Here is a 57,671-nt window from a genome sequence, read left to right as displayed (position 1 = left end):
TTCTTTCCAGAACCACGCCAGCTTACCGGTGATATCCCGAGTGAACGCGCTTCGGTCAAGGGTATGGTGGTAAAGCGCCATGGGCAATGCTTTGGCCATTAAGAGACAGGCCAGCATCCCCACCGCCAGCGTAATAAGACTGAGGATCAGTTTTTTAAACGAAAGGCTGCCTTTTTTGACGCAATTATCAAAAAAAACGAACAACATAAAGGTCATCGCGGTGGGCTGATAGATAGCGAAGGCCAGGATCAGGAGCAGTATGCCGAAAAGCAACCGTAATCCTAGGACAAGTTTTTCGTGCGTAAGTGTGTGATAAGCCAGTCCGCTCAGCAGCAGGGACAGGGGAAACGGGAAGCAGGTTGCCCAGGCGCTGTAAACCACTACCGACGGTACCAGCGACAGGCTTAGCGGCATAAAGAAGGTGATTAACGGCGTGGCGAATATTTTTCTCGATTGGAGAAAAAAACGCAAAAAGCAACAATACAGACTGGTAAAGATGACGGAAATCCAGCGCAGGCGGGAAAAGCCATCAATATTGAATACCGTTTCCTGCCCTAGATAGCGCAGCAATGCGAAGGCCGGCCTGCCGGATAGCATATCCCACTGTACAGCATCATGATGACCTACAAGTATGTTGTATAACGTGGTGTAGTCATCGGAAAAAGCATAGTCGGAGAATAATATTGGTGACAAACTGACGACAATTATCAATAAATACAATAAGTAAACATATCGTTCTTTAACAGGGATTTCAACGTTGATAAAGCTGTGACCTGTATGAATTCCCATCGTTACACCTGAATATCAGGCCATTCCTCATTAATTTTGATCTAAAAAAGGGTAGATTCTTGGGCTGTTTCGAGCCCGTTAACCTTTCACGGACTCGCCATTGATACAATGTTGCCGTCATTGATGAAATTACTCTTTTACACCGTATCGCAAGGTCACCGAATCGAGTCGGGTTCCCTGCAAAATTGATGAAATATATTAGCAATATTTATAATTAATGACAATATAGTTATCATGCATATACATAATGCTGCTACTCATTCGTGATTCAGGGCGAGGCGCTGTTTGGGGGCTGTGTCTGATAGGCGGTGGGTCCGTCTTTTACTCTTTGCAGGATAATGATAGCATTCACATCGAATTAGAGCATAACGATCCCGCGGATGTATAAGGGTGTATCGTATGCTCGATAGGCTGGTTGCACTCCATGTTTGCACTACCAGGGGCAGCACTTTCTGGTTGTACTATCGCCAGGGGCGGTAGCGTGGCTCTCTTTTAACGCCACTCTCTGGACAATATCTAATCATAATTTGAGCAATTCATATGAAGTATAGTGTGGGATATCTTTTAGACTTGGCTACGGTCATAACTGAAAAGGAATTAAAAGTACGCTATAAGAGCAGTTTTTTTGGTTACTTATGGTCAATCGCGAATCCGTTGCTGTTTGCAATGATTTACTACTTTATTTTCAAATTAATCATGCGGGTGCAAATCCCAAATTACACCATCTTTTTGATCACCGGTCTTTTCCCTTGGCAATGGTTTGCCAGCGCAACCACCACCTCGCTGTTTTCATTTATCGCCAATGCACAAATCATCAAGAAAACGGTTTTTCCACGCTCGGTGATCCCTTTTAGCAACGTCATGATGGAATGCTTGCACTTCTTATGCACCATTCCGGTGATTATCGTTTTCCTTTATGTCTATGACATGCGTCCATCTCTGAACTGGCTGTGGGGAATTCCGCTGATCGGTCTCGCCCAGATGATAATGACGCTTGGTATTGCCTTGATGCTCTCCACGCTGAATTTGTTTTTCCGTGATCTTGAGCGGTTTGTAACGCTGGGGATAATGTTGCTTTTTTATTGTACGCCGATTTTGTATTCAAACGATATGATACCGGCGAAGTATCAGTGGCTGGTACATTACAATCCGATGGCTAACATGGTCGTAAGCTGGCGTGATCTGTTTATGAACGGAGTGCTCGATTATCAAGATTTGGGCATAATGTATCTGTACGCACTTGGCTTTTTAGCGGTGGGCGCTTGGATTTTCAATACATTAAAATATAGATTCGCAGAGATTTTATAATGAATCGAGTCATTGAATTCAATAACGTCACTAAACGTTATCCCCTTTACCATCATATCGGTTCGGGGATTAAAGAACTGATTTTTCATCCACATCGCGCGATGGGGTTGTTGACCGGGCGAAGTTATCTGGCAATAGAAAATATTACTTTCTGCGTGGATAAAGGGGAATCTGTTGCGCTAATCGGGCGTAACGGTGCGGGCAAAAGTACATCCCTCGGGCTGGTTGCCGGCGTGATGAAACCCACCAATGGCACAGTGAAGGTCGTTGGGCGGGTGGCGTCAATGCTTGAATTGGGGGGGGGGGTCCATCCCGAACTCACCGGGCGTGAGAATATTCGCTTAAACGCCACGCTGCTCGGTTTGCGTCGCAGGGAATTGAATGCGCGGCTGGATAAAATTATTGAGTTTTCCGAATTGGGTGAGTTTATCGATGAACCAATACGTGTCTATTCAAGCGGAATGCTTGCCAAACTTGGTTTTTCGGTCATTACCCAGGTCGATCCGGATATCCTGATCATTGATGAGGTACTGGCGGTGGGGGATATTTCCTTTCAGCGTAAATGCATCAATACAATCAATGAATTCAGAAAAAAAGGAGTGACCATACTGTTTGTCAGCCATAATTTGTCAGATATTAAGCAGATATGCGATAAGGTTATTTGGATTGAAAGCCATAAATTAAAAGAGATCGGCGACGCCGAGACGGTAATTGCTCATTATCAGGCCGCTATGGCTTGATTATTTTGCATTTTTACCGTTTTTTGTTTTGATTCGGACTATTACATGAACAACACCAGGATTTATACATGCCACCATAAGCCGAGTGCTTTTTTGCATGCGGCTTCGATCATTCCTCTTCATGTCGGTAAAACCAACAGTTTCAATGAGATTGGCTGCCTAGGGGATGATTCCGGGGATAATATCTCTTATAAGAATGCGTTTTACTGCGAATTGACCGCGCAATACTGGGTATGGAAAAACGCGCCGGACAGTGATTACATTGGCTTTATGCACTATCGTCGCCATTTTAACTTTTCCACTGATCAAAGTCATGGTGAAGATAATTGGGGCGTGGTGAATGATGAGATGATCAGTCGCGAATATGAGGAAAAATTCGGCTTAACTGATGAGGCCATTGGCGAATGTTTGCGCGATACCGATATTATCCTGCCGAAAAAATGGGACGTGCGGGCCGCCGGCAGTCAAAATAACTATGCACACTACAAAGTTTCCCCCAATCTGCATATCAATGATTACCAGACTGCCATTGATTGCCTGTTAACGCTTTACCCGGAATACGCGTCGGCGGTGAAGCAATTTAATGATGCCACCGACGGTTATTACACCAACATGTTTGTCATGCGGCAGGATATTTTCCGTCACTACTCCGCATGGCTATTTTCAATCCTCGCGGAGATGGAGGATCGCTTCTCCTTTAAAAATTACAACATACAGGAGAAACGCGTTATCGGCCATGTCGCCGAGCGGCTGCTTAATATCTATTTGCTTCATCAAGTTAGCCAGCATGCATACCGGGTCAAGGAATTGCAGCGTACGTTTATCCGTACTGAAACGTTTAACGGTAAATTGCAGCCGGCATTCAGTCAAAATAATGTGCCGATTATCATCTGTTTCGACGATAATTATTCGCTGAGTGGAGGCACGCTGATCAAATCGATTATCAGTAATGCTTCTGACTCGCTAAATTACGATTTAGTGGTGCTCGAAAACGGTATCTCTGTGAGAAATAAGCAACGTCTGATGTCGCTACTGGCCGGGCGGAAAAATATAAGCCTGCGCTTTTTTGACGTTAATGCTTTTAGCGAGCTTAAAGAGGTCTATGTCCGGGCCCATTTCAGTGTGGCCACCTATGCCCGGCTATTTATCCCCCGCTTGTTCAGCGATTTCAGCAAAGTAATCTTCATTGATGCCGATACCCTGGTCGAGAGCGATTTGGCCGAGCTGATGGCGGTCCCCATGGGTGAAAATCTGGTGGCGGCGGTAAAAGATATCGTTATGGAAGGTTTTGTTAAATTCGGCACCATTGCCGACACAGATGGAGGGGGGCTGACAGCCGGCCAATATCTGAAAAGCAAATTGGGCATGGATAATCCGGACAAATATTTTCAGGCCGGGATTATCGTATTTAACGTGGTGCAAATGAAGAAGGAAAATACCTTCGGCGCGTTAATGACCGCAATGAAGGGTCAAAACTACTGGTTTCTGGACCAGGATATCATGAATAAAGTGTTCTACGATAGGGTCTATTATTTACCGATGGAATGGAATGTTTACCATGGTAACGGTAATACTGATGACTTTTTCCCGAATCTGAAATTTTCCACCTATATGCGTTTTCTAAAAGCGCGTAAGCAGCCTAAAATGATACATTATGCCGGGGATCAAAAACCCTGGAATAATCCTCAGGTGGATTTTTACGATAACTTTGCAAAATACATCGCAAATACACCCTGGCAAGAAGAGCTTTATGAGCATCTGCTGGGGCGGCCGATCTCCACCGTCATGTCCGGCATCATTATGCCACCGGTTCATTTGCAAACTAAAATCAAGCGCCGTCTGATGCCCTGGGTTAACCGCTGTGCACCGGTTGGTTCTGCACGTCGCCAATTATGGGCTAAATACTATTACAAGGTCCGCCGTATGGTGCGGGGCTGAGACAGGGAACAGAAAAGGAGAACTAATATGTCATCAAAAAAAATCCTGATCGTCGGCGCCGGCTTGTCTGGTGTGGTTATTGGCCATAAGCTGGCCTTGCAGGGACATAAGATCGATATCATCGACAGCCGCGACCATCTGGCCGGTAATTGTTACAGCGCCCGCGATGAACAGAGCGGTGTGATGGTTCATACTTATGGCCCGCACATTTTCCATACCGATAACGAAGCCGTATGGGAATTTGTTAATCAATTCACGGTCATGATGCCTTATGTCAACCGGGTCAAAGCCACGGTCAACGGACAGGTTTTCTCGCTGCCGATTAATCTGCATACCATCAATCAGTTCTTTAATAAGACCTGTTCGCCGGACGAGGCACGGGCGTTGATAGCAGAAAAAGGCGACAGCTCCATCACGGATCCGCAGACGTTTGAACAGCAGGCGCTGCGTTTCGTCGGCAAAGAACTGTATGAGGCGTTTTTCAAAGGCTATACCCTCAAGCAGTGGGGCATGTCCCCTGCTGACCTGCCCGCATCAATACTTAAGCGTTTGCCGATCCGTTTCAATTATGATGATAACTATTTTAACCATAAGTTCCAGGGCATGCCTCGGGACGGCTATACCATCATGGTTGAAAAAATGGCCGATCATGAAAATATCCGTCTGCGGTTAAATACCCGGTACGAAGCGGCTGACCGGTTGCGATATGATCATGTGTTTTATAGCGGTTCGCTGGATGGTTTTTATGGTTACCGCTTCGGGCGGCTGGGTTACCGGACACTGGATTTTGACAAGTTCAGCTATCAGGGTGACTACCAGGGCTGCGCGGTAATGAACTACTGCGAGCAACAGGTGCCTTATACCCGGATCACCGAGCATAAATATTTCTCCCCATGGGAAAAGCATGAAGGTTCTGTTTGCTATAAAGAATACAGCCGGGCCTGCGAAGCGGGAGATATTCCCTATTATCCCATACGCCAGGTAGGCGAGATGGCGCTGCTTGAGCAATACCTTCGACTTGCCGAGGGTGAAAAGGGCATAACATTTGTCGGACGTCTGGGGACCTATCGTTATCTGGATATGGACGTCACCATTGCCGAGGCGATGAGCGCCGCCGAGCGTTACCTGGCCAGCCTTCGGGATGGACAGATGGCGGCGATGCCGGTGTTTACGGTCAACGTCAGATGAATCATGTGGGAAAAGGCGCGGGCGAAAGTGCTGTGCCCCGTTGTGCCTCGCTTATTGTCACTTATAATCGGCTGGAAAAACTGCAAAAATGCTGGGCAGCCACCGCCGCTTTGCCGTTTGGGTCAATCATTATTGTTAATAACGCCTCCACCGATGGTACGCGCGAGTGGCTGACGCAGCTGAACGATCCCCGGCTCTGCGTTATCAACGCGGACAGTAATCCCGGCGGCGCCGGTGGTTTCAGGCGCGGGGCAGAATACGTGACGGCGAATGTCGATGCCGATTGGGTTGTCTTTCACGATGACGATGCCTATCCGCCGCCGGATTTATTGTCCTGTTTCGGCGCTGTCGCCGACCCGCGGTGGGATGCCTATTGCTGTAAGGTGGTGGACAATGAAAACGGTCTTTGCAAGATGAATATGCCCTATACCAGATTACCGCATACCGCCGGTCGGGATCTGCGATTTATGCTGGGCGGGGTGAATTTCGCACCCGATGGAGAGCACCCCCGGGATGTCTGTTCAGCCTCTTTTGTCGGGCTGATTATCGATAAAGGGGTACTTCGAGCGAATACAAGATATATATATCCGGAGCTGTTTATCTATTTTGATGATCTTTATTTTTCCTGGCATTTAAGGCTGGTCGGTTGTCGAATACGTTATTCACCGGAATTGGTTTTTTTTCACGATGTGCCGCCGGCCAAAAAAGGCATTTACCCGGAGTGGAAAGTTTACTATCTGGTCAGAAATTTATTGCTGTCGCGCGATTTTTTCAGCCGGCAGCGTCCCTACAGCAACGGTGCCATTATTATTCGTGTTTTTAAATACTTACTTACCGTTGCGACGCAGACACGAAAAAAAGAGTACATCGGTTTTGTGTTTCGCGGGATCATTGACGGTTTAACCCACAAAACGGGCAAACGACACTAGCCGGTAAGAGTTAAATGAAAAAGATTTGTTACTTTATCAATTCAGACTGGTATTTTGAGTTGCACTGGGTTGAGCGCGCGATGGCCGCACAAGCGGCGGGTTATGAAATACATGTGATAAGTCATTTTGTCGGTACAGAAATCAAAACAAAGCTGACGTCGCTAGGCATGACGTGCCACAATTCATCGGTATCCGAGCAATCGATGAATCCGTTTGATTTTATTCGATCGCTGTATAACAGTTGGGGTTTACTGAAAAGCATCAATCCCGAAGCCTTGCATTGTATTACCATCAAGCCCTGTCTTATGGGCGGATTTTTTGCCCGTTTTTACCATAAACCGGTTATTATGAGTTTTGTTGGCCTCGGCCGGGTATTTATGGAACGTAAGCTGAACATGAATATCATCCGCTGGCTGACGCTGCATTCCTATAAGGCCATTTTCAGTAATAAAAAATGCCTGCTGGCGTTTGAACATGAACATGACAGAAATACATTGGTTGAGCTCACTCAGGTAGACCCTCTCCAAACGGTGGTGATCGACGGTGCCGGTATTAACCCCGATATCTATCATTATTCCCTTGAAACCCCTCATGATAAGCCGGTGGTCCTGTTCGCCAGCCGGCTGTTGTGGAGCAAGGGCCTGGGCGACCTGGTGGAAGTCAAAAAAAGGCTGGCGCGTAAGGGTATTGATTTTCAGCTCAATGTCGCCGGAATTTCCGTGGAAGGCGATCCTGACGCTATTCCCTTGAGCCAGATCGAACAATGGCAACGGGAGTCGCTGATCAATTGGCTTGGTAAAAGCAATGATGTCTACAGTTTGATCGAGGCGTCGAATGTGGTGGCCCTGCCTTCCGTCTACGCGGAAGGTATTCCACGTATCCTGCTCGAAGCCGCATCGGTGGGACGGGCCTGCATCGCCTATGATGTCGGCGGTTGCCAAAGCCTGATTATTGATGAATATAGCGGCTGCCTGGTTGAGAAACGTAACGTCGGTTTGCTGGCGGATAAACTGGAAGCATTGCTTACCAGTCCAAACAAGCGGGCGGCAATGGGAATACGCAGCCGGGAACGCGTGGAAAACAAATTTGCCTCTTCGCTTATTATTAACGCCACCCTCAAGCTCTATCAGCGGGCGATGTCCGCCGGCGGTTATTGATTTTCGCACTTGGGATCGTCGTGCTAAAAAATCATTAGAAAAATTCATTATTCATGGCGCTATGATCCAGTCGGCTGATATCGGCATTGACCTTGATTTGTGGCTTTTTTCTGCGGCCGGCGCCGGTTTTGGGGATGAGGTAGAGTGAATACGTTTAAATTAATTTCTCCACCACTTTTGCAACTGCTTAAATATTGTCTGGTTGGCGGTATAAATACACTGGTCTGTGCCGCGGTTATTTTCACTCTAATGCACTATGGCTTGTCCCTTTATCGTGCCAATATTTCAGGCTACATCGTGGGGGTGTTATTCAGCTATGTGCTTAATAGCGTGTTTACCTTTGCTAAAAAAATAGAGTTGAAAACCTCATTAAAGTTTTTAATATGCGTTGTCATATCTTGGTTGGCCAATGTAGTGGCCATCACCGTTGCGCTCCATTTTTTACCTGCTCATTCTTATATCGTTCAATGCATGGGCATGGTGGTTTATACAATAATCGGTTTTGTGATAAATAAAATGTGGGCCATGAAATAAATGAACAGTCCGGTAAAAAATTTAGGTGATATGAGGGAGAGACCGCTTTCTTCCAATGTGCCGCTCGTCCTCACTATCGTGGTGCCTTGTTATAATGAGGAAGAAGTGTTTCCCGATTGTCTGCTGCGTTTACGGCAGGTGCTGTCGCAATTACGGGAAAACGGCAAGATAAGCGAAAGAAGCTGCCTGCTGTTTGTCGACGATGGCAGCCGGGATCAGACATGGCAGCTGATAAGCGCGGCCCACCGGCGGTACGACGATGTCCACGGCTTGAAGTTATCGCGCAACCGCGGTCATCAACGGGCATTGTGGGCGGGGTTGGAACATGCGGACAGCGACATTACCGTCAGCATCGACGCCGATCTGCAGGACGATATCCAGGTGATTGGTAAAATGGTTGATGCTTACCTGTCAGGCAAAGATATCGTTTATGGTGTGCGGGAGAATCGTGATACTGATACGGTATTCAAACGTAACACCGCCCTCTGCTTTTACAAGCTCATGAAAATTCTTGGGGTTAACCAGATCGAAAACCATGCGGATTTTCGTCTGTTAAGCGCCCGCGCGCTAAAATCACTGCTTTCTTACACCGAAGAGAACATCTATATCCGGGGCCTGGTACCGCTGGTGGGTTTTCAGACCGAGCAGGTTTTTTATAGCCGCGGCAGCCGTCTGGCCGGCGAGTCCAAATATCCGTTGAGGAAAATGTTGGGGTTGGCGCTTGAGGGCATTACCTCGCTGTCCATCACTCCTCTGCGCATTATTGCCTTTACCGGTTTTGCGATTTCGCTGTTATCTTTTTTGACGGCAATTTACGCGCTGGCTGAAAAAATCCTCGGTAGCACCGTTGAAGGCTGGACATCGGTGATGATAGCGATTTTTTTCCTCGGCGGCATTCAAATGCTCTCGATTGGGATAATTGGAGAATATATAGGGAAAGTATATTTAGAAGTTAAACATCGGCCAAAATATATTGTTGATGAATACCTACAATAAATGGACTATGCATGAACATGACTTTGGGCGTTAAAAAAAACGTTGTTTTTTGTGTACTGGCGTTTTTTATCTTAGTGAATACTTGGATTTACATTGCCGGCGAACAGCTGGTCTATGTTTGGGACTTCCATGGCTACTGGAGCATTTGGCAAAAGTACGGCGAGATGTTCAGCCATCACTTTTTCCAATGGCTAAACGAAAACGAGCATAACATCCGGGGTAACGATTATAATCCGTTGCCGGTTTCTCTGCTGTTTCCGTTTTACGTTGTATTGGGCGACAGCCGCTTTGCTTATATCCTGGGATTGTCGCTGGTGTATCTCGGGCTGACCAGCTGGTTCCTGTCGCGGCTGTTTGAACGGTTATATGACGATCGGACCGCGGCGGCGTTTTTTTCTCTGGTCATGGCGGCGCTGTTTGTACCGTTCTGGCGGCCGACGCTGCGCGGATTTCCGGATATCGTCGGTTTGATTCCGCTGGTTGGCGCGATGTTGTATGTTATGAATGCCAGATTTTCGTTGCGCGTATCGTTGAAAAAATCGCTGCTGCTTGGTCTGTTGCTGTGGACACCGTTTTTGCTGCGCCGCTGGTATGCCTACATCGTCGTCACGCTGTTTATCACGCTGCCGGTATTATCGTTCTGGTACGACAGGCTGCGCATGACCGCTACGGAATTTAATGAGATACCGCTGACCACCCGTATGAACCGGGTATTTATCGGCTTTCTTTTTGCCGGTATCTCAACGGTTATCCTGGCTTATGCGTTTCAGTCTTCGCTTATTTTGCGGATTCTGCGTACCAACTACAGTTACGAGTACTCAGCCTATCAAAGTTCCTTTTTATGGTCGGTTAAATATACCCTGAACGGTATCGGTTATTATATCCTGCCATTTGCGGCTCTTGGGCTGCTGTTCGCATTACGCTGGCCGGGACGGAAAACCAGCCTTATCTGTTGGTTTTCACTGGCGAATCTGATTATCAGCTTTGTGATGTTCACCCGCACCCAATCGCCGGGTATTCAGCATCAGCTGCCGTTTGCTTTGTGGATCTTCATTATTGCATTGACCGGTTTGTTAAACGTCGTCTTTGTGTTTCAATCCCGTATAGCGGGCGCGGTAATGAGCATTGCTATCGCGCTATGCGCAGTTATGCTGATCGGCGCTTTGTATCGCGGCGGACCCAGCGTCCCCGACCCGGTGGAAAAAATTCTTCCGGATAAAAATTACAGTCTCAGACTGGACCATTTTGAAAACTATCGCGCACTGGTCAGCGTGCTGACTACCTTAACCGGCAACCAGGAAAAATTCGCTGTGCTCAGTTCAAGCGGTCGGTTAAGCGATGATTTGATATCCACTCTTTCAAGCGGCAGGCTGGACGCGCAAATGATGAAAATTTCCCAGATCGATTTGCGCGACAAGCTTAGGCTAGAACCCTTTATGGCAAAATATATGGTGGTGGCCGATCCGGTGGAACTGCATCTTTCCAGCGGCCAGTACGTGGTAAAATGGCCGGCGGAAGCGTTGTTGAGCGCTCAGGGCATAGGGGCGGCCTATAAAAAATTGCCATATGATTATGTTCTTGACGGCAATATCCACGCATATATCTTCGAAAAACAGCGGGGTTTTACCGACGCCGAAATAGCGGCTTTTCTCGAGCGTTTTTTTGAACGGTATCCGGAGTGGCGTGATTATTATGCACACTCTCTGCAGAAGGTTTTTTTGGATTCGCAAACCCAGCTCGGTGATAAATGGGGACGATTTGACTACGTCGATGATCGGGCACTCAGCGCGCACCCAGGGGAGAACCACCCCACCGTCAGTCACTTTACCTGGTATATGGATAAGCTGATAGTGCGTTCCGGTGATCTGAGCTGCAAAAATGCCGACGGGGTGGTGGTGACCATTACCGGTCCGGACAGCACGGAGCAGACAGCCAAAATCAGCAATGGCGCGTCACATGCCTTTGATATGAAAGCGTTAATCGGTAAGCGGATAACGTTCACGTTGGACAAGAATCAGAACAGCGCCTGTGATTCGGTTGCCATCACCGGCGACTAAAATCCTATGTACAGGGGTAACTATTACATCAATTACTACCTGCATACGCTATCATGAGTTAACATATTTGCCACATGTTTACCCCCTCCCCACGTGTAACCGGGTAAGGAGGGGAAATCAATCAGACAGGAGTTGCTTAATGTCCACACAACAGATCGGCGTAGTCGGTATGGCGGTAATGGGGCGCAATCTGGCGCTGAACATCGAGAGCCGCGGTTACAGTGTTTCGATCTTTAACCGTTCCCGTGAGAAGACGGAAGAGGTGACTGCGGAAAATCCAGGTAAGAAGCTGGTGCCGTATTACACGTTGGAAGAGTTTGTCAATTCTTTGGAAAAACCCCGCCGTATCCTGTTAATGGTCAAAGCCGGCGAAGGCACCGACAAAACCATCGAATCGCTGAAACCTTACCTGGACAAAGGCGACATCCTGATTGACGGCGGCAACACTTTCTATCGCGATACCATTCGTCGCAATAAGGAGTTGTCCGCCGAGGGGTTCAACTTTATCGGTACGGGCGTCTCCGGTGGCGAAGAGGGCGCACTGAAGGGGCCGTCGATTATGCCGGGTGGGCAGAAAGCCGCTTATGACCTGGTGGCGCCGATCCTGGAAAAAATTGCCGCGCGCGCTGAAGGCGAAGCCTGTGTGACCTATATCGGTCCGGATGGCGCCGGTCATTATGTCAAAATGGTGCATAATGGTATTGAATACGGCGATATGCAGCTGATTTCAGAGGCTTATTCGTTATTGAAGAATGCCCTGCATCTGAGTAACGAGCAGTTGGCCGCGACGTTCAGCGAGTGGAATAAGGGCGAGCTGAATAGTTACCTGATTGATATCACCAAAGATATTTTTACCAAGAAGGATGAAGAGGGTAAATATTTGGTAGATGTGATTTTGGACGAAGCCGCCAATAAAGGTACCGGTAAGTGGACCAGCCAGAGTTCGTTGGACCTGGGCGAACCGCTGAGCCTGATTACCGAATCGGTGTTTGCCCGTTACCTCTCTTCTTTGAAATCACAGCGGGTTGCCGCCTCAAAAATACTCACCGGCCCGAAAGATGAGGCGTTTACCGGTGATAAAGCGGAGTTTACAGAGAAGGTGCGCCGTGCGCTTTATTTGGGTAAAATCGTCTCGTACGCGCAAGGTTTTTCTCAGTTAAAAGCCGCCTCGGAAGAGAATAACTGGAACTTGCATTATGGCGAGATCGCGAAGATTTTCCGTGCAGGTTGTATTATTCGGGCGCAGTTCCTGCAAAAAATCACCGATGCCTATGCCGAGAATGCCGATATCGCCAACCTGCTGCTCGCGCCGTATTTCAAGAAGATTGCCGATGAATATCAGCAGGCACTGCGTGATGTCGTGGCGTTTGCCGTTCAGCACGGTATACCGACGCCAACATTGTCAGCGGCCATTGCTTATTATGACAGCTATCGTTCCGCCGTGTTGCCGGCCAATTTGATACAGGCTCAGCGTGACTATTTTGGTGCGCATACCTATAAACGCACTGATAAAGACGGCGTATTCCATACCGAGTGGTTGGATTAAAATATAATTGCATGCACCGTTAGTATAGCGTGAGTGCGGGTATAAGGTAATGATGAAAGCCGGTCAGGAAACTGATCGGCTTTTTTTTGTTTATAAAATATATGAAATTCCCCACCCACCATTCTTCAACATATTATTTTCCTCCCAAATTAGGTATAGCTTTGAGATTAACATAACATTTGCGTAAACTACGGATATCTAGATTTATGTAATTCATTATAATCAGGAGTGAGTAATGTTCCGCTTGACATGGAATTGTTTCCACCAGGACAAGGAAACCGGAGAAATTGAGCCGTTCATACATTCGTTTCATAAAAATCTTTCTAATTCCTCCAGGCAGGTAAATATCACCGGCGTCGGTAATCAGCCCGATGTCTCTCTGCCGACGCTCGAGGGGATGGCGCCAAAAGGAAAAGATTGTTTGGCGAATATTAACTCACTTAATGGCAAAGACAGCCATCATCAAGTAAAAGAGCACGCGGGACCTTGCTGGGCGCAAAAGCTGTCTATATGCAGGTCCTTTAGTAAGTCCACATCTATTATCAAGAGAGTATTTACCGGTGGGGCAGTGTGCGATCGGGACAGATTAATCCCGGCGCAGGATGAAATATCTGAGCATAAGCAGATGCTCACTCGTGCCCGTGCCATTACCGCGGATTGGCCTCCCAGGTTGCAACAGTTAGCCATTAATGTTTTCAAAGAGCAAGGACTGGCGCAAATAGAAGAGGGCCAGCTTTTGTGCGCCTGTATTGATTTGCTCTCCAGATTCGGCGAGTTCCCACCACCTTATCAATATTATCTTTCAATGCAAATCAACGGTAATATAAAAAGACTGTCATTAAATGAAAGGTACAGCCTTTGTTATTTTGTAACGGATCTTGCGAACGAGGGTTCGTTTTTGTGTCCTACCTGCCATTATCTGACCACTATTTTGGACCATGCCAAGGACTCAATATTGTATCAATAGAATCGTAAAAAGGGGAGTATCTATCATCAAAGCAAGATACTATATGTATATTTGAAAGGGTTGCCGATGGCTTGGTAAAAAAAGTTGTATCAAATACTCATAAGGCTATTAATTTGTCTGGTAATATTAATTATTAAAATTAAAATAATTCCCGTTTCTTGAGGGTGGATGGTTTATGGCAGATAGCTGATGGCAAATGTTAAAAGGTAAATATATTGAAGACAAATGGGTCGATGGGAAATAGTTTGATGGTAAATGATCTTGTGGTAAGTAGTTTGAAACTGAGTCACGACCTCAACAACCAAATACCCAGGAGAAATATCCAGGCACCAGCCATTGAGAGGTTAAACAGGGTGCATAATTCGTCTGTTACAATAACGTCGTGTGCCGATGTTGCGTTAATTCGCCCATCAAGGCAACTGAGCTTAAGCAATCTAAATAGAAATCAACGCAGCGCAAATCATCCGGGGACGATCATGGACGCCGGACGTCGCGCTGTGGTCGAAACAGATGGCAGGGAAAGGACGGCTCTGAGAGAAAAACCGAATCTTTCCATCGGAACAACCGCACAGAATGAACAAATCATTAGGGGTCTGTGGAACAACTGTGATTTTAATCTGTTGCAAATCCTCTTGGGAACGTCTTCCCAAACCGGTATTATCGCCAGCTTCAGCCCGCATAACCAGCTTAAACAACTATTGACGGTAATGGATAACTTTAGCGCCCTGGAGAAGAATCAACGGATTTTTGTCTATGAAAAAATTCAGCGCATCACCTCCGCATGGCCAGCTCAAAAAAAACTGGATGGCAAGAAAGCCCAATTGCAAGGGACTGCTTTGGCCTATTTTTGTAACTTTTGCCTGATGTCTCTGCCAAAGCAACATTATCCCCAAGCCTATGATTTTATACTTAAAATGATGCCTGGATTAGGCCAAAAGTATTGTAATGATATTACCTTTTACCTTATCAAAAACTTCCGTAAATTGTGCCAAAAATCTGACCCAAGTAAAAATTATAACTATTTCAAAGAATTATTAAAGTCGTCTTATCGCTGCACTCCTGAAGTCAGGCTAAAAAATTTGCTGAATATTTCCAAAACGGTTTTATTTCTGCCCGACAATATCACCAAAAGAGCCGCGAGATTGGTTTTGCTAAGCATCAGGGATACAACGCCTAAGCATTCACAGGCAGGCATTGAACAAAATTTAACCGCATGCCTTAAATATGCACACCTTCACTATCGGATAAATCCGTTGAATTTGACGTCTTATGCGAAAGACGTTTCGCCAATAAAATTAATCAAATAAGTTCGTAGGCTATTTGAATGTATGACCTTGCGTTTTGTTTGAATATAAAATGATGGTGTCAACGGGTGGGCTTTTAAGAAAAACAATCATATTGATGAAGATTTTACACATGTTCGGTCTTTTTTTTATTAGCCAGGAGCCCCAGATATGATTCGGTTTTTATGCTGTCGCAATGATGAAGCGTCTTCTCCGGATAGGCATTCCTCCACCTCGCAAATGAGTAAAGTGGCGACAGGCTTAACGACGGTGTCAAATCATATTCCCTTATCAAGTTTTACGAAAAAGCTAGCCGGGAATAGTGAGGGTAATAATGCCGATAACACTGAAAGGCGCCCGGCAAGGGCGCGCTCCCTGGAGGCTATTCCTGAGAGTGAAGGGGAATACCGGCCCTCTCCAGGTTACATCGCCGCAATAACAACGTATCCGGGCAAAGGCCGTTTGTCAGGTATTTCAATATGCTCCCGGAGCGTTGTGAACCGTCAACCGAGCTTTAACGCCGATAAGAAAAACGCTGCCGCTATGGATACACCCGTACCTTCAGGTGCTCAAGCATTAGCGCCGACAACCCGCAGCGGCCGGCCTTTGGTTAAACGCACGGTGAGTTTTAACCTGCCGGCCGACGTAGCAAGGGATAAATATTGTCCCGCCGCATCGCCGAAAATAGACTTTCAGTACCTGTGGCTATTGCGTAGTCTCGATAGAAATTGTACCGGGCCGGCAATAATGAGGTTATTGGGAACCGATGATAATCCGGGAAAGGTTTCTGTTTATAAACCACTAAAGCAATTAAGAATGTTGAAAACCATGTTCCAAAAATCAATTATTGATGATTTGGATTTATTTGATTCCTTTTTCCAGAGAACACAGCAAATTGCTAATCAATGGTCTAAACAGCCCATTGAAATCAATGAAATTAGTGGAAGCGGTAGCTATATGCTTGATGGGACAGACCTGGAAGACCGGCTTGAGATGCCTGTCCTCATCAAAACCCGAGAGGCATTTCAGTTACAGGGAGAATTATGGTTGAAATTCTGCAAGGAAATGTTTATACGGATCCGGCCAGAAAGGTATGCCATGGTTTGCACGGATATATTTATCGCGCTGAAACCACTTTGGCACGAATATCAACTTGCCATCACCCGACTTATTTTGATCTATTTTAGTTACATTCCTCAAAAGGATAACTTGTCTGTTTTTTTAACCTTGGCGAGGCTATGTGAACCACCTAATGGTTTGCATTGCTATGAACATATCAGGATGCTGGCGCAAAATATAATTTATCTTGACAAAAAAAATCAATTTGGACAGGTAAAAAATATAAAAAAACTCAGCGCAGCTTTGCACAAACCAGGCAATGAAAACATCCAAGCAATATTATGTATTTATCGAAATTAGATTCACAAAAAAACTTTCCCCTGGTCTCGTCCCTCCTGGCCGTACATTTTATTCAATGTGATTAGTTAATTTTAAGCACCCGCTTAAAAAGTAGCCCCCTGCATTAAAAAAATTCATGGAGGGGGAAGTCGGGCTGGTAGCGGTATCGGGGTGGGGGTAGACAGCCACTCGACTATTCAGCGTCTATTTGTTATGGCGTTGTCGCAAGCAGTCGATGACACGGCTTAGATCCAAATCCTGATCCTGCAGTAAAACCAGCAGGTGATAGACCAGGTCGGCGGCTTCGTTGGTGAGTTCTTCCCGGTCGTGTACCGTGGCGGCCAGCGCGGTCTCTACGCCTTCTTCTCCTACCTTTTGCGCGATGCGTTTAGTGCCGCTGGCATAGAGCCGGGCGGTATAGGAGCTCTGGGGATCGGCGTTTTTTCTCCCTGCCAGCAGGGTTTCCAGCTTGTACAAAAAGCCCCAGTCGGTGGCGGCGGGGGAAAAGCAGCTGTCGGCGCCGGTATGGCAGGTGGGTCCGTCGGGATTGGCCAGGATCAATAACGTGTCGTTGTCGCAGTCGGCATGGATGCTGACCACATTCAAAAAGTGGCCGGAGCTTTCTCCTTTGGTCCACAAGCGCTGTTTGCTGCGGGAAAAGAAGGTGACCTTGCCGGAATCTTGCGTGACTTGCAACGCTTGCGGATTCATATACCCCAGCATCAGGACTTCGCCGGAGACGGCATGCTGGATAATCGCGGGCATCATTTGATCGGTTTTAGTCCAATCCAGCTGGGCGCGTTGTTGTTCGGTTAACATAATCTGATCTCTACTCCCTGTTGTGCGAGAAAGATTTTCAATTCTCTGATATTGATAATTTGTTTATGGAACACTGAGGCCGCCAGCGCGCCATCCACTTCGGCGTCGCGGAAGGCTTCCAGGAAATGTTCCGGCGTTCCGGCGCCGCCCGAGGCGATGAGCGGTACATGGCACAGTTCGCGGATAAGCTTAAGCTGGTTCAGATCGTAGCCGTTGCGGACGCCGTCCTGGTTCATCATATTCAAGACAATTTCACCGGCGCCGCGCTGTTGTGCTTCTGTTACCCAGTCGGGGGTCAACCATTGGGTCACTTTGGTGCGGGTCTCGTCGCCGGTATATTGATTGACCTGGTAGGTGCCGCTGTCGGCGTCGAACCAGGTATCGATGCCCACCACGATACACTGCACGCCGAAGCGATCCGCCAGGCGGGTGATAAGCGTCGGGTCAGCGAGCGCCGGGGAGTTGATGGAAATCTTATCGGCGCCGAACGACAGGATGCGGCCGGCTTGTTCAAGGGTCTTGATGCCTCCCGCCACGCAGAAAGGAATATCGATCACCTCTGCCACGCGTTCTACCCAGCTCTGATCCACGACCCGGTCGTCCGATGAGGCGGTGATGTCGTAGAACACCAGTTCGTCGGCGCCTTCTTCAGCGTAGCGGCGGGCCAGGGGTACGATATCGCCGATGATTTCATGGTTGCGGAACTGTACGCCTTTCACCACTTGTCCGTCCCGGACATCCAGGCAGGGAATTATGCGTTTTGCCAGCATGCGATGGCCTCCTCAAGGGTGAATTTACCTTCCAGCAGGGCACGGCCCACGATCACTCCCTGGACGCCGCTGGTGCGTAACTGCCTGATATCCTCCAGGCCGCCGATACCGCCCGAGGCTTGGAAAGCGATGGTGGGATAGGCGCGACAGATGTCCCGGTATAAAGCGACGTTCGAGCCTTGCAGGGTTCCGTCGCGGGAAATATCCGTGCATAGCACATGTTTAAGTCCATAGGCCTGGTACTGCCCGATGGCTTCTTCCAAGGTGATCCCAGAGTCTTGCTGCCAGCCGCTGACCGCCACCCGGCGCCGCCCTTTGTCGTCGATGCGCACATCCAGGGCCAGCACCAACGCATCCGGGCCGAAACGTTCAAACCATCCCTGCACCTCCCGCGGTTGTTTCACCGCGGTGGACCCCACCACGACCCGGGTGGCGCCGGCATCCAGCAGGGCTTCCACGTCCGATAACGAACGGATGCCGCCGCCAATCTGCACCGGCGCGGGCGTCACACCGGCCAGCAAGGTTTTTAACAAGGGGATTTGGCGGGCCGTCGGGTCCTTGGCGCCGGTGAGATCCACCAGGTGCAGCAGTTGCGCCCCTTGCCGAACATAATCCTTTAGGCGGGGCAGCGGATCGTTGCCGTACTGTCGGCTTTGCCCGTAGTCGCCCTGATGCAGCCGCACCACCTGGCCATCGATTAAATCCAAAGCGGGAATAATCACCGGTTACATCTCCAGAAAGTTTTTCAGTAAACGGGCGCCGGCGGCGCCGGAACGCTCGGGATGGAACTGTACGCCGAAGAAGTTATCCTGTTCCACCGCCGCGCTGAACGGCTCGCCATAATTGCACTGGGCCAGGGTGGCGGCACAGAGCGGCATGGCATAGCTATGGACAAAATAGAAATAGCTGCCGTCGTCGATGCCGCGAAATAGCCGGCTGTCGCTGCGGGCTTGTACCTGGTTCCAGCCCATGTGCGGCAGCGGTAAACCGAAATCGGTCATTTTGGCCACCGGGGTAGGGATGATGCCCAAGGTGGCGATACCGCCGTTTTCCTCGCTTCGGCTACCCAATAACTGCATGCCGAGGCAAATGCCCAACACCGGCTGAGTGCAGGATTTCACCAGGTCAATCAGGCCGCGTTCCCGCAATTGATCCATGGCCGCACGGGCGGTGCCTACCCCGGGCAGGAAGAGTTTATCCGCCCGCAGGACGGTGTCGGTTTCGCGGCTGACCACCGGTTGATATCCGAGGCGGCGCACCGCGGCGGTGACGGAAAAGAGATTGGCGCAGCCGGTATCGAGGATCACGACGTTCATTACAATACTCCTTTCGAACTGGGCAGGGTGTTGCCTTCCACCCGGATTGCCTGGCGCAGGGTACGTCCGAACACTTTAAATAAACTTTCCACCCGGTGATGATCGTTTTTACCCTTGGTTTTCAGATGCAGGGTGCAGGCCATGGCATAGGACAGGGAGCGGAAAAAATGCTCTACCATTTCAGTGCTGAGATCGCCGACCCGCTGATAAGTATATTCCGCTTTGTATTCGAGGTGCGGCCGGCCGGAAATATCCAGCGCGCAGCGCGCCAGGCATTCGTCCATGGGCAGCACAAAACCGAAACGCCCGATGCCGCGTTTGTCTCCCAGGGCCTGATTAATGGCTTCTCCCATCGCCAGGGCGGTATCTTCCACCGTATGGTGGTCGTCAATGTACAAATCCCCTTTGACCTCAATGCGCAGACGGAAGCCGCCGTGGGTGGCAATCTGATCCAGCATATGATCAAAAAAGCCGACGCCGGTATTGATGGCGCTGTCGCCTTCCCGATCCAGCCAGACCTGGACATCAATAGCGGTTTCACGGGTGACGCGGTTAACATGGGCGTAGCGGTCGCGGCGGGTCAGCTGTTCGGCGATCGCCGGCCAATCCAGGGCCTCGGGTTGGTAACGCAGTCCGTTGATGCCCATATTGTTCGCCAGTTGCATATCGGTTTCCCGATCCCCTATCACATAGCTGTTGGCGGTATCCATCAGGCCGTTTTCCATATAGACCTGTACCATGCCGGTGCCGGGTTTGCGGCATTCGCAGCCGTCGGACGGCAGATGCGGGCAGATCAATACCTTGTCGAAGCGGATGCCCTGGGAGCTGAAAATCTGCATCATCAGTTTGTGGGGCGCATCGAAATCCGCCTGCGGGAAACTGGCGGTCCCCAGCCCGTCCTGGTTGGTGATCATAATCAGGATGAAGCCGGCTTTTTGCAGCGCCAGCAGGGCGGGGATGACCCCCGGTTCCAGCGCCAGTTTGTCCAGCCGGTCAATCTGGAAATCTTCCGGTTCGGCGATCAGGGTGCCGTCGCGATCGATAAACAGTAATTTCTGCTTCACAATGCCTCCTGGCGGTGAGTAGCGGTCACAGGCAGTTCACGGAGCGCGGCCACCACCCGCCGGCACTCTTCCCTGGTGCCGATGGTGATGCGCAGGCAATCGGCCAGGCCCGGCTGTTTGCTTTGATTGCGCAGGATAATACCTTGATCCCAGAGGCTTTTAAACGCCGGGCTGCCGGGCGCGAAGCGCACCAGTAAATAATTGCTTTCGCTGGGATAGACCTCAAGCACCGCTTCGCACTGTTGTAACTCGACCGCCAGCCATCCTCGGGTAGCGGTGATTTCCGCCACCCGGTCGCGCATCAGCGTCAGGCCCTCCGCGCTGAGTGCCTGCTCGGCGATATCCGCCACCGGCAATGAGACGGGGTAGGGGGCGATGACCTTCAGCAACAGTTGGATCACCTCGGCGTCGGCCAGTACGAAGCCGCAGCGTAATCCCGCCAGGGCGAAGGCTTTGGACAGAGTCCGCAGGATAACCAGGTGCGGGTAGTGCGCCAGCCAGCCAGCCAGGGTCGCCTCGGGGCAGAATTCGATATAAGCTTCGTCCGCCACCACCAGCGCCCGGCCGCGGGTCATCTCCAGCAGCGCTTTGAGCTCTTCCGGCTGGATGATGTTGCCGGTGGGGTTATTGGGACTGCAGACATACACCAGCTTCACGCCGTCCAGTTGCGCTTCGATGGCGGGCAGGTTCAGCTGCCAGTCGGGCAGCGCCGGGACAGTGCGGCGCGCCACGCCGAAGGTTTCGGCGCTGACGGCATACATGCCGTAGGTGGGCGGGCAAAACAGGATGGCATCCCGGCCCGGTTCGCAAAAGGCGCGAATCAGCAGCTCGATGCCTTCATCGGCGCCGCGGCAGACCAGGACCGCATCTTCCTTAACGCCGGCATAAGCGGCATAGCCGTTTATCACCCCTTCCGGCTGGCAGGCGGGATAGCGGTTCAGATTGCCTTGGCGCAATGTGACGGACGGCGGCAGGGGATATTCGTTGGCGTTGAGCCAAACATCACCGCTGCCTCCGAGACGGCGCGCCGACTGATAGGGTTCCAGCGCCAAGACGTTGGCGCGCGCCAATTGGCTGATAGTCATGGTTGCTCCTGTAATGCGTTGATCGCGGCAACACGCACGGTGACGGCGTATTTATGGGCGGTGAGCTGTTCCGCCGCGGCCAAGATTTCAATGGTGGGCGCCAATCCCAGCAAACCCTGCGGCGTGAGCTGCTGAACGGTCATGCGCTTCTGGAAATCCGCCAGTCCCAGGCTTGAATAGGTGGAGGTGTAGCCATAGGTCGGCAGTACATGGTTGGTGCCGGAGGCATAATCTCCCGCCGACTCCGGCGACCAGTCGCCGAGAAATATCGAACCGGCATTGGTGATGGCCGCTACCCACTGTTCCGCATCGCGGGTCTGGATAATCAGGTGCTCGGGACCGTATTGATTGCTTATCTCGATGCATTGCGCCAGGTCGCGGGCAATAATCAAGCGGCTGCCTCCCAGCGCCTGGCGGGCGATATCGCCGCGGGAGAGCCGGGCGAGCTGCGTGTCGGTTTCCAGGGCCACGGCGTTGGCGATGGCCGGGTCGGGGGTGAGTAAAATCACCTGTGAATCCGGGCCGTGTTCCGCTTGGGACAATAAATCGGCGGCAATAAACGCCGGGGTGGCATGGCTGTCCGCTATCACCAGCACCTCGGAGGGACCGGCGGGCATGTCGATGGCCGCGCCGCCGGCCAGCTGGCTTATCTGGCGCTTGGCCTCGGTAACCCAGGCGTTGCCGGGACCGAAGATTTTATCCACCTTGGGTATCGTCTCGCTGCCGAAGGCCATGGCGGCAATGGCCTGGGCGCCCCCTACCTGATACACGTCCTGTACGCCGCACAGCTGTGCCGCATAAAGGATTTCATCGGCGATGGGCGGGGGCGAGCAAAGGATCACCTTGCCGCAGCCGGCGATGCGCGCCGGCGTGGCCAGCATTAACACCGTTGAGGGCAATGGCGCCGAGCCGCCGGGTATGTAAAGGCCCACCGAGGCCACCGGCCGGGTCAGCTGGCGGCAGCGGACTCCGGGCTGGGTTTCCACGTCCACCGGCGGCAGTTGCTGGGCGCGGTGGAAACATTCGATATTTTTTACCGCCGTCGCCATGGCCTGTTTCACTTCGGGCGCCAGGCGTTCCGCCGCCTGCCGGATAGCCTCTTCGCTGACCCGTAATTGTTCGGTGGCGGTGTGGTCGAAGCGCAGGTTAAAGGCTTTGATGGCGTTATCGCCACCCTGGCGGACCTGGCCGATAATGTCGCGCACCGCGTCGCCAATCCTGTCCGAGGCCGCCACCGCGGGACGGGCCAACAGCTCCGTCCGCTGCCGGGGCGAACAATCGTCCCAGCGAACCGGCGTTGAAAAAGGGGAAGAGGTCATGACGCTACTCCATCATTTTTTCAATGGGCAGCACCAGAATGGAGCTGGCGCCGAGGGCTTTCAGGTTTTCCATCGTTTCCCAAAACAGGGTTTCGCTGCTGACCATATGCATGGCCACCCGCTGTTTATCGCCGGCCAGCGGCAGGATGGTGGGGCGTTCGGCGCCCGGCAGCAGGGCCACGATATCGTCAAGGCGCTCGGTGGGCGCGTGCAGCATGATGTACTTCGATCCCCGGGCCTGAATCACGCCCTGGATACGAACCATCAGTTTGTCGATCAAAGCCTGTTTGGCCGGCGGCAGTTCGACATCGCTTTGGATAAGGCAGGCTTTGGAGCGGTAAATTACCTCTACTTCCCGCAGGCCGTTGGCCTCGAGGGTGGCGCCGGTGGAAACCAGATCGCAGATGGCGTCCGCCAGGCCTGCGCGGGGCGCCACTTCCACCGAGCCGTTCAGCAGGCAGGATTTGAAATTGATGCCGAGTTTGTCGAGATATTGTTTTAGCAGGTGCGGATAAGAGGTGGCGATGCGTTTGCCTTGCAGGCACTGCGGTCCGGTGAAGGGCTCGTCCAGGGGCAGCGCCAGGGAGAGCCGGCAGGTGCCGAAATCCAGGCGACGCAGGATATAGTACCGGGGATCTTCGCCCTGGGCGCGACGATTGAGCAACTCTTCTTCCAGTACGTTTTCGCCGATAATGCCTAAATCCACCACGCCGTCCATCACCAGGCCGGGGATATCGTCGTCACGGACGCGCATGATGTCGATGGGCATGTTTTCCGCGAACGCCAATAAGCGCTGCTGTTGGAGATTGATTTGGATACCGCAGTGCTCGAGCAGTTTCTGCGAATCCGTGCTCAGTCTGCCTGATTTTTGCATCGCTATCCGTAAACGTGATTTGTCCAAAGTGAAACCCTCTAACCTGAAAATTAAATTTATTGAGCCAAAAAAAAACCCTCGGAAGAAATCTTCCGAGGGCTCTCTTAAGTTCTGCGCCACTGGAAGATTTTTGTCTTCCAGCACCAAGCGCCTGAAAGACTAGTCAGGGTGATGGTGGTGATGGTGGCTAAACAGAACGCAGTTCATAAAAATTCTCGCAATAAGCTGATGATGAAACGGTGTGTTACCTTTATAGTTAACCTAACGATATTTGCCGCCGAGTGCAACATTTTTTTGCCCATCGACTTGATGTTTAGCGGCGAGGCTACCGATCTCTGTTGAAGCGGCGCCTCGCAGACGAGGGAAAGGGAATATGAAAAAAATTGCGATTGTGGGGTTGGGGTGGCTGGGAATGCCACTGGCCCTCTCATTATTGGCCAAAGGCTATGGCGTTACCGGGACGAAAACCACGCCGGACGGGGTTGACGCGGCCCGGATGTGCGGCGTGGAGTGCTATCCGCTGCTGCTGACGCCGGAAATTCAAGCTGAGCCTGAAGACCTTTCCGCGCTGTTCCAGGTTGAGGCTCTTATCGTTACCCTGCCGGCCGGTCATACCGTAGAGCGTCCCGCGGATTATTTCCTGGCGGTGCGGCAAGTGGTGGACAGCGCCCTGGCCTTCGGTGTGCCGCGAATTGTCTTTACCAGTTCCACCTCGGTATACGGCGACACCGTCGGCACCCTGCGGGAGCGCAGCCCGCTGGCGCCGGTCACCCCCACGGCGATTTGCCTGATGGAACTGGAGCAGTGGCTGCATCGCCTGCCTAATACCTCGGTGGACATCCTGCGCCTGGCGGGGCTAGTGGGCCCGAGCCGCCATCCCGGCCGGTTTTTGGCGGGCAAGACCCATTTGCCCGGCGGCTCCCACGGTGTGAACCTGGTCCATCAATCCGATGTTATCAGCGCCATCGAATTATTGCTAAAACTGCCCAAGGGCGGTCATCTGTATAATATCTGCACGCCGGGGCATCCGGCGAAACGGGACTACTATCCGGCACGGGCGCGGGAACTGGGCAGTAAGCCGCCGGAATTTTTGCCCGGCGATGATAAGGAAACCGGTAAAATCATCGACGGCAACCTTATCTGCCGCGAGCTGGGATTCGAATACCAATATCCGGATCCGGCCCTGATGCCCATACGGCTGTCGTAACGGCGGGGCAGGCCCGCGATCACAGATCTCGCAACGAGCCTGTTAAAGGGAGAGCGTGTCAATGGGGTCGTAGCGGGCATGTTTTTTTTGCCCGCCGAGCGCCCCATGACAGGCTAGGCCCGCAATCATTGATCGTGCAACGAGCGTGTTAAAGGGAGACCGTGCTGATGGGGTCGAAGCGGGCATGGTTTTTCTGCCCGCCGGAGCGCCCCACAGCACGGTAGGCCCGCTAACACCGATGCTGAACCGAGCCTGTTAACGGGAGACCGTAACTATGGGACTGATTTCTCAAACCCCGAGCCGATCCCGCAGGGCATAATACGCCGCGCCCAGCAGGGTAAGGGGCACCTGCAACCGCCGCCCGCCGACAAAAGGCAGATGGGGTAATTTGGCAAAGGCGTCAAACCGCTCCGCATCGCCGCGCAGCATTTCCGCCAGGAGCTTGCCCGCCAGATGACTGCACGCCACGCCATGGCCGCTGTAACCCTGCATAAAATACACATTGTTTTCCAACCGGCCGAATTGCGGCATTCGGGCCAGAGTCAGCAAAAAATTGCCGCTCCAGCGATAATCAATACCGACCCCCCCTTAACTGTGTAAACGTCTTCAATAGCTTGGGCAAAATAAGGCTGTCGATATCCTCCGGTTTCCGCGCGCCGTAAACGACGCCGCCGCCGTAAAGCAGACGGTTATCGGCGGTGGTCCTGTCGTAGTGCTTTTCAATAATGTCGATATCCCGGCTATAGGAATTCACCACCTGGCCGCCGTTGCGGCCGCTGGCGCCCCAGCCGAAGCGCGCCCCTTCAAGCAACACCACGTCATAACCGGCTTCGATGAGAAACAGCGCTGACGAGAGGCCGGTGAATCCGCCGCCGATGATGCAGACATCGCAGGTGATCGCTTCCTCCAGTGCCGGATAGCGCGAGTGATTATTGATGGTTGCGGCATAATAGCTCGCTATATAATCCGTCATAAAGATCTCCTTGAGTTCCGTCCAAACGCTATGCCGCAGGCAACAACAATCTGATTTACCGAGGCGAAACAGTCAAAACGTCTGTGAAAAAATGAATTATCAATTATATTATTAATTTATTAGTCTTGGGCCGATTATTCAACTTTCAGGGGTATGTTTGCCAAGAATGGCGATTGCCACTATGTTCTTTAAAGCGGGCGTAGTGTGCGCCCACGGATTTGGTGCAGGCCATAATCTCGTCAGCAGTATGTTCATGCGGGTGATATATGCATAATCTCAAGGAAGTCGAGCTTTGTACGGCTCCTCGCCGTGAAGCGCATTACCGGGATGAAAAACGAACCAGCGCGTTCCAGCGGGAGGTTGATGCTTACCTGGAACGCTATCCCCATACGCAGCATGTCGATATTCTCCTAACAGATCTGAATGGTTTTTTTCGTGGTAAACGTCTCCCCATCGCCGGATTGTCGAAAATTGAAAACGGCTGTTATTTCCCCTCATCGGTTTTTGCCATCAATCTGTACGGTCATACCGTCGAGGAGGCGGGTCTCGGGCAGGAAAAAGGGGAGCCGGATCACCTTTGTATGCCGGTAGCCGGTACGCTATTGCCTTCCGCCGCCGATCCCACACAGGTGGCACAGCTGATGCTGACCATGCTGGAGGAGGACGGTATGCCTTTTGATGTTGAACCGCGCAATGTCTTGAGCAAAGTATGGCAAGCGCTTAAACAGCGGGATATTTTCCCGGTGGTGGCGGTGGAAATGGAGTTTTACCTGGTGGATCAGAACCGGGATCCCACCGGCATGCTACAGCCGCCCTGTGCGCCGGGAACCCATGAACGCCATACCCAGCCCCAGGTCTATTCATTGGAAAATCTGGATAATTTCGCCGCGGTGCTGTCGGATATCCACCGGCTGGCCGGTTTACAGAAGCTGCCCATCAACGGCGCGGTAGCTGAATCTTCCCCCGGTCAGTTCGAAATCAATCTGCTTCATGGCGATAATCTGCTGAAGGCCTGCGATCATGCCTTGCAGCTGAAACGGCTGATACGGCTGGTGGCGGAAAATCACGGCATGAACGCCACCTTTATGGCGAAACCTTATGAAGACTTCGCCGGTAGCGGGATGCATCTGCATATCAGCCTGCGGGACAGAGAGGGCAATAACCTGTTGTCCGACGGTGGCCGTGGGGATTCTCCGCTGATGCGTCGTATCCTGGCCGGTATGCTGGATTTGATGCCGGCTTCCATGGCGGTGCTGGCGCCGAACGTCAATGCTTTCCGCCGTTTCCAACCCGGAATGTATGTGCCGACGCAGGCCAACTGGGGCCATAACAATCGTACCGTGGCACTGCGTATACCCTGCAGCGACAGCGCCAATCACCGGGTGGAGTATCGGGTGGCGGGGGCGGATGCCAATCCCTATCTGGCCTTGGCCGCGGCGCTGGCCGGCATTGCGCACGGGCTGGAATATCCGCTGCCGTTACCCCTGGAGGTCACCGGCAACGGCGAGGAGTCCCAGGGAGTGACGCTGCCCATCCGTCAATGCGAGGCACTGCAAGTTTTTGCCGGCAGTCAGGGGTTGACTCGTCAATTGGGCGAGCATTTTTGCCACGTTTACCATACCTGCAAACAGGCGGAACTTCGCCATTTTGAACGTATGGTTACGCAAACCGAAATCGGCTTGATGCTGAAAAACGCCTAAATCAGCTAAAACTCTGACGCTGCTGGGAAACCTGACGCTTCGCAACTTAAAGCTGCTGTAAATAGTCATAAAGCGCTTTCAACAGCCGAAGGTGGTTTTCATTGTCCTGATGTTCGACATAAAGCCCCTCAAGCGTAGCCACATAGGTTTGCACGCGTTCCGGGCTGAACAGGTTCTTGCGGTAGTCCAGCCAGCGCCGCTGTTCGCTGTCATCCAGCGTGTGGGGAAAGTTTCGCGCCCGATAGCGAAACAGCAGCTCTTGCAGGCGGCCGTCGACAAAACTGATGTCCAGCGCCGGCAGATTGATGGGGTCGGTTTCCAGGATAATGCCCATCGCGGTCCGATCGGCGTCGCTGAAAAAGCCGTTATACAGTTGGGCATCCACGTCCCTCGAGGGGACATAGGGTTCAGCCTCGCTAAATACCGCCAGGACCTTTTCCCGCACTTCGGCATGCTGGCGCAGGATATGCAGATTATCCAGGCAACGCTTACGATCGATGCCCAGCCGCTCAGCGTCTTCAGGTCGCAGGGTATTGGCGGGTGCCAGCACCGGGCATTTATTGATATGCACCAGTTTGATGGGTACCGGCGCCTGTTTTCCAAGCTGATCCCGTCGGGTATAGAGCAGGGTCCGCAACCGGTCCGCATCCAGGTCCAACAATAACGACATATCACCGGCCAGGTCGCAGACAATCAATGCGTTCTGGTTATCCGGATGCCAGGCCAACGGCGCTATCCAGGCGGTATTGCCGCGCCCGGCGCCGAACATGCCCGACACGTGCACCAGGGGTTTCATGGTGGCAATATCGATCAGGGCTTTCAACGGCTGTTTGCCCCGGTGCCGGTAGAGATAATCAAACAGTTTCGGCTGTGCCTGACGCGCCAGCCTGGCCATGGCCAGGGTGGCATAGACATCCGCCATGGCGTCATGGGCATGGGCATGCTCCACGCCGTTGGCCCGCGTCAGGTGTTCCAATCGGAAACTGGGCAGGCCGTCATCGTTCAGCGGCCAGTTGATGCCCTCCGGACGCAGGGCATAACAGGCGCGCATCACATCCAGCAGATCCCAGCGGGAGTTTCCCTGCCGCCAGCTGTAGGCATAGGGATCATAGAAGTTGCGGTAAAAGATATTACGGGTCACTTCATCGTCGAAACGAATATTGTTGTAACCGAGGATACAGGTATCCGGCACGCTGAACATGGCATGGATGCGACGGGCGAATTCCGCTTCGGTTACCCCCTCGCGGGCGGCCTGCTGCGGCGTAATGCCGGTGATCAGCACCGCTTCCGGATCGGGCAGGTAGTCGTCCGACGGCCGGCAGTAAAAAACCTGCGGTTCCCCCAGCGGGGTAAATTCCAAATCGGCCCGGATGCCGGCAAACTGGGCCGGGCGATCCAGCGCCGGGTGCTTGCCGAAGGTTTCGTAATCATGTACCAGGAAAGTCGGCTGTTTGATTGGTTTTGTCACTGTTTACGGATGTCCGGTCAGATCGTTAGGCTTGGATCCCCGAAGGGATGCAAGCTGTGCAATGGACATGGTAAACCATAATCGGGCGGGCCAGAAGAGGGGAGGTTTAAACCAGGGATTTTTGCCGCGACAGAGGGACATTTTGCTCTTTAACATGGCGCAAAGTTGCTGGCTCAACATGATGACAAAAATGTCCATTAGCCATCCCAAGACCGTATAAGGTTTTATTCTATTATCTTTCAAAAGAATTTTATTGATATTTCCAGAGCGTGCGGCCGCCGGAATTTTGTTTCAAATGATAATTCAGACTAATGAACAAGCGCCATGATGACTCCCGTATCGTTCGCAATAACGTTGAAAAAATCGCTGATATTCTTAGCGGACTGAAAAATGCGAATCAGGGCGTTCAGCATAATAACTTCATCGTCATGATCTTCCAGTTTGCTCAGTATGCCGATCATTTTATTCATGGCATCCCGCTTCTCTTGCAGAATTGAATCTATGTCATTTAAATAATTGATTCCTAAATTATCAAAATCCTTCACTTCCAGCGCTCTCTTGGCGAGTATGGACAGAAATGTTTTTTTCAGGTCTTCCAACGTTCCGGGGATGACCTCCTGCGGGAGCTTTGAATGCAATAAACGGGGTCGCAATATCGGTACAGGCTGTGTTTTCAATCCAAACAGTGTTTTCAAACTTTCATTTTTTTGCGCAGAACTACGGGATAGCCGAGGGCGCATCTCCGGCGACAGGGAGGGGGGTGAGGGCGGCAATGGTCGCGTAGGCGGCGATTCCGGCATGGATAAACGTGGGCGGGGAACCGGCTTTTGTTTTCGTAGGATGACGGGAGGGTTTGCGCAATCGTCCGGATCGTCGTAATGGCCTTGCGTCCGGGATAATGCGGCGCTGTCCGCGGCGGCGGACTGCCTATGAGAAGTGCTGGGCGTGTTAAAGCTTCCAGGCCGGGAAGCTGCGCCCCATTGCTCCACTGGCACGAAGCTAAATCTTTGCGCAGCTTTCGGCGCATCGTCGGTGATGTGTCGCGATGCGCGCTTTTCCTTTGCCCGAAGGGCTTCCATCGCCAAAAGCTGCTGTTGCATTTTTTGAGCTTTAACGGCTTCCAGCACGCACTGTCTGGCCTTGTTTTCCAACCTCCGGGTCTCTTCGTCAATGAGGGCTATTTGACCGCCGGTTTCATGTTGGTCAATGGCCGGCGATTGGGCCCGGTGAGGGACAAACGCGGCCGATAAGGAATAGGACTGTTGTCCTGCTGTTGAGCCTGGTCCTTTTAATACGACGTTTGCAGCATTTGTCATTGAATTTAGCGGGCTTTGTGGATCATAATTTACCGGTTCATTATTGTGCTGACCGGCGGTGGTTTCATTTAAGCTGATTGAAAAATTATCCATACTGTGAAGGTCCTTTCCCTTGCTGAACAGAAATCCGTAAAAAAGCTGAGCGTGTAAAAATCAACGTCATGACGAGGAAATACGTCTGCTGAAACGTATATTCTCACGGCCATCAACCCTAAGTAAATAAGGTGTTTCTAAACTTTATATAAATGAATGTTTGATGCTTTTTTAAACGGAAATAAGGACTACTATAAATAATAATAAATATATATTTTTCCCTTAGAATTATACTGATCTCGAGAAGTAAAACGATTAAAGCTTATTTTATAGAATATTCCATGAATTAACACTTATTAAATCATATGGCTGCGTTCTTTCTAGAAGAGTTTGTGTCTGAAGCTTAATGCTCTTCTTGAACATGGATCCCGATTTTGTATGCTCAGGGACCGCCATCCCCATGCTGCGGGTTGTTGTAAGATTCGTCATTTAGAGATGACGGCATGGGTTGGTTATGTTATGCATAGCAGGTTATCTATCATTTGCGGGACTTATCCCATGCATACAGTGTTAGTGGTTTCTGGCGGTCTGGTTCTGCTGGGGGTGTTTTTGCTGGTGGCGCATTTTATTACCGCCATAACTGTGTTGGCGGCGGTCAAGGCCTTTATCCTGGTGTGGCTGGTTATCTCACTGTTCAATTTATGGGGCGGCGTAACCCAAGGGGGCTATGGGCTGCTGGAGGAATTGCCGATGCTGCTGTTGGTGTTCGGTATTCCGGCCATCTTTTCACTTATACTGCTGAAGTGGGTTACCGTGGGATGAATACCGCCGACGGGGTATTTTAAATACGTGATCATAGTCGCAATTTATATCGCCGTGTCGATATCAGCACCTGGTTTAATTAACTCTGGCTATTAGTTGTCATTGTTACAAGGTTCGATAATAGAACCGCGATTATAGACTACCTCGGATTTTCAGTGAGAGATTATCAAAGCTTTCTTAGTGGATCACAAATATGAATCAAGCGCCTGTCAATATTGTTTACGCAATGTTATGAGAATGGGGAATACAACAGTGGGGTCTTCATCAAACGTGGTCTTAATGTAGAAAGCTAAAAAATCAGTATGGAGGGGTTTATGCGGAACATCACTTCCCATCTTGTCTGGGTCTTGGTTGCTATTGCCGGTGCCTTTGGATTAGGGATTATCGCGTTGCATAACGGCGAGAAAATTAATGCGCTGTGGATTTTAGTCGTGGCGGTGTCGGTGTATTTAATTGCCTATCGCTATTACGGCCGTTTCATTGCCCGCCGGGTATTGCAACTGGATCCGACGCGTATGACTCCCGCCTATCGCCATAACGACGGGCTGGACTTTGTGCCAACCAATAAATATGTGCTGTTCGGTCATCATTTTGCCGCCATCGCCGGCGCGGGTCCGCTGGTGGGGCCGGTGCTGGCGGCGCAAATGGGGTATTTGCCGGGCATGATCTGGATTCTGGCGGGCGTGGTGCTGGCGGGGGCGGTGCAGGATTTCATGGTGCTGTTTGTCTCGCTGCGGCGGGACGGCCGGTCGCTGGGTGATCTTATCAAGCAGGAATTGGGTGCCGTGCCGGGGGTTATCGCTTTGTTCGGCACCTTTATGATCATGATTATTATCCTGGCGGTGCTGGCGCTGATTGTGGTGAAGGCCCTGACCAACAGCCCCTGGGGGGCGTTTACCGTGGCCTTTACCATTCCGCTGGCCCTGTTTATGGGAATTTACCTGCGCTTTATCCGGCCGGGGAAAATCGGTGAAGTGTCTCTTATTGGCTTTGTGCTGTTAATGGCCGGCATTATTTTCGGCGGCGATGTGGCCCGTAGTCCGGCCCTGGCGCCCTTTTTCACCCTTGACGGCAAGCAGCTGACCTGGACCTTGGTGATTTACGGCGGCGTGGCGTCTATCCTGCCGGTCTGGCTGCTGCTGGCGCCGCGTGACTATCTGTCCACCTTTCTCAAAGTCGGCACCATTATCGGCCTGGCCATCGGTATCGTCTTTATTGCCCCGACCCTGGAAATGCCCGCCATGACCCGTTTTGTGGACGGCACCGGGCCGGTGTGGTCGGGTTCGCTGTTTCCCTTTCTGTTTATTACCATCGCCTGCGGCGCGGTGTCCGGTTTCCATGCGCTGATAGCCTCCGGCACCACGCCTAAAATGCTGGAAAATGAGAGCCAGGCGGCTTTTATCGGCTACGGCGGCATGCTGATGGAATCTTTTGTGGCGATTATGGCGCTGGTGGCCGCCTCGGTTATCGACCCGGGGGTTTATTTCGCCATGAACAGCCCCGCCGCCGCGCTGGGGGGCTCGACGGTGGAAGCGGCCGCCGCTACCGTCAGCGGCTGGGGCTTTGAAGTGACGCCGGCCATGCTGACGCAGTATGCGCAATCGGTGGGGGAAACCAGCATTGTCTCCCGCGCCGGCGGCGCGCCGACGCTGGCGGTGGGCATGGCCCATATTCTCAGCCAGGCGGTCAGTTTTATCAGCATGGCCTTCTGGTATCATTTCGCGATCCTGTTTGAAGCGCTGTTTATCCTGACGGCGGTGGATGCGGGCACCCGCGCCGGGCGGTTTATGCTGCAGGATCTGCTGGGCGTGGCGGTGCCCTCTTTGCGGCGCACCGAATCGCTGGCGGCCAATGTTATCGCCACCGCGCTTTGCGTGGCGGCATGGGGATACTTTCTTTATCAAGGCGTGGTTGACCCTTTGGGGGGAATCAACACGCTGTGGCCGCTGTTCGGTATCGCCAACCAGATGCTGGCGGCCATGGCGTTGACGCTGTGTTTTGTGGTGCTGTTCAAGATGAAGCGGCAGGCATATGCCTGGGTAGCCGGCGTGCCGATGGTATTTTTGCTGGTATGCACCACCTCCGCGGGCTTGATAAAGATTTTTTCCGCCGATCCCCGGGTGGGCTTTCTGGCCCTGGCCAATAAATACCAGGCCGGTATTGATCAAAATCAGATTATCGGCCCGGCTAAAAGCATGATCGAAATGAGCCGGCTGGTATTTAATAATCAGCTCAACGCCGCACTGACCGCGCTATTTATCTTTGTGATGGTCAGTATCTTTCTGTTTGGCATTCGTGCGGCTTATCAGGCTTACCGCCTGGATAAACGCAGCGATCGGGAAGTACCTTATCAGGCGCAGCCTTCACTGAAATAACCGGTTTGCCCGCATCTTTTTTGGACGCGGGCAAAGTGGCCGCGTTAAAGCCAGGTGATTAATCCGATGACCGCCAGCCAAAATAGTGAGGATAATAAAAAGACCAGTTTCCAGGCTAAAGATTTAGAGATATTTATCATAGGTAGGTACATAATTGAATGTGTATAAATAATAAGTTAACTATTTTTATATGAAGCTAAAAATAATGGGATGAGATCAATTATTCCGGCAGCATAACCTAAAATATATCTATGGGCCAGCAGCCAGAGGTAAAGATTGTTGGAGTTGAGTAAAGTATAAATTGAATATTAATGATATTGCACATATTAAAATAACCGCTACGCCTCAATGTATATAATATTAGGCCGGCGAAACAGAACGATTATATTAGCCATGCATAAATTATCAAATATTCACCGGCGTGTTAAAGCCCGCGGGTCGCCTGGGAAGGGCGCGGGGGTGAGCCTTCCACAGCATAATAACCTGTCGTATGGAGGCTGATAAAAGACGCGGATGAGTTAATTAAAATCAAGTGCTGCTGATGTTTTTTCATGTGTGCCGGTGTTGAATACCGAGGCTGGAGGGACAGGACGGGGATATCCCGTACCCTGCATGCGCCCGGTGCCTTTGGGAAGCAAAAAAGTATGAGAAGAGGCCGCTCGTGCTGACGTCCCCTCATACTGGTTTTCCCTGATATCATAAGTTACGGCTGCAGGTTTTTGCGCAGACGCTGGACCTCGGCGGGTTTGACCGGTTCCGCGGCATTGCCCCAGCTATTGCGAATATACGTCAGGACATTCGACACCTGTTCATCGTTGAGGTTCCAGGCGAAGCTGGGCATCGCCGGCGCGGTGGGACGGCTGGCGGTTGAGCCGGCACGGCTTCCCGCCAGCACCACGTTAACCAGCGAGGTGGGGTTGGCGGCGCGGATTAACGGGTTATCCGCCAGGCGCGGGAATATATTCGGCTCGCCGGTGCCGGCGGAATTATGACAGGCGGAACAGCGATCGAAATATATCGCCTTACCCGCCACCATGCGGCTGTCATCGGCGCTGAGGGCTTGGGGCGCCGGTTGCTGGATTTTGTCGCTTTTGAGATATACCGCCACCGCCTTCAGATCGGCATTGTGCCAATGCTGGGAGGAGTGTTCCACTTCTTCCGCCATGGGGCCGGAGGCGATGACGAAGCGATTGACGCCGGTGCGCAGATAGCTGATCAGGTCTTCTTCAGTCCATAGACCGATACCGCTGTGATCGTTATTGGTGATATCCGGTGCCCACCAGGCGCCAAGATTGTTTCCCTGCAGGAAATGGCTGTTTTTGTCGCCGCCGAGGGGATTTTTCGGCGTATGGCAGGTGCCGCAATGGCCGGGACCCTCCACAAGGTAGGCGCCGCGATTCCATTGGACGGATTTCATCGGATTGGGTTTGAATTCGCCTTGATCGAAGTTCAGCCAATCCCAGACCAGCAGGCTGGTGCGGATATTGAAGGGAAACGGCAGCTGATTGGTGTTAACTTCATTGGCGATGGGCTGCAGGGTTTGCAAATAGGCCCATAAATCCCGGTTGTCCTGCTGGGTCATTTTGGTATAGGCGGTGAACGGCATGGCGCCATAGAGCCGCTTGCCACCGTGGCCGATACCTTCCGACATGGCGCGCTGGAAGTCGTCAAAGGTCCAGTTACCGATGCCGGTCACCACATCCGGCGTGATATTGGCGCCGAGCAGGGCGCCGAACGGCGTATCGATGCGAAAGCCCCCGGCGAAGGGTTTGGCGGGATCGGCGGTATGACAGGCGCTGCAGTCTCCCACCACCGCCAGGTAACGTCCTCTTTCCACCTGGTCGAACTCCGGCTGCGCCAAGGCCGATCCTGCCCCCACCAACAGCGCCAGCAGTCCGACGTATAAACACGTTAGCGTTCTCATGCGGTGATCATCTCCCCGGGGCGTTTCATATAATAGTTGCGGATGGCGTGAGCGGCTTTGAATGCCAGCGCCCCCACGGTACCTGTGGGGTTATAGCCGGGATTCTGAGGAAAAGCCGAGGCGCCCACCACAAACAGATTGGGTACATCCCATACCTGCAGGTGTTTGTTCACCGAGCTGGTGGAAGGGTCGGCGCCCATGATAAACCCGCCGACAACATGAGAGGATTGATAGGGTAAAGAGTTCCAGTGTCCTTTCATCGGATGCAGAAAGTATTCCCGCGGGTTCATTGCTTTGGCTATCTCGCCTACCCGGTCGGTGCAATATTTGGCCATCTTTAATTCGTTTTGCGTGAAGTCGAACGTCATGCGCAGCAACGGCCGTCCCAAGGGATCTTTGTAGGTCGGGTCCAGGGACAAATAATTGGTACGGGTGGAATAATTGCTGGCCTCGCAGCCGATACTCATGCTGCTGAGATAATTTTTCTTCACCTGGCGCTTGAATTCACTGCCCCAGGTTGGTGTGCCGTCCGGGGTGGGATGATAAGCGATGGGCGCCGAACCGATGGGGGTGACGCGAATGCTGCCGCCGCCAAAAAAGCCCAGTCCGGCATGATCGAAGTTATCATTATTGAAATCATCAATGCCCATGCCCACCGCGCCGCCGCCGATAAAGGGGTTGAAGTTTTTATCGTCGAAAAACACCTGTACCGAGTTGGCGGTTTGGTAGGCATAACTACGGCCGGTGGTGCCGGTATTGGTCACCGGATCGTATGCCTTGCCGACGCCGGACAGCAGCATAAGGCGCACGTTCTCAAAGGTAAAGGCGGTCACAATCACCAAATCGGCCGGCTGTTCCCACTCATCACCTGATGAATCCATATAGACCACGCCGGTGGCGCGTTTGCCCGTGGAGTCCAGGGTGACTTTCATCACTTCGCAGTGGGTGAGAGTGGAGAAATTCTCTTTACGCACCAGCACCGGCAACACGGTGGTGATGGCGCTGGCCTTGGCATAGTTGGCGCAGCCGTAGTTGGTGCAGTAGCCGCAGAAGGTACAGGGTCCCATGGAGACGCCGAGTGGATTGGTATAAGCCTGCGACACCAGGGACGAGGGAACGGGGAAGGGAGTATATCCCAGACTTCTGGCGGCTTCGGCAAACAGCGTCGGTCCGTAGGGTTGCTTCAGCGGCGGCGTGGGATAATCGCCGGAGCGCATGCCCTCAAAGGGGTTGCCGCCCTCGCGTTTTATGCCGTTGAGATTGGAGGCATATCCCGAGGTGCCGGCTAAGCGCTCGAACTGCATATAAAACGGTTCCATTTCCTGCCAGTCGACACCCCAGTCTTGCAGGGTTAATTCCTCGGGCATGGCGGCGGCGCCATAACGCTCGATAAGATGGCTTTTCAGGCGGAACTCTTCCGGCTGAAAACGAAAGGTGATGCCCGCCCAATGATTGCCCGCGCCGCCGGTGCCGTTACCGGGGTGAAATGAGCCCCAGGAGCGCATGGGCAGCGCGGTTTGAGAAAGATTATTACGTATGGTGAGGGTATTTTGCCGGGTGCGCAGCATCAGCTCCTGACTGCGATTGTAACGCAATTCATCGGTTACCGAGGCGACGTTGAAATCCCGTGCGGTATCGCGCCAGGGGCCGCGTTCGATAGCGATGACTTCCAGGCCGGCATCGGTTAATTCATTGGCGATGATGGATCCCGCCCAGCCCAGTCCCACCACCACCACATCGGTTTTAGGAAGTTTCTTTGCCATGTCGGTTTAGCCCTTGGTTTTCCATTGTTCTCCGCCTTCGATGCTGACCGGCGAAAGATGAAGATCCTGATTATGTTTTTCAACCAGATCGCGGTAGTCATAGCGGGCACCGGGAAAACCAATCATTTTCCAGGACACCATGTCACGGTTACCACCATACATGGGGTCGGCAAAGAACCCTTCCATGGTGTTGTTGAGCACCTGGGTCATAAACAATTTTGCATCGATATTCGCAAGCTTGACGTCGCCTTTCTCCAAACCGTGCAGGACCAGGTCCTGCTGCTCGGCGGTGATCTGATGAAAAGGCTTGTTGAATTCCTGCTGCGTATAGTCTTCCAGGTCGGCCAGGCCGATCCGGTAACGCTGCTGCGGCACCAGCGGTGATTGATCCCCCTGTTCCGGTGTGCCCTGCTGAAAAGGACCTTCCATATAGAGACGGGAAAACGTGCCGTAAAAACCTTTTAGCTGGCGGTCGATAAACACCACGCAGCCGGCATCTCTACCGCCGACGCTGAGCTCATCGGCGGGAATCAGCCTGTCCACTATCGCCTCAAGCGTGGCGACTTCCTTTTCGTTGAAGAATAACCATCCTTGATGCTCAAAGGTCTCGATGGGATTATGGGCGAAGGGTTGCCATCCGGGGGTGCCTTTTAACACGGTGGCTTTGGCGGCAACGGAGGCGCCGATGGCGAGAGAGGCGGCGGAATAGGAAAGAAGCTGTCTGCGGGTGACGCCCGGCAGGGTTTTTTGTCTCTTGGGCATTATGACATTCCCTATTTTATTGTAATGATGCATGAAGGCATCTCGGGTTTTTTGGATCTCACGACAGAACTCATCTTGTTGTTGTGAATAAACGTTGTGGACAAATTATAAATTATTTTACATTGTTGCAATAAATAAATATGTTGCTAACAAATGCTTAACTTTGCAATGGTACCGGTTCTATTGTTTCCGGACATGTCGACAGCGGCGGGTCTAATTAAAGCGGATCATTAAGTAATTGTTTGATTTAAAACATGATAAATTCCATTTGGTTGTTATGGTTAAAATGTAACAACCTGTAAATTTTATAGCGAAAGACAATCCTCCGCTTCCTTAGCGCCGGTATGACGTGACGGGCGGGTAAAAAGCACCGTCCAAGGCATAGTCCTTTGGAAAACAATGATAAAATTTGATCAAAGACCGGCTTTAACTCGCCGTTGAGGGTATAGCGTTTGGAAAATAGTTTTTAAAACCGCTATGCGCCTGTCCTGAGGGGTGCCCAGGCGCGGCGAATGTGCCTTTATCCGCCAAGAATCCCCTGTTTTGAGGAAAATCGGCGCAGGTTACATTCCGACATGTATAAGAAGAATTTATGATGTGAAAACCATTTAATTTCTTTAAAATAATTTTTTAGCTTAGTCATTCCAGGTTGATAGCCCGTGCGTTTGGATAGAAAGATTTCCTCCCTCGAAAACACCATTTACCAGAATTACCGTATTGCCCACGGCTTGCGCATCGGACTGGCGTTTGTTCTGACGTTTATGATCATCCGCCTGCTGGATATTCCCGAAGGGACCTGGCCGCTGATTACCCTGGTGGTGGTCATGGGACCGATTTCATTTTGGGGAAATGTGTTACAGCGCGCCGGGCAACGGATTATCGGCACCATTTTCGGCGCCGCTTCGGGGTTGATAGCCCTGCGGCTGGAGCTTTACTCCCTGCCGATAATGCTGGCCTGGTGTGGTGTGGTAATGTTTGTCTGCGGTTATCTGACTTTGGGCAAGCGGCCCTATATGGCGCTGCTTATCGGTATTACCCTGGCGGTGGTATGCGGCGCCGGGGCCGGTGATATGCAAACCGCGCTATGGCGCAGCGGCGATGTGATTATCGGATCGCTGCTGGCGCTGTTGTTTACCAGTATCTATCCGCAGCGGGCCTTTATTCATTGGCGTATGCAGATGAGTTTTAATCTCACCGCCCTGAGTAAAATCTATGCCGCGTATGTCTCGCCGAATATTATTGAGCGGCCGCGCCTGGAAGGCCGTTTGAAAAAACTGCTTAACGACGTGGTGAAAATGGGGACGCTGGCGGCGCCCGCCGCCAAAGAGACGGCTATCTCCAAGGAGATATTCGACCGGATCCAGAATCTCAGCCGCAATATCGTCTGTGTGCTGGAATTGCAAATCGATGCCTGGTGGTCTTCGCGGGAAAGCCATTTTATCCTTCTGAACGCCACCACCTTGCGCAGTACCCAAATGGTGACGTTGCGTACGCTGCTAACCCTGGCAGAGGCCCTGCGCCAGGGGAATCCCGCGCCTATCGTCGCCAATAGCGGAGAGCTGGATACCATCGCGGCCGAACTGAGGCAATTGATGGAGCTGGCCAGTCGCCGCGAGCAGATTGAAGCGCCGATATTCGGTTATGTCTGGCTGAGCCTGAAGCTTACCGGGCAACTTGAGCAAATGGCGCAATTGCTTTGCCTGGCGCTACGTAAGCCTTTGCCTGCACAGGAAGATTGAAGTAGGGTTCGAGGTTGAAAACGGGTAAAATGGCATTAAGCCATTGCATGGGTTAGCTGCTACTCTGTAAGGTAACGACTATCGATTTGCCATCGCAAACTCTTCAACCTATGACTTAAGCAAGGAAACCGAAATGGATCATATCAAGCCCTCTTTCCAGGATGTACTGGAGTTTGTGCGTATGTTTCGCCGCAAAAACAAATTGCAGCGTGAAATCGCCGATAACGAGAAAAAAATCCGTGACAACCAAAAGCGGGTCCTGTTGTTGGACAACCTGAGTGACTACATCAAGCCGGGCATGTCCATCGATGAGGTTCTGGCGATCATTGCCAGCATGCGCAGTGATTATGAAGACCGTGTGGATGATTACATCATCAAAAATGCCGAGCTGTCGAAAGAGCGTCGCGAACTGTCGAAAAAACTGAAATCCATTGGCGAAGTGAAAGCGCTGGTCTCCGCCAATACGCCCACCGGCACCCCCACCGCCTGAGAAGAGTCGGAACGGGTCAAGCCGGTTTCGCCGGTTTGCCGCCGGGACCGGCACTCACGCACGTCTTCCCGTCATTCTAAGCCCAAAGCCGGATGCTGTCCGGCCATATGGCCCTATTTTCCCCGTCCGGCGCTTTTTCCCCTTTCAACCGGTTATCACTGCTAATGGATGTTTATCGCTAGTGGAATATTTTATTTAAACTAATTCATTAATTCTTTATAAAATTATAATTGCACGGTTATGAATAAATAACCAAAAGTGATAAAAAAAAGTGATAATATGAATGCATCTTGGTTATAAACAGAAATGGATTTTGACGTTCCATTATTGCATAGCCACACGTATCTGAATAGTATTGTAGACTTGTGGGGTTATTCGTATATTAACGCTACCATCTCTTAATGGTAACGCTTCATCCAAATATTGAATGTATTGTAAGTATTATTTTTAATAAAATTTATAGAATGTTATCTAATTATCCACAGAGGACGGCAGAAAATTCTCCCATCGGCAAGGTATTTCTCTGTGAGATGGGAAACCGATAATGGCATAAGTGAAAAGCAGGTACGTTATTTCATGACCATCAGAAAAAATCAGCTCAGTGTAATATTGCGCTCAGTTCTATTATTATCAATGATAATGATTTTACTTCAATCATTGGACCCACCCAAGCTGCCGATGCCAATGATGCCCCCTCCGCTACCGATGCATTATTATCCGATATTTTCTCCGGTCTCCCAGCAGGCTAATCCGTTCTGTTCGATTCCGGTTTGCGACCGAAAGGCCCAACCGGCGCATTGCCCATGCCATTCGCGGCGGGGGGAATTGACTTCGAATTATGTCAGTGCGGTAAATAATGATCTCCATTGCCAATGGCAAACCAAAGGCGATCGCGGTACTTATCGTTTCGTCAAGTATGATGATTTCAAAAAAAGATTAAAGCGCATGGTAAGGCGATTGCTGCGTGTCAAATAAATATGCTGTTAGTGATATCTCTCACAGGATAATGAGCATTTTCATTTTTATTTATCGGCATCAAGTCGGATTCGGTGGAGTATTCCCCGGACCCAGGGCGTCGCTGTCCGGAAAATAATGGCGGATAGCGATGTGTTAATGATGAAGTACCGCCAAACGTTGAATATTGATTTTTATGGCCGCCGCCGAATCATCAAACTGACGTTGCTCCAGCTCGTTAAAATCCAGCTCGATGATTTGCTCAATGCCGCGCTGGGTTAATACCGCCGGAACGCCGATGGCCAATCCTTCCTTGCCATATTCGCCATCTAATACGCAGGAGACGGTGAGCGCCCGATGGCTGCTGGTAAACAGGTTACGGCAGATTTCGGTAATGGTGCCGGCAACACCGTATTCGGTGCAGCCCTTTTGCGAATAGATTTCAAAGCCCAGCTGGCGGGTGCGTTCGCTCAATGCCGTAAAGTCCAGCTCCTGTCCGGTTTTCGACCGGCTGTATTCATTGAGCGTCATGCCGTACACCGACGAATGCGACCAGACCGGAAACTGCGTGTCTCCGTGTTCGCCGAGAATAAAGGCATCGACGCTTTGGGCCGCGATGTCGAAATGTTCGGCCAGGATGCGCCGCAAGCGGGTGGTATCCAGCCATACGCCGGTGCCCAGCACCTGATGACGGGGCAGGCCGGAGAGTTTCCACACCTGGTAGGTGATGATATCGCAAGGATTGGTGGCGACTAAAAAAATCCCCTTGAAGCCGTTTTGCATCATTTCCGGCACGATAAGGCCGACGATGCGGGCGGTACCGTCCAGTTCATCCAGCCGGGTCTGGCCGGGTTTCAGGCTGCCGCCGGAAACGGTGATCACCGCGATATCAACATCGGCGCAGTCGGTAGCCGGACGGGCGCTGATAATGATTCGGCCGGGCATATAGGCTGCGGCATCGGCGAGATCCTGGCGATGCCCTTCCACCAGGGACTGGTTCAGGTCCACCAGGATCAGTTCCTGGCAAATCTGCTGGTTCAGCAGCGCATAGGCGGCGGAGGATCCTACGTTGCCTGCGCCGATGATCATCACTTTACGTGGTTTCATACTGCCTGCCTTTATGATGAGGGAAATGAAATCCGCTGCCCGGATAAGGGCATGCCGCGTCTTCATTTATAGCATTTTTATAAATTAATGCCTAACGAACAAAATGCTATGCTGGACGCGGTATGTCTGTCCCGGCGTCTGAAAAAGTGAGCGTTATTCATGGTGCGTTATTTATGTTAAGAGTTGACTATGGTTCCAAGGCGCTATCCTGGTTGGCGAAAAAAGACAAGCGTATGGCCGAGGCCATTGAGCGTTTTGGCGTCATTAGCCGGCCGATGATGCCGGATTTGTTCGCTGCCCTGGTGCGTAATATTGTCGATCAGCAGATATCCACTAAAGCCGCTCTGACGGTGAATAATCGCCTGAGGGCGCTGGCGGTTGCCATCACTCCGGCCACCATGGAACAATTGACGGCGGAGCAGATTCAATCCTGCGGTATGTCGATGAGAAAGGCATTGTATATCAAGGGTGCGGCCACGGCGGTAATGAGCGGTGAGCTGGATTTGGCGGCTATCGGCGGGTACACCGACCAGGAGGTGATTGCGGCGTTGTCGCGTTTGCCGGGCATCGGCGTCTGGACCGCGGAGATGCTGATGATGTTCTCCATGGGGCGTCCGGATGTTTTAAGCTGGGGGGATTTGGCCATCCGGCGCGGCATGATGAATCTTTACCGGCATACTGAATTGCCCCGGGAGCGTTTTGAACGCTATCGTCGGCGCTACTCTCCTTATGGTTCTACCGCGTCGCTGTATCTGTGGGCGTATTCCGCCCCGGAATTCAGCCTGCGGCCAGTTATCCGGTCCTCAAAATAACAGCCGTGGTAGCTCCAATTCAGACTTCTGGCAAACGAGCGTGGAGTCAAAGAGGCGGGGCAGGGTGATAGAGGAGTAAACCGTCCGCGCCAGGGATGGCGCGGATCGAGCCTCCAGGGACGGATTTACGGCGTGTTTACGATCTATCGCTCTGTCCCGACCGGGCTCGCTGAGACGACTGTGCTGGCGGGCCTACCGTGCCATGTGGCGCTCGGTCGGGCGAAAAAACCACGCCTGCTTCGACCCCATCAGCGCGGTCTCCCTTTAACACGTTCTCGCTTTAACATGTGCTTTCTGCGGCACGCTTGCTGCGATAACGGATGATAGCGGGTACGGCCTGCCCTTTAGGCGCTGAGCCAGCCCAGCTTGATGACAAACAGCAGCGACAAAATCACCAGCGCGGCGTTCAGATCGCGATAACGTCCGCTCAGTAGTTTCACTACCGTCCAGGTGATGAAACCGAAGGCGATGCCGTTGGCGATGGAGTAGGTCAGCGGCATGGTCAGGGCGGTCACGGTGACCGGGGCGGCCACGGTGATGTCCCGCCAATCGATTTCCGCCAGGCCCGAGGTCATCAGCACGGCGATAAACAGTAACGCCGGCGCGGTGGCGAAGGCCGGCACGCTGCCCGCCAGCGGCGCGAAAAACAGGCTCAGCAGGAACAGGATGCCCACCACTATGGCGGTGAGGCCGGTACGGCCCCCGGCGCTGACGCCCGCGGCGGATTCAATATAACTGGTGGTGGTGGAGGTGCCCAGCAGCGAACCAAACAGTGCCGCGGCGCTATCCGCCACCAGCGCTTTGCCCATTTTAGGAATGTTGCCGTCTTCGTCCGCCAGTCCGGCGCGTTTGGTCACGCCAATCAGGGTGCCGGAGTTATCGAACACATCCACGAACAGGAAGGCGAATACCACGCTAATCATGGAGACGTCGAATGCCCCGCGAATATCCAGGTGCAGGAAGGTCGGCGCAATGGAAGGCGGCATGGAGAGCACGCCGCCCCAGGGGCTGAGGCCCACGGCGATGGAAATAAACGTGATAGCCAGGATGCCTATCAGCACCGCGCCCGGTATCCGCCGTGCTTCAAGCACCACGATAATGACAAAACCCAGCATGGCCAGCAGCGGGCCGCCTTTGGTCAAATCCCCCAGACCCACCAGGGTGGCCGGATTGCCCACGACGATACCGGAGCTTTCCAGGGCGATAATGGCCAGGAACAGGCCTATGCCTGCGGCGATGCCCGATCTGAGCGGCAACGGAATACTTCTGATAATCCATTCGCGGATTCTGAAAATGGATAAGGCGAAAAAGATCAGTGCCGACAGGAATACCGCCCCTAAGGCCACCTGCCAGGTATGACCCATATGCAGTACCACGGTGTAGGTGAAGAAGGCGTTCAGCCCCATACCGGGGGCCAGCGCGATGGGATAGTTGGCTATAAAGCCCATCAACGCTGAGCCGATGGCGGCGGCCAGACAGGTCGCCACGAACACCGCGCCTTTATCCATGCCGGTCGCGCTCAGGATAGAAGGATTAACAAACAGAATATAAGCCATTGCCAAAAAAGTGGTCAGCCCTGCCAAAATTTCGGTTCGAACGTTAGTACGATGAACCTTTAATTTAAAAATTCTTTCTAACATGGGAGTTATCTCATTGAAGTTGTCAGCACAGCCTAAGCAATAGCTATGCCATCATTCCGCCTGTTATCAGGCGGCGGCAAACCATGAAGCAGGCGCATTATATAAGGAAACAAGGAATTGGGCGCGTAAAAAGAGAGTGACTTTATCCCACAGCGGCATCTAAAGAGGGCCGGCAGCTCACTCTTTTGGTGCAATGGCACCGATCCGGTGCGCCGGAGCAGTGGTTTTGCGCCGTCGGCTGTCTCAAGGTATTGCTGGTGGTGACGTTTCCTTTCTTTTCATGTCCAATTCATTGGACAGTTCATCCCGTTGGCATAAAATCTGCATGTTAGTGTTATAACATTTAACAAAATAGTGTTAACAAAATAACATGACAGCCACGTCCACCCCATCAGACATTGTCGCCCGCATTGAGGCTTCATTTGTTCATCAGACGCCCTCCGGTAAACGGATTGCAAGCTGGCTGCTGGCCAATCTGGGGCAAATCCCCTTTGAGACCGCCGACAGCATTGCCCGTCGCGCCGATACCAGCGGTATTACCGTCGGCCGCTATCTGCGGCGCATCGGCTATCGAAATCTGGACGATTTCAAACGGGAGCTGCGCGAGGAGAGCGGAGCCCTTTACCAAAGCTGGGGGGTAACCGACCGTCTTGACGCCTATCGGCAGCGCAGCGAACAGCCGCGGCGGCAAAAGCTGCAGCAGTCCTTGGGACTGGAGCTGGAGGCCATTCAACACGCTTACCAACTGGCGCAAACCGAGACCTTCGATACCATCTGCCGTCAGTTGGCTGTCGCCGATGCGGTATTCGTGGTCGGCATACAGTCGACGCGGGGTATCGCCAACGCCTTTTTCAGCCATTTGGAATATTTGCGTCCAAGGGTATGGTTCGCCGACGGGCTGTCCGGCACCTATGTGGAGTCGCTGAATTCCGAATTCGCCCATCCTTATCTGGTGGTGACCGATACCCGCGCCTATTCGGTGATGGCGCGAAAATATTGCCAGGTTGCCAGTGAGCGCGGACTGCGGTTAGCGTTGATAACCGATCTTTTTTGCCCCTGGGCTCGGGATTATCCGGCGGATTTATTGCAGTTGAAAACCGATACCGGCCATTTTTGGGATGCGCTGTCGCCGTTCAGCTGCCTGTTTAACCTGATGTTGTCGGCGGTGGTGGAGCATCTGGGGGACGATATGGAACAGCGCCTGGCGGCCAACCGGCAATTGCAGCGGGAATTGGGCCAGTTTGAGCCTTAGTGGTAGCGGATACCCCTGAAGAACCTGGGAGTTATAGCCGTGGCATGTGCAATCCAAGCCTCGGCGCGATGAGTGCGACGATGTTGAGGAGACATCACCGCGGTCCGACGCGAGATCAATACTCTCTGTCGGCGGTAATGGCATGGCGGACCAGGCTTGGCGTTGTGAATGAGAAGAGAGCAGATGATGAGTGAAGACATTGAGCTGATTGATATCTCCCGTAGCCTGCCGGCGGTTGAAATCGATCTGAAATATGCCACCGCCGACAATATCACCGGCCGGGCGATTTACCGGGAAAACCGCTGTCTGCTGCATCCCGATGCGGCCCGGGCCCTGGCCCGCAGCGTTGAGGTGGCCTCTATGGCGGGCCTCACCCTTATTCTTTATGACGCCTACCGTCCTCGTGTGGCGCAACAGTATCTGTGGGATGCCTGCCCGGATCCACGCTATGTGATGGACGTTAACCTCGGTTCCCATCACAGTCGCGGCGTTGCGGTGGATGTTGCCTTGCGGGAGGGGCCGGTGTTGGATATGGGCAGCGGGTTCGATGAGATGACCCCGCGTTCCCAGCCGTTTTTCCCCGGTTTACCGGTGACGGCGCAGCGGCATCGCCTGTTATTGAACGCGATCATGGCGGCGGGTGGGTTTCGCGGAATCACCAGCGAGTGGTGGCATTTTGAGCTGCCCGACGCTGCCGGTTATCCGCTGCTCACCGATCGTTTTGGTTGTTATCCCCCCGGCAATGCGGAGTGAATTCCGCCGCCGGTACCGTTCCTGTCACTTGCTGGAGTCCTTGTATGAGCAACCCCGTAGCCAAGCCCTGGTCATTATTCAGTCGCACCTGCATTGCCGCCGCCGTCGCGTTAACCGTCTCGCTGTCGCCGGCGGTTCAGGCCGCGGTGCCGAAAGATATGCTGGTTATCGCCAAAGCGGCGGATCCGCAAAATCTTGATCCGGCGGTGACCATCGATAATAACGACTGGACGGTAACCTATCCCGCCTATCAGCGATTGATTCAATACAAAACCGCCGGCGGCAAGGGCTCCACAGACATCGAGGGGGATTTGGCGTCCGGCTGGACGGTGAGTGCCGATCAATTGACCTGGACCTTTACCTTAAAACCCGGGCAGAAATTCGATGACGGCAGCGCGGTGAACGCCGATGCGGTGAAGTGGTCGTTTGAAAGGCTGATGCAAATCGGCCAAGGCCCGTCGGAAGCCTTTCCCAAGGATATGGTGGTCGAGGCGGTGGACCCGATGACGGTGCGATTCACGCTGAAAACGCCGTTCGCGCCGTTTTTGTATACCCTGGCCAACGACGGGGCGGGCATCGTAAACCCGGCCATCGCCAAGCAGCATCCGGAGGACGGCGGTAAAGCCTGGCTGGCGGGCAACACCGCCGGTTCCGGGCCCTATAAGCTGGAGCGCTGGCAAAAGGGACAACAGCTGGTGCTGGTGCCCAACGGCTATTACAGCGGCCCCAGGCCGGCCTTTAATCGGGTCCTGGTGAAGATTATCGGCGAGAGCGCCACACGGCGCCTGCAATTGACCCGCGGCGATGTGGATATCGCCGAATCTCTGCCCATCGATCAGTTAACGGCGTTAAAACAGGAAAAAAAGGTGGCGGTGGATGAGTATCCTTCGCTGCGGGTGACCTACCTTTATCTCAACAATAGCAAAGCGCCGCTCAATCAGGTGGATCTGCGCCGGGCCATTTCCTGGGCGGTGGATTATCAGGGCATGGTGTCGGGTATTCTGGCGGGCGGCGGCAAACAGATGCGCGGGCCGATCCCAGAAGGGTTGTGGGGTTATGATCCCGCCGCCATGCAGTATGGCCATGATGTCGATAAGGCCAAAGCGGCGCTGGCCCAGGTGAAGGATAAACCGCAGTCGCTGGATTTCCTCTATTCGGTGAATGACCCCAATTGGGAAGCCATCGCCCTGTCGGTGCAGGCCAGCCTGTCGCAAATCGGCATCCAGGTGAAACTGGAAAAACTGGCCAACGCCACCATGCGCGATCGGGTGGGGCAGGGTAACTACGATATCGCCATCGGCAACTGGAGCCCGGATTTCGCCGATCCCTATATGTTCATGAACTACTGGTTTGAATCCGATAAAAAGGGCCTGCCGGGCAACCGTTCGTTTTACAGCAATCCACAGGTGGACGCCCTGCTGAAAAAAGCGGTGTCGGTAGCGGATCAGGCTCAGCGCACCGTGGATTACCGGGCCGCGGAGAAAATCGTTATAAACGAGGCGGCCTATGTTTATCTGTTCCAGAAAAACTATCAGGTGGCGATGAATAACGAGGTTACGGGTTTTGCATATAACCCAATGCTGGAGCAGGTCTTCAACGTCGCCCAGATGAGTAAAAAATAGGGATCCAGAGGTCATGGGCTTCGTTTATAACCCTATGCCGGGGCAGGTCCAACGTCCCGCGGATAAGTAAAAATCAGGGCCTCCGTCCGGTTTCCCTTCGATGCCGGACCATCCCGTTACAGGGGGAAATATGACGTTCTGGAGCATAATCCGTCAGCGCTGCTGGGGTCTGGTGGTGGTGGTGATAGGCGTCTGTGTCATTACCTTTATCATCTCCCATTTGATCCCGGGCGATCCGGCGCGGCTGTTGGCCGGGGATCGCGGCAGCGACGAAATAGTGCGGCATATCCGCCATCAATTGGGGCTGGATCAGCCGCTTTATCGACAATTCATTCGTTATATCACCGATTTGCTGCACGGCGATCTCGGCACCTCTATCCGTACCGGACGGCCGGTGGCGGAAGATCTGCGGGCCTATTTCCCGGCCACGCTGGAGTTGGCATTAACCGCCATGACCCTGGCTATCGTTATCGGCGTGCCGCTGGGCGTGTTGTCGGCGGTGTACGCCAACCGCTGGCTGGATCATCTGGTTCGCCTGCTGGCCATCAGCGGCATCTCCACCCCGGCGTTCTGGCTGGGGCTGGGGGTGATTATTCTGTTTTATGGCCGCCTTAACTGGCTGCCGGGGGGCGGACGGCTGGATGATTGGCTGGATCCGCCGCGGCATATCACCGGTTTTTACGTGCTCGACGCGCTGCTGACCGGTAATCGCGAGGTATTGGTCAACGGCCTGCAACACCTGATTTTGCCGTCGCTCACCCTGGCGTTTGTCCATTTGGGCATCGTGGCGCGCCAGATCCGTTCGGCGATGCTGGAACAGCTTGGGGAGGACTACATCCGCACCGCGCGGGCCAACGGGCTCTCCGCCGTGCGTGTGGTGCTGGGCCACGCGTTGCCCAATGCGCTGATCCCGTCGGTGACCATCCTCGGCCTTGCGCTGGGGGATTTGCTGTATGGCGCGGTGCTGACCGAAACGGTTTTCGCCTGGCCCGGTATGGGAGCCTATGTGGTGGATTCGATCCAGGCGCTGGATTTCCCGGCGGTGATGGGATTCGCGGTGGTGGTGTCATTTGCTTACGTCGTGGTGAACCTGGCAGTGGATTTGCTCTATTTATGGATTGACCCACGCATGGGCAGGGCGGCGCCATGAGTTCGCAAATCATCATCCCGCCGCCGGTGGCGTCGGCACCGCGGCTTCTGCGCTTGCGCCGGGTCGGCTGGAGGGTACGCCGCAGCCCGCTGACCCTGATTGGCGGCCTGATTATGGCGGTGGTGCTGGCGGTGACGTTATTCGCTCCCTGGCTGGCGCCGCAGGATCCCAACGCCATTGATTTGGCCCTGCGCCTGCAGGCGCCTTCCCCGGCACATTGGTTCGGTACCGACGAAGTGGGCCGGGATCTGTTCAGCCGGGTGGTGGCGGGCAGCCGGCAGTCGGTGGCGTCGGGTTTGGCGGTGGTGTTTATCGCCGGTACCCTGGGGTCCCTGCTGGGCTGTTTCTCCGGCATGGTGGGCGGACTGGCGGATGCGCTCATTATGCGCTGCATGGATATCATGCTGTCGGTACCGTCTTTGGTGCTGACCATGGCGCTGGCGGCGGCGCTGGGACCCAGCCTGGCCAATGCCATGCTGGCGATTGCGGTGGTGCGGATTCCTTTTTATGTCCGTCTTGCCCGCGGACAGACCCTGATGCTGCGGCATCTGCCTTATATGCAGGCGGCGCGGACCTTTGGCGCTTCACGATGGCATTTGATCAGTTGGCATGTGCTGCGCAATGTCCTGTCGCCGCTGGTGGTGCAGGCGTCGCTGGATATCGGCACCGCCATCCTGATGGCGGCCACCCTGGGTTTCATTGGCCTGGGGGCGCAACAGCCCACCGCGGAGTGGGGCGCCATGGTGGCCAACGGCCGCAATTACGTGCTGGACCAGTGGTGGTATTCCGCTTTTCCCGGCGGCGCCATCATGATTACCGCCACCGGATTCAATCTGTTCGGCGACGGCCTGCGCGATTTGCTGGATCCCAAAGGGCGGGGGCGCTAGATGAGCGAATCAGAGACGAATCCCGGCGTCGCGGGTCCGGTGCTGGATATTACCGCCCTGGAAGTGAATTTCCCGGTATACGGCGGCATGGTCAAGGCGCTGAACCGGGTAACGCTGAGGGTGGGGAACGGAGAAATCGTCGGGCTGGTGGGGGAGTCCGGTTCGGGTAAATCCGTTACCGCCATGATGGTGATGGGACTGTTGCCGAAGGGGAGTTTTCAGGTGGCCGGCGGCGGAATCCGGGTCTTGGACCGGGATATTCTTCAGGCCGGCGAGGCGGAGATGCGCACTCTGCGCGGGTCGCTGATGTCAATGATTTTCCAGGAGCCGATGACCGCCCTTAACCCGACCCGGCGCATCGGCAGGCAGATGTGCGAGGTTATCCGGTTGCACCAGCGGCTGCCCTTGCCGGCGGCCAAACGCAGGGCCATCACGCTGCTTCAGGAGATGCATATCGCCGATGCCGCCGGCGTCATGGAGCGTTATCCCTTCGAGCTTTCCGGCGGTATGCGGCAGCGGGTGCTGATCGCCATGGCGTTTTCTTGTGAACCGCAGCTGATTATCGCCGATGAACCCACCACCGCGCTGGATGTCACCGTGCAGCGGCAGGTGTTGTTATTATTGCAGCGCAAGGCGCGGGCCAGCGGTACGGCGGTGCTGTTCATTACCCATGATATGGCGGTGGTGTCGCAGCTGTGCGATCGGGTGTATGTCATGTATGCCGGTACGGTTGTTGAAAGCGGACCGACGGCGCAGGTTATCCGTCAGCCGGCGCATCCCTATACCCGCGGCCTGATAAACGCCACGCCGGAAGGCGCGATCCCCCGCTCGCCGCTACCGGCCATTCCGGGCACGGTACCCGATTTAACGCAGTTGCCGCCGGGCTGTGCGTTTCGCGATCGCTGCCGTTACGGCGACGACCAGTGTCAACGACGGCCGGCGCCGGATACCTTTCTGACTGCCGACGGCCAGCAGGCCGCCTGTTGGCATCCGCAATACCGACGGTTGGGGGAGATGCCGTGATGAACACCGAAACCTTATTGGAACTGCGGGATGTGCGGGTGCGTTTTCCCGTCGGCGCCAACTGGCGCGGCAAGGTCAAAAGTTATGTCCACGCCCTCAACGGCCTGGATCTGGCCATACGGCGCGGCGAGACGCTGGGTATCGTCGGTGAATCCGGCTGCGGCAAAAGCACGCTGGCGCAATTGATGATGGGCTTGCTGGCGCCTTCCGGCGGCGAAATACTTCGCGCCCGTTCCCCCGGATCATGGTATGGTTCGGGTATGCAGATGGTCTTTCAGGATCCTCAGTCCTCCCTGGATCCGCGCTTGCCGGTTTGGCGCACCATCACCGAACCGGTGTATGTGCAATACCACAACACGGTCCGCGAACGGCGTGCGCTGGCGGACACCCTGGCGGAGCAGGTGGGTATCCGCAAGGGCTATCTGGACCGGTTGCCCCATGAATTCTCCGGCGGACAGCGCCAGCGTCTGTCCATCGCCCGGGCGCTCTCTTCCGAACCGGATATCGTGGTGCTCGATGAACCCACGTCGGCGCTGGATGTGTCGGTGCAAGCGCAGATCCTTAACCTGCTGGTGGAGTTGCAGCGCCGTCGCCAACTGACCTATGTGCTGATTTCCCACAATGTTTCGGTGGTCAGGCATATGAGCGACCGGGTCGCCGTCATGTACCTGGGACAAATCGTCGAACTGGGGGACAGCCAGCAGGTTTTGAACCATCCCAAACATCCCTACACCCGCTTGCTGCTGGACTCCGTACCCCGCGCCGATCGCCCCCTCGGCGAAGCAGGCTATGGGGTGGAGGAGTTGCCTGACAACCGTCAGCTCCCCCAGGGCTGTTTTTTCCTGGATCGCTGCCCCTATGCCGGCGACGGTTGTCAAATGCCGCAGCGGCTGGAGGCCAAAATACCCGGCTTCGAGGTCCGTTGTCATCGGGTTTAGGCGGCTTTAAAAGAAAACTCTGCTACGCTTTTAATAGCGATAACCTCAGGATAACTACCTTTATGTTCAATAACCTTGCCGTTTGCCAGGCGGTGCTGAATGCCTTGCCTGATGCCACCTTTTTAAAGGATCGGGACTATCGGCTGGTGTTCTTGAACCGCAAGGCCTGTGAACTGTTCGGTAAAACCGCTGAGGAACTGATTGGCCAAACCGCGCTGGAGGGTCTGGATGATTTTCTGGTGTCGCATATTCTGGAAAGGGACAAGCTGGTGTTGGAAAACGGTGAGCCTATGGAATATGAAGAACGCGTTACGGGCCGGGATAACCAAATTACCGTCTTTATGGTGCGTTCGTCGCGGATCATGTTGAATTCACTACCCTATTTGCTGATTTCATTACATGATATTTCGGTATTACGCGAGTCCGAAGCCCAAACCCGCTATCTGGCTTATCACGATATTCTCACCGGTCTGCATAATCGTACCGCCCTGTATGAACAGCTGAATCATGTCGTGGCGCCGAGCGATAGATCGGGACAAACCGGCGGGCTGCTGATGCTGATGGATCTCGACGGATTCAAGAATATTAATGATACCTACGGACACCAGGCCGGAGATTTTGTGCTGTGCGAATTTGCCCGGCGTTTGCAGCATGTCGTGCCGGAAGACAGCTTGGTGGCACGGATGGGCGGCGATGAATTCGCGCTGCTGATCGGCAGCGATATCCTGCGTCAAGACGCCGAGTTGTTATGCCTGAAGATCGTAAAACAGACGCAATTACCCTTCACCATTACCGGCGCTTCGCCTTTTGTTACGGTATCCGTGGGCGTTATTCATATTGCGGAATCGGATACCACCGCCGGCGAGCTGTTGCGCAAAGCGGATGCCGCCTTGTATGAAGCCAAACGCAAGGGTAAAAACGTGCATTGTTTTTATTCCGAATCGCTGGATGCCAGCCTGACCAGCAAGCGGCGTATGGAAAAGGCCTTGGCTACCGCCTTGTCACGCAATAGCGGTATCAGCTGCGCCTATCAACCGTTGGTGCGGGCATCGGACAAGAAAATCATCGGGGTGGAAGCGTTGGCGCGCTGGGAAGATCCGGTGTTGGGGGAGGTATCGCCGGTTCAGTTTGTACCGCTGGCGGAAGAAACCGGCCTGATTATTCCCTTGGGGAAATTTATCCTGCGCCAGGCATGTCGCGAGATGCGGTGTTGGGACGTGCTTTCGGTGTCGGTTAACGTTTCGCCTATCCAGCTCAGGGACGGCGCCTTTGCCCGCATGGTGCTGGAGCTGCTGGTGGAGGAAGATTTCCCGCCTCAGCGGCTTGAGCTGGAGCTGACCGAAACCGCTATCATGAATTCCGATGCCAACAGCAAGGAGCAACTGATTGCCTTACGGCTCGCGGGAGTGAGAATTTCTCTGGACGATTTCGGCACCGGCTATTCCAGTCTCAGCCTGTTAAAGGACATTGTGGTGGATAGCGTGAAAATTGACCGATCGTTTGTTCAATTCGTCACGCAGTTAAAGGATACCGCCGCGATTGTGACCGCGGTATCCAATCTGGGGGTAAAACTGAATTTGCAGGTCATCGCGGAAGGGGTGGAAACGGAGGAACAACAGCAGTTTCTGGTGGATGCGGGTTGTACGCAATTGCAGGGCTTTTTATTCTCCAAACCCTTATCGCAGGAAAATCTTGAGCATTTGCTGACCGACAACGGGATGGATTGTCTCTCCCTTGCTGCAAAGGAAAAGTAAACGTATTCACCGCGGCTGATATGGTCGCCCTTTAACACGTTCGTTGCACGATCGGTGATCGCGGGCCTAGCGTGCCATGAGGCGCTCCGGCGGGCGAAAAAACCACGCCCGCTTCGACCTCATTGGCGCGCTCTCCCTTTAACACGTTCGTTGCACGATCGGTGATCGGGGCCTTATTCTGTTTCCGCCGTCTGGTTCAGGATAGCCGAGTAACGGTGAAACAAAAACGCGCATAGCCCCAGCGCCAGCGCGCAGAATACCGCGCCGACAAAGCCGATGTTCTCCATGCCGATGTGGAGACTCACCTGATTACCCAGCAGCGCTCCCGCACCGATACCGATATTGAATATGCCCGAAAAGAGCGACATGGCGACATCGGTGGCGTCCGCCGCCATGGTCAATACCTTGACCTGCATGCATAGCCCTATGGCGGTCATGGCGATACCCCATACCAGGCTGAGCAGCGAAATGCTTAACTCGCTAAAGGAGAGCGGCCGCAATAATATCAGGCAAATGAGCAGAACGCCGATGGCGGTAATCAATATCCCCGAGGGATAACGGGTGCTGAATCGTGAGAACATCAGGCTGCCGATAATGCCCGCCAAACCGAACAGCAACAGCACCATGGTGGTGAAGTTTTCGCTCATGCCAGCGATTTTCTGCAGGTAAGGTTCGATATAGCTATAGGCGGTGTAATGGGCGGTGACCACGGTGGCGGCGAGCAGATACATGCACACCAGCGCCGGCCGCCTGAACAATTCGGGCACGCTTTTCAACGAACCGGAGTGATGGCTGGGCAGCGTCGGCAGCAGTTTGAACAGGATCACCATAATCACGCAGGCCAGCACGCCGATGATCATAAAAGTGGTTCGCCAGCCCAAGGCTTCGCCAATCATACGTCCCAGGGGTAAGCCCAATACCATCGCCATGGCGGTCCCGGTGCTCAGCAAACCCAGCGCCTGCGCCTTTTTACCGCTCGGCGCCACCCGCATGGCCAGCGAAGCGGTAATGGACCAAAATATGGCATGGGCCATCGCCACGCCGATGCGGGCAATCATCAATACGCCGAAATTCCAGGCGAAGGCGGACACCACATGACTGGCGATAAAAACCAGGAAGGTCAGCATCAATAAGGTACGCCGTTCAATCCGGCTGGTAAGCAGCATAAAGGGCAGGGACATCAGCGCCACTCCCCAGGCATATACCGTCAATATCAGGCCGACCTGGGCGGCGGTCATGGAAAAACTCGCGGCGATATCGGACAGCAGGCCGATGGGAACAAATTCAGTGGTATTGAAGATAAACGCGGCCAGGGTCAAACTAACCACTCTTAACCAGGCGGTGGAACGGGAAGAACGCGATATTTGCATAAAAATAACAGCCAGAATTTTTGATGGAAACTAATACTCTCTTCGGCTGTTAATGATAGCGCGTTTTTCCCGCAGTGTTATCGGTAATTTGCCTGGTAATGGTTCTAAATGTAAATCGTAATGGCTCTCTTTGTTATTGCTGCTTTCGGGTTAACCTGCGATGGGTGGCCCGTCCGATGGCCCGTCACCGTTGATTTTAATGCCGGCAAGCGATGGATATGGTTAACCCGTGCCACGACTTCATGCCTTGATGGTTTGAATGCCCAGCGGATAATTGCGGCGAATAAGTCCATACAGCAGCAGGGACAGCCCGCCCAGCACCACCAATCCCCCGAGGATCATGAAACCCGACATATAGGAGCCGGTTGAGGCATAAACCCGCGCCACCATCAGGCCGGCCAGTGTCCCGCCGCCACCGGCGCCAATGCCGTTTACGATACCGGAAGCCGCGCCGATGGCGTGGGGACGGACATTGGATTGGATGATTGACCAGATATTGGGCGTAAAGCTGCTGGCGTAGTAACCCATGGCGACGGTTATCAACGCCAGCTTGAGATAACCATTATCCACCGCCGGCAATAACAGCAACAGAACCCCCGGAATCAGCAAACCCAACGCGGCGATAAGTATTCGTTTGCCGGTTTTATCGCTGATATACGCCATCGGGATGGCCAGCGCCACGGCGGCCAGATAGGGCAGTGCGCTGCCGAAGGCCTGCCCCATTCCGCTAAAACCAATGGATTTCACCGCCATCGGAATCCATAAGGTAATACCCCAGAACAGCATGCCTTGGGTGAGATAGGCAAAAATCACCAGCACGAAAGAGACACCGCCGAAAGAAGCCAGCGTCAGTTTGGGCGGTTTTGCCGCTGCCGCATCCTTGGGTTTTTCCGGATAGGGGGCATCGGCGGTGCTTAATAATGTTTTGGCATAAAGCGGAACCATGATAAACAGGCCAATGGCGCCGCACAGATAAAAAAGATTACGCCATCCCAGCGCGGCGTGAATCGGCGTCAGAATAATGAAGCCCAGCCCCAATGCCAGAAATTGGCCGTAATACTGAATAACGCTGTTCGCCCGGGTCAATTCATTGGGGGAAAACCAGAGTTTGACAAAACGTGACTGCTGCGGCCAGTAGATTCCTTCGGCTACCCCCAGGACCAAACGGCAAATCACCAGCAGCATGACCGATTGCGCCATGCCGGTGATCAGGGTGGAAACCGACCATAATCCCATCATTAAAACCGCAACCGTTTTCGGATCGAGGCGGGAGGTAAAAACACCGCCGAATATATTGGCAAAAATGTAGCCGATCAGAAAGGCGGTTAATACCCAGCCTGAAACAGTGGCGAAAGTAGCACCGGAAAAACCGAGGTCATGGGCTACCGAGGGTAACGAGACGGATAAATTTGTTCGATCGATATAAGAAACAAACATGCCGAGCATAAGCGTTCCGCCGATACGTAACCAACGAGCGTTCATAATGTTATCCTCGAGTAAGCAGTTTAAAATCCGTTTTGGCGGAATACTTTTTCGCCGGCGAGAAAGGTCATTTGTGGTATGAGTAAATTCTCCCCTGCCTGTATTTCGCCGTGAATATCGGTAAAAGTTGCGTTCCGTTGGGCTAATTTAAATAATGCGATATCGGCACATGCGCCGGGAGCAAGAGTACCGATTTCCCAAGGCATTTTCATAACCCTGGCAGGCGTTGCCGTGCAGGCGGCGATAATGTCGTAGAGCGGCATGCCCAGGGCCAGTAA

Annotated in this window: 48 protein-coding genes, 1 pseudogene and 1 other annotated feature (2 of these 50 running past the window's edge); of the genes and pseudogenes, 29 read left to right on the top strand and 20 right to left on the bottom strand. The window is 53.1% G+C overall.

From position 1 onward, the window contains the following. Nucleotides 1-789, bottom strand: partial view of a glucosyltransferase domain-containing protein gene (locus HB631_RS10765; protein ID WP_213991143.1) — the 5' portion only. 684 nt of this gene lie to the left of the window's left edge; the window shows 789 of its 1,473 coding nt (coding positions 1-789); the start codon lies at nucleotides 787-789; its stop codon lies off the left edge, out of view. A 540-nt stretch (nucleotides 790-1,329) separates the two neighbouring features. Here HB631_RS10765 and HB631_RS10760 point away from each other — a divergent pair. From HB631_RS10760 to HB631_RS10700, 13 genes are all read left to right on the top strand, one after another. Next, the gene (locus HB631_RS10760; RefSeq protein ID WP_213991142.1) at nucleotides 1,330-2,097 is read left to right on the top strand and encodes an ABC transporter permease; all 768 of its coding nucleotides are present in this window, start codon (nucleotides 1,330-1,332) and stop codon (nucleotides 2,095-2,097) included. After that, complete coding sequence (locus tag HB631_RS10755; RefSeq protein ID WP_213991141.1) at nucleotides 2,097-2,837, top strand: ABC transporter ATP-binding protein; 741 nt, start codon at nucleotides 2,097-2,099, stop codon at nucleotides 2,835-2,837. Before HB631_RS10760 ends, HB631_RS10755 begins: the two co-directional genes overlap by 1 nt. Before the next feature lie 45 nt (nucleotides 2,838-2,882). After that, nucleotides 2,883-4,775: a DUF4422 domain-containing protein gene (locus tag HB631_RS10750; protein WP_213991140.1), complete on the top strand. Its 1,893-nt coding sequence runs from the start codon at nucleotides 2,883-2,885 to the stop codon at nucleotides 4,773-4,775. A 27-nt stretch (nucleotides 4,776-4,802) separates the two neighbouring features. Beyond that, nucleotides 4,803-5,963 carry a UDP-galactopyranose mutase gene (glf, locus tag HB631_RS10745; RefSeq protein ID WP_213991139.1) on the top strand — a complete coding sequence of 387 codons (1,161 nt, stop codon included), beginning with the start codon at nucleotides 4,803-4,805 and terminating at the stop codon, nucleotides 5,961-5,963. Continuing rightward, on the top strand, nucleotides 5,960-6,892 hold the full coding sequence (locus HB631_RS10740) for a glycosyltransferase (RefSeq protein ID WP_213991138.1): 933 nt from the start codon (nucleotides 5,960-5,962) through the stop codon (nucleotides 6,890-6,892). The genes glf and HB631_RS10740 overlap by 4 nt, the downstream gene beginning before the upstream one ends. 14 nt (nucleotides 6,893-6,906) lie before the next feature. Next, nucleotides 6,907-8,049 carry a glycosyltransferase family 4 protein gene (locus HB631_RS10735; RefSeq protein ID WP_213991137.1) on the top strand — a complete coding sequence of 381 codons (1,143 nt, stop codon included), beginning with the start codon at nucleotides 6,907-6,909 and terminating at the stop codon, nucleotides 8,047-8,049. A gap of 144 nt (nucleotides 8,050-8,193) precedes the next feature. Further along, nucleotides 8,194-8,583: a GtrA family protein gene (locus HB631_RS10730; RefSeq protein WP_213991136.1), complete on the top strand. Its 390-nt coding sequence runs from the start codon at nucleotides 8,194-8,196 to the stop codon at nucleotides 8,581-8,583. Between the two features lie 30 nt (nucleotides 8,584-8,613). After that, a complete protein-coding gene (locus HB631_RS10725) occupies nucleotides 8,614-9,579 on the top strand; it encodes a glycosyltransferase family 2 protein (protein WP_213991135.1) in 966 nt (321 codons plus the stop codon). A gap of 11 nt (nucleotides 9,580-9,590) precedes the next feature. Then, on the top strand, nucleotides 9,591-11,636 hold the full coding sequence (locus HB631_RS10720; RefSeq protein WP_213991134.1) for a hypothetical protein: 2,046 nt from the start codon (nucleotides 9,591-9,593) through the stop codon (nucleotides 11,634-11,636). Between the two features lie 139 nt (nucleotides 11,637-11,775). Continuing rightward, on the top strand, nucleotides 11,776-13,182 hold the full coding sequence (gene gndA / locus HB631_RS10715) for an NADP-dependent phosphogluconate dehydrogenase (RefSeq protein ID WP_213991133.1): 1,407 nt from the start codon (nucleotides 11,776-11,778) through the stop codon (nucleotides 13,180-13,182). A 235-nt stretch (nucleotides 13,183-13,417) separates the two neighbouring features. After that, nucleotides 13,418-14,149, top strand: coding sequence for a hypothetical protein (locus tag HB631_RS10710; RefSeq protein ID WP_213991132.1), 732 nt, complete (start codon nucleotides 13,418-13,420; stop codon nucleotides 14,147-14,149). A 248-nt stretch (nucleotides 14,150-14,397) separates the two neighbouring features. Further along, nucleotides 14,398-15,456 carry a hypothetical protein gene (locus tag HB631_RS10705; RefSeq protein ID WP_213991131.1) on the top strand — a complete coding sequence of 353 codons (1,059 nt, stop codon included), beginning with the start codon at nucleotides 14,398-14,400 and terminating at the stop codon, nucleotides 15,454-15,456. A 147-nt stretch (nucleotides 15,457-15,603) separates the two neighbouring features. Further along, complete coding sequence (locus HB631_RS10700; RefSeq protein ID WP_213991130.1) at nucleotides 15,604-16,851, top strand: hypothetical protein; 1,248 nt, start codon at nucleotides 15,604-15,606, stop codon at nucleotides 16,849-16,851. A 183-nt stretch (nucleotides 16,852-17,034) separates the two neighbouring features. Here the strand turns inward: HB631_RS10700 and hisIE are convergent, their stop codons facing one another. From hisIE to hisG, 8 genes are read right to left on the bottom strand one after another with little or no spacing between them, the layout of a single operon-like run. Then, nucleotides 17,035-17,649, bottom strand: coding sequence for a bifunctional phosphoribosyl-AMP cyclohydrolase/phosphoribosyl-ATP diphosphatase HisIE (gene hisIE, locus HB631_RS10695; protein ID WP_213991129.1), 615 nt, complete (start codon nucleotides 17,647-17,649; stop codon nucleotides 17,035-17,037). After that, entirely contained in the window at nucleotides 17,643-18,419 is a 777-nt protein-coding gene (gene hisF / locus HB631_RS10690) for an imidazole glycerol phosphate synthase subunit HisF (protein ID WP_213991128.1), read from the bottom strand. Before hisF ends, hisIE begins: the two co-directional genes overlap by 7 nt. Further along, nucleotides 18,401-19,141 (bottom strand): 1-(5-phosphoribosyl)-5-[(5-phosphoribosylamino)methylideneamino]imidazole-4-carboxamide isomerase, encoded by a 741-nt coding sequence (gene hisA / locus HB631_RS10685; RefSeq protein ID WP_213991127.1) that lies wholly within the window; start codon nucleotides 19,139-19,141, stop codon nucleotides 18,401-18,403. The genes hisF and hisA overlap by 19 nt, the downstream gene beginning before the upstream one ends. 3 nt (nucleotides 19,142-19,144) lie before the next feature. Then, nucleotides 19,145-19,735 (bottom strand): imidazole glycerol phosphate synthase subunit HisH, encoded by a 591-nt coding sequence (gene hisH, locus HB631_RS10680; RefSeq protein WP_213991126.1) that lies wholly within the window; start codon nucleotides 19,733-19,735, stop codon nucleotides 19,145-19,147. Next, complete coding sequence (gene hisB, locus HB631_RS10675; RefSeq protein ID WP_213991125.1) at nucleotides 19,735-20,799, bottom strand: bifunctional histidinol-phosphatase/imidazoleglycerol-phosphate dehydratase HisB; 1,065 nt, start codon at nucleotides 20,797-20,799, stop codon at nucleotides 19,735-19,737. The genes hisH and hisB overlap by 1 nt, the downstream gene beginning before the upstream one ends. Then, nucleotides 20,796-21,884, bottom strand: coding sequence for a histidinol-phosphate transaminase (gene hisC / locus HB631_RS10670; protein WP_213991124.1), 1,089 nt, complete (start codon nucleotides 21,882-21,884; stop codon nucleotides 20,796-20,798). Before hisC ends, hisB begins: the two co-directional genes overlap by 4 nt. Further along, nucleotides 21,881-23,203, bottom strand: coding sequence for a histidinol dehydrogenase (gene hisD, locus HB631_RS10665; protein WP_213991123.1), 1,323 nt, complete (start codon nucleotides 23,201-23,203; stop codon nucleotides 21,881-21,883). Before hisD ends, hisC begins: the two co-directional genes overlap by 4 nt. A 4-nt stretch (nucleotides 23,204-23,207) precedes the next feature. Then, nucleotides 23,208-24,077 carry an ATP phosphoribosyltransferase gene (gene hisG, locus HB631_RS10660; RefSeq protein WP_213991122.1) on the bottom strand — a complete coding sequence of 290 codons (870 nt, stop codon included), beginning with the start codon at nucleotides 24,075-24,077 and terminating at the stop codon, nucleotides 23,208-23,210. A gap of 66 nt (nucleotides 24,078-24,143) precedes the next feature. Then, nucleotides 24,144-24,261: a sequence feature (His leader region), on the bottom strand. Between the two features lie 189 nt (nucleotides 24,262-24,450). Between hisG and HB631_RS10655 the strand changes: the two genes are divergently transcribed. Continuing rightward, complete coding sequence (locus tag HB631_RS10655; protein ID WP_213991121.1) at nucleotides 24,451-25,284, top strand: SDR family oxidoreductase; 834 nt, start codon at nucleotides 24,451-24,453, stop codon at nucleotides 25,282-25,284. A gap of 288 nt (nucleotides 25,285-25,572) precedes the next feature. Here HB631_RS10655 and HB631_RS10650 read toward each other — a convergent pair. Beyond that, nucleotides 25,573-26,257, bottom strand: a pseudogene (locus tag HB631_RS10650) (FAD-binding oxidoreductase). Nucleotides 26,258-26,523: 266 nt separating this feature from the next. On the opposite strand from HB631_RS10650, the gene HB631_RS10645 reads away from it, so the two are divergent. Beyond that, a complete protein-coding gene (locus tag HB631_RS10645; RefSeq protein ID WP_213991120.1) occupies nucleotides 26,524-27,957 on the top strand; it encodes a glutamine synthetase family protein in 1,434 nt (477 codons plus the stop codon). Between the two features lie 46 nt (nucleotides 27,958-28,003). On the opposite strand, the gene sbcB is transcribed toward HB631_RS10645, so the two are convergent. Continuing rightward, nucleotides 28,004-29,425, bottom strand: a complete 1,422-nt coding sequence (gene sbcB / locus HB631_RS10640) for an exodeoxyribonuclease I (RefSeq protein WP_213991119.1) — start codon at nucleotides 29,423-29,425, stop codon at nucleotides 28,004-28,006. A gap of 308 nt (nucleotides 29,426-29,733) precedes the next feature. Beyond that, nucleotides 29,734-30,834, bottom strand: a complete 1,101-nt coding sequence (locus HB631_RS10635) for a hypothetical protein (RefSeq protein WP_213991118.1) — start codon at nucleotides 30,832-30,834, stop codon at nucleotides 29,734-29,736. A 498-nt stretch (nucleotides 30,835-31,332) separates the two neighbouring features. Here HB631_RS10635 and HB631_RS10630 point away from each other — a divergent pair, with 498 nt between their 5' ends. Continuing rightward, nucleotides 31,333-31,596: a hypothetical protein gene (locus HB631_RS10630; RefSeq protein WP_213991117.1), complete on the top strand. Its 264-nt coding sequence runs from the start codon at nucleotides 31,333-31,335 to the stop codon at nucleotides 31,594-31,596. Between the two features lie 314 nt (nucleotides 31,597-31,910). Next, nucleotides 31,911-33,971 carry a carbon starvation CstA family protein gene (locus HB631_RS10625; RefSeq protein ID WP_275955688.1) on the top strand — a complete coding sequence of 687 codons (2,061 nt, stop codon included), beginning with the start codon at nucleotides 31,911-31,913 and terminating at the stop codon, nucleotides 33,969-33,971. Between the two features lie 703 nt (nucleotides 33,972-34,674). Here HB631_RS10625 and HB631_RS10620 read toward each other — a convergent pair. From HB631_RS10620 to HB631_RS10610, 3 genes are read right to left on the bottom strand one after another with little or no spacing between them, the layout of a single operon-like run. Continuing rightward, nucleotides 34,675-35,895 carry a cytochrome c gene (locus tag HB631_RS10620; protein ID WP_213991115.1) on the bottom strand — a complete coding sequence of 407 codons (1,221 nt, stop codon included), beginning with the start codon at nucleotides 35,893-35,895 and terminating at the stop codon, nucleotides 34,675-34,677. Further along, nucleotides 35,892-37,658: a GMC family oxidoreductase gene (locus HB631_RS10615; RefSeq protein WP_213991114.1), complete on the bottom strand. Its 1,767-nt coding sequence runs from the start codon at nucleotides 37,656-37,658 to the stop codon at nucleotides 35,892-35,894. Before HB631_RS10615 ends, HB631_RS10620 begins: the two co-directional genes overlap by 4 nt. A gap of 6 nt (nucleotides 37,659-37,664) precedes the next feature. Then, nucleotides 37,665-38,420, bottom strand: a complete 756-nt coding sequence (locus tag HB631_RS10610; RefSeq protein ID WP_213991113.1) for a gluconate 2-dehydrogenase subunit 3 family protein — start codon at nucleotides 38,418-38,420, stop codon at nucleotides 37,665-37,667. A 659-nt stretch (nucleotides 38,421-39,079) separates the two neighbouring features. Between HB631_RS10610 and HB631_RS10605 the strand changes: the two genes are divergently transcribed. The 3 genes from HB631_RS10605 to HB631_RS10595 all read left to right on the top strand — a co-directional run bounded on the left by HB631_RS10605 (nucleotide 39,080) and on the right by HB631_RS10595 (nucleotide 41,624). Further along, nucleotides 39,080-40,159 carry an FUSC family protein gene (locus HB631_RS10605; RefSeq protein WP_213991112.1) on the top strand — a complete coding sequence of 360 codons (1,080 nt, stop codon included), beginning with the start codon at nucleotides 39,080-39,082 and terminating at the stop codon, nucleotides 40,157-40,159. Between the two features lie 133 nt (nucleotides 40,160-40,292). Then, nucleotides 40,293-40,649, top strand: coding sequence for a DUF496 family protein (locus HB631_RS10600; protein ID WP_213991111.1), 357 nt, complete (start codon nucleotides 40,293-40,295; stop codon nucleotides 40,647-40,649). A 525-nt stretch (nucleotides 40,650-41,174) separates the two neighbouring features. Further along, a complete protein-coding gene (locus HB631_RS10595) occupies nucleotides 41,175-41,624 on the top strand; it encodes a hypothetical protein (protein ID WP_213991110.1) in 450 nt (149 codons plus the stop codon). 135 nt (nucleotides 41,625-41,759) lie between these two features. Here the strand turns inward: HB631_RS10595 and HB631_RS10590 are convergent, their stop codons facing one another. Then, nucleotides 41,760-42,710 (bottom strand): L-lactate dehydrogenase, encoded by a 951-nt coding sequence (locus tag HB631_RS10590; protein ID WP_255556919.1) that lies wholly within the window; start codon nucleotides 42,708-42,710, stop codon nucleotides 41,760-41,762. Nucleotides 42,711-42,883: 173 nt separating this feature from the next. Between HB631_RS10590 and HB631_RS10585 the strand changes: the two genes are divergently transcribed. Next, nucleotides 42,884-43,522 carry a DNA-3-methyladenine glycosylase 2 family protein gene (locus HB631_RS10585; protein ID WP_213991108.1) on the top strand — a complete coding sequence of 213 codons (639 nt, stop codon included), beginning with the start codon at nucleotides 42,884-42,886 and terminating at the stop codon, nucleotides 43,520-43,522. A gap of 344 nt (nucleotides 43,523-43,866) precedes the next feature. Here HB631_RS10585 and HB631_RS10580 read toward each other — a convergent pair whose 3' ends face one another. Then, nucleotides 43,867-45,162 (bottom strand): NCS2 family permease, encoded by a 1,296-nt coding sequence (locus HB631_RS10580; RefSeq protein ID WP_213991107.1) that lies wholly within the window; start codon nucleotides 45,160-45,162, stop codon nucleotides 43,867-43,869. A gap of 370 nt (nucleotides 45,163-45,532) precedes the next feature. Here HB631_RS10580 and HB631_RS10575 point away from each other — a divergent pair, with 370 nt between their 5' ends. The 8 genes from HB631_RS10575 (at nucleotide 45,533) to HB631_RS10540 (ending at nucleotide 54,541) form a co-directional block, all read left to right on the top strand. Beyond that, nucleotides 45,533-46,414 (top strand): MurR/RpiR family transcriptional regulator, encoded by an 882-nt coding sequence (locus HB631_RS10575; RefSeq protein ID WP_213991106.1) that lies wholly within the window; start codon nucleotides 45,533-45,535, stop codon nucleotides 46,412-46,414. A gap of 186 nt (nucleotides 46,415-46,600) precedes the next feature. Beyond that, nucleotides 46,601-47,167 (top strand): D-alanyl-D-alanine dipeptidase, encoded by a 567-nt coding sequence (ddpX, locus tag HB631_RS10570; RefSeq protein ID WP_213991218.1) that lies wholly within the window; start codon nucleotides 46,601-46,603, stop codon nucleotides 47,165-47,167. 44 nt (nucleotides 47,168-47,211) lie between these two features. Next, a complete protein-coding gene (locus HB631_RS10565; protein WP_213991105.1) occupies nucleotides 47,212-48,789 on the top strand; it encodes an ABC transporter substrate-binding protein in 1,578 nt (525 codons plus the stop codon). Nucleotides 48,790-48,919: 130 nt separating this feature from the next. Beyond that, on the top strand, nucleotides 48,920-49,939 hold the full coding sequence (locus tag HB631_RS10560) for an ABC transporter permease (protein ID WP_213991104.1): 1,020 nt from the start codon (nucleotides 48,920-48,922) through the stop codon (nucleotides 49,937-49,939). After that, nucleotides 49,936-50,826: a D,D-dipeptide ABC transporter permease gene (gene ddpC, locus HB631_RS10555; RefSeq protein ID WP_213991103.1), complete on the top strand. Its 891-nt coding sequence runs from the start codon at nucleotides 49,936-49,938 to the stop codon at nucleotides 50,824-50,826. The genes HB631_RS10560 and ddpC overlap by 4 nt, the downstream gene beginning before the upstream one ends. Then, a complete protein-coding gene (locus HB631_RS10550; protein WP_213991102.1) occupies nucleotides 50,827-51,849 on the top strand; it encodes an ABC transporter ATP-binding protein in 1,023 nt (340 codons plus the stop codon). Next, nucleotides 51,849-52,787 (top strand): oligopeptide/dipeptide ABC transporter ATP-binding protein, encoded by a 939-nt coding sequence (locus HB631_RS10545; RefSeq protein WP_213991217.1) that lies wholly within the window; start codon nucleotides 51,849-51,851, stop codon nucleotides 52,785-52,787. The genes HB631_RS10550 and HB631_RS10545 overlap by 1 nt, the downstream gene beginning before the upstream one ends. Nucleotides 52,788-52,849: 62 nt before the next feature. Next, on the top strand, nucleotides 52,850-54,541 hold the full coding sequence (locus HB631_RS10540) for an EAL domain-containing protein (protein WP_213991101.1): 1,692 nt from the start codon (nucleotides 52,850-52,852) through the stop codon (nucleotides 54,539-54,541). A 173-nt stretch (nucleotides 54,542-54,714) separates the two neighbouring features. On the opposite strand, the gene HB631_RS10535 is transcribed toward HB631_RS10540, so the two are convergent. The 3 genes from HB631_RS10535 to HB631_RS10525 all read right to left on the bottom strand — a co-directional run. Beyond that, on the bottom strand, nucleotides 54,715-55,905 hold the full coding sequence (locus tag HB631_RS10535; protein WP_345945706.1) for a sugar transporter: 1,191 nt from the start codon (nucleotides 55,903-55,905) through the stop codon (nucleotides 54,715-54,717). A gap of 246 nt (nucleotides 55,906-56,151) precedes the next feature. After that, nucleotides 56,152-57,393 carry an MFS transporter gene (locus HB631_RS10530; protein ID WP_213991099.1) on the bottom strand — a complete coding sequence of 414 codons (1,242 nt, stop codon included), beginning with the start codon at nucleotides 57,391-57,393 and terminating at the stop codon, nucleotides 56,152-56,154. 23 nt (nucleotides 57,394-57,416) lie between these two features. Next, nucleotides 57,417-57,671, bottom strand: partial view of a metallo-dependent hydrolase gene (locus HB631_RS10525; protein ID WP_213991098.1) — the end only. The gene runs 879 nt beyond the window's last position; only the last 255 of its 1,134 coding nucleotides appear in the window; its start codon lies beyond the right edge, outside the window; its stop codon occupies nucleotides 57,417-57,419.

The organism is Sodalis sp. dw_96 (assembly GCF_018449575.1).
Classification (GTDB): domain Bacteria; phylum Pseudomonadota; class Gammaproteobacteria; order Enterobacterales; family Enterobacteriaceae; genus Acerihabitans.
The sequence above is the reverse complement of the archived record's forward strand: the minus strand, read 5'-3'. Positions and strand labels throughout refer to the sequence as shown.

What these genes read in the sequence shown, in the direction of transcription:
- HB631_RS10760 (WP_213991142.1), top strand. Translation starts at nt 1,330, where the DNA reads ATGAAGTATAGTGTGGGATATCTTTTAGACTTGGCTACGGTCATAACT.
- HB631_RS10755 (WP_213991141.1), top strand. Translation starts at nt 2,097, where the DNA reads ATGAATCGAGTCATTGAATTCAATAACGTCACTAAACGTTATCCCCTT.
- HB631_RS10750 (WP_213991140.1), top strand. Translation starts at nt 2,883, where the DNA reads ATGAACAACACCAGGATTTATACATGCCACCATAAGCCGAGTGCTTTT.
- glf (WP_213991139.1), top strand. Translation starts at nt 4,803, where the DNA reads ATGTCATCAAAAAAAATCCTGATCGTCGGCGCCGGCTTGTCTGGTGTG.
- HB631_RS10740 (WP_213991138.1), top strand. Translation starts at nt 5,960, where the DNA reads ATGAATCATGTGGGAAAAGGCGCGGGCGAAAGTGCTGTGCCCCGTTGT.
- HB631_RS10735 (WP_213991137.1), top strand. Translation starts at nt 6,907, where the DNA reads ATGAAAAAGATTTGTTACTTTATCAATTCAGACTGGTATTTTGAGTTG.
- HB631_RS10725 (WP_213991135.1), top strand. Translation starts at nt 8,614, where the DNA reads ATGAGGGAGAGACCGCTTTCTTCCAATGTGCCGCTCGTCCTCACTATC.
- HB631_RS10720 (WP_213991134.1), top strand. Translation starts at nt 9,591, where the DNA reads ATGAACATGACTTTGGGCGTTAAAAAAAACGTTGTTTTTTGTGTACTG.
- gndA (WP_213991133.1), top strand. Translation starts at nt 11,776, where the DNA reads ATGTCCACACAACAGATCGGCGTAGTCGGTATGGCGGTAATGGGGCGC.
- HB631_RS10710 (WP_213991132.1), top strand. Translation starts at nt 13,418, where the DNA reads ATGTTCCGCTTGACATGGAATTGTTTCCACCAGGACAAGGAAACCGGA.
- HB631_RS10705 (WP_213991131.1), top strand. Translation starts at nt 14,398, where the DNA reads ATGGTAAATGATCTTGTGGTAAGTAGTTTGAAACTGAGTCACGACCTC.
- HB631_RS10700 (WP_213991130.1), top strand. Translation starts at nt 15,604, where the DNA reads ATGATTCGGTTTTTATGCTGTCGCAATGATGAAGCGTCTTCTCCGGAT.
- hisIE (WP_213991129.1), bottom strand. Translation starts at nt 17,649, where the DNA reads ATGTTAACCGAACAACAACGCGCCCAGCTGGATTGGACTAAAACCGAT.
- hisF (WP_213991128.1), bottom strand. Translation starts at nt 18,419, where the DNA reads ATGCTGGCAAAACGCATAATTCCCTGCCTGGATGTCCGGGACGGACAA.
- hisH (WP_213991126.1), bottom strand. Translation starts at nt 19,735, where the DNA reads ATGAACGTCGTGATCCTCGATACCGGCTGCGCCAATCTCTTTTCCGTC.
- hisC (WP_213991124.1), bottom strand. Translation starts at nt 21,884, where the DNA reads ATGACTATCAGCCAATTGGCGCGCGCCAACGTCTTGGCGCTGGAACCC.
- hisD (WP_213991123.1), bottom strand. Translation starts at nt 23,203, where the DNA reads ATGACCTCTTCCCCTTTTTCAACGCCGGTTCGCTGGGACGATTGTTCG.
- hisG (WP_213991122.1), bottom strand. Translation starts at nt 24,077, where the DNA reads ATGCAAAAATCAGGCAGACTGAGCACGGATTCGCAGAAACTGCTCGAG.
- HB631_RS10655 (WP_213991121.1), top strand. Translation starts at nt 24,451, where the DNA reads ATGAAAAAAATTGCGATTGTGGGGTTGGGGTGGCTGGGAATGCCACTG.
- HB631_RS10645 (WP_213991120.1), top strand. Translation starts at nt 26,524, where the DNA reads ATGCATAATCTCAAGGAAGTCGAGCTTTGTACGGCTCCTCGCCGTGAA.
- HB631_RS10635 (WP_213991118.1), bottom strand. Translation starts at nt 30,834, where the DNA reads ATGGATAATTTTTCAATCAGCTTAAATGAAACCACCGCCGGTCAGCAC.
- HB631_RS10630 (WP_213991117.1), top strand. Translation starts at nt 31,333, where the DNA reads ATGCATACAGTGTTAGTGGTTTCTGGCGGTCTGGTTCTGCTGGGGGTG.
- HB631_RS10625 (WP_275955688.1), top strand. Translation starts at nt 31,911, where the DNA reads ATGCGGAACATCACTTCCCATCTTGTCTGGGTCTTGGTTGCTATTGCC.
- HB631_RS10620 (WP_213991115.1), bottom strand. Translation starts at nt 35,895, where the DNA reads ATGAGAACGCTAACGTGTTTATACGTCGGACTGCTGGCGCTGTTGGTG.
- HB631_RS10615 (WP_213991114.1), bottom strand. Translation starts at nt 37,658, where the DNA reads ATGGCAAAGAAACTTCCTAAAACCGATGTGGTGGTGGTGGGACTGGGC.
- HB631_RS10610 (WP_213991113.1), bottom strand. Translation starts at nt 38,420, where the DNA reads ATGCCCAAGAGACAAAAAACCCTGCCGGGCGTCACCCGCAGACAGCTT.
- HB631_RS10600 (WP_213991111.1), top strand. Translation starts at nt 40,293, where the DNA reads ATGGATCATATCAAGCCCTCTTTCCAGGATGTACTGGAGTTTGTGCGT.
- HB631_RS10590 (WP_255556919.1), bottom strand. Translation starts at nt 42,710, where the DNA reads ATGAAACCACGTAAAGTGATGATCATCGGCGCAGGCAACGTAGGATCC.
- HB631_RS10585 (WP_213991108.1), top strand. Translation starts at nt 42,884, where the DNA reads ATGTTAAGAGTTGACTATGGTTCCAAGGCGCTATCCTGGTTGGCGAAA.
- HB631_RS10580 (WP_213991107.1), bottom strand. Translation starts at nt 45,162, where the DNA reads ATGTTAGAAAGAATTTTTAAATTAAAGGTTCATCGTACTAACGTTCGA.
- HB631_RS10575 (WP_213991106.1), top strand. Translation starts at nt 45,533, where the DNA reads ATGACAGCCACGTCCACCCCATCAGACATTGTCGCCCGCATTGAGGCT.
- ddpX (WP_213991218.1), top strand. Translation starts at nt 46,601, where the DNA reads ATGAGTGAAGACATTGAGCTGATTGATATCTCCCGTAGCCTGCCGGCG.
- HB631_RS10565 (WP_213991105.1), top strand. Translation starts at nt 47,212, where the DNA reads ATGAGCAACCCCGTAGCCAAGCCCTGGTCATTATTCAGTCGCACCTGC.
- HB631_RS10560 (WP_213991104.1), top strand. Translation starts at nt 48,920, where the DNA reads ATGACGTTCTGGAGCATAATCCGTCAGCGCTGCTGGGGTCTGGTGGTG.
- ddpC (WP_213991103.1), top strand. Translation starts at nt 49,936, where the DNA reads ATGAGTTCGCAAATCATCATCCCGCCGCCGGTGGCGTCGGCACCGCGG.
- HB631_RS10550 (WP_213991102.1), top strand. Translation starts at nt 50,827, where the DNA reads ATGAGCGAATCAGAGACGAATCCCGGCGTCGCGGGTCCGGTGCTGGAT.
- HB631_RS10545 (WP_213991217.1), top strand. Translation starts at nt 51,849, where the DNA reads ATGAACACCGAAACCTTATTGGAACTGCGGGATGTGCGGGTGCGTTTT.
- HB631_RS10540 (WP_213991101.1), top strand. Translation starts at nt 52,850, where the DNA reads ATGTTCAATAACCTTGCCGTTTGCCAGGCGGTGCTGAATGCCTTGCCT.
- HB631_RS10530 (WP_213991099.1), bottom strand. Translation starts at nt 57,393, where the DNA reads ATGAACGCTCGTTGGTTACGTATCGGCGGAACGCTTATGCTCGGCATG.